This is a genomic window from Brevundimonas sp. 357 (assembly GCF_003938605.1).
Taxonomy (GTDB): domain Bacteria; phylum Pseudomonadota; class Alphaproteobacteria; order Caulobacterales; family Caulobacteraceae; genus Brevundimonas.
On record NZ_RHWX01000005.1, the window covers coordinates 56,264 to 110,191 of the forward strand.

General features: G+C 68.9%; 59 protein-coding genes (2 of these 59 only partly in view). 34 read left to right on the forward strand and 25 right to left on the reverse strand.

Annotated features, from left to right (window positions below; all coding sequences use genetic code 11):
• The 3 genes in view from EGK63_RS05865 to fsa are tightly spaced (at most 24 nt apart) and all read right to left on the reverse strand, a layout consistent with a single transcriptional unit that may run on beyond the window.
• Positions 1–344, reverse strand: partial view of a tyrosine recombinase XerC gene (locus EGK63_RS05865; RefSeq protein ID WP_125900486.1) — the 5' end (the start) only. 571 nt of this gene lie to the left of the window's left edge; 344 of the gene's 915 nt are visible here — the first part of the coding sequence; it begins with the start codon at positions 342–344; the stop codon falls past the left edge of the window.
• 11 nt (positions 345–355) lie between these two features.
• Positions 356–1,057: a DUF484 family protein gene (locus EGK63_RS05870; RefSeq protein ID WP_125900368.1), complete on the reverse strand. Its 702-nt coding sequence runs from the start codon at positions 1,055–1,057 to the stop codon at positions 356–358.
• A gap of 24 nt (positions 1,058–1,081) precedes the next feature.
• On the reverse strand, positions 1,082–1,735 hold the full coding sequence (fsa, locus tag EGK63_RS05875) for a fructose-6-phosphate aldolase (protein ID WP_003166309.1): 654 nt from the start codon (positions 1,733–1,735) through the stop codon (positions 1,082–1,084).
• Positions 1,736–1,938: 203 nt separating this feature from the next.
• Between fsa and EGK63_RS05880 the strand changes: the two genes are divergently transcribed.
• Positions 1,939–4,101, forward strand: a complete 2,163-nt coding sequence (locus tag EGK63_RS05880) for a primosomal protein N' (RefSeq protein ID WP_125900369.1) — start codon at positions 1,939–1,941, stop codon at positions 4,099–4,101.
• 162 nt (positions 4,102–4,263) lie between these two features.
• Here the strand turns inward: EGK63_RS05880 and EGK63_RS05885 are convergent, their stop codons facing one another.
• Both EGK63_RS05885 and EGK63_RS05890 read right to left on the reverse strand, forming a co-directional pair.
• The gene (locus tag EGK63_RS05885) at positions 4,264–5,073 is read right to left on the reverse strand and encodes a glutaminyl-peptide cyclotransferase (RefSeq protein ID WP_243637594.1); all 810 of its coding nucleotides are present in this window, start codon (positions 5,071–5,073) and stop codon (positions 4,264–4,266) included.
• 2 nt (positions 5,074–5,075) lie between these two features.
• Positions 5,076–5,903 carry a TerC family protein gene (locus EGK63_RS05890; protein ID WP_125900370.1) on the reverse strand — a complete coding sequence of 276 codons (828 nt, stop codon included), beginning with the start codon at positions 5,901–5,903 and terminating at the stop codon, positions 5,076–5,078.
• A gap of 332 nt (positions 5,904–6,235) precedes the next feature.
• Here EGK63_RS05890 and EGK63_RS05895 point away from each other — a divergent pair, with 332 nt between their 5' ends.
• The 5 genes from EGK63_RS05895 to EGK63_RS05915 all read left to right on the forward strand — a co-directional run bounded on the left by EGK63_RS05895 (position 6,236) and on the right by EGK63_RS05915 (position 11,131).
• Complete coding sequence (locus EGK63_RS05895; protein ID WP_125900371.1) at positions 6,236–6,790, forward strand: F0F1 ATP synthase subunit delta; 555 nt, start codon at positions 6,236–6,238, stop codon at positions 6,788–6,790.
• A 67-nt stretch (positions 6,791–6,857) separates the two neighbouring features.
• Complete coding sequence (atpA, locus tag EGK63_RS05900) at positions 6,858–8,390, forward strand: F0F1 ATP synthase subunit alpha (protein WP_125900372.1); 1,533 nt, start codon at positions 6,858–6,860, stop codon at positions 8,388–8,390.
• A 37-nt stretch (positions 8,391–8,427) separates the two neighbouring features.
• Positions 8,428–9,297: a F0F1 ATP synthase subunit gamma gene (locus EGK63_RS05905; protein WP_125900373.1), complete on the forward strand. Its 870-nt coding sequence runs from the start codon at positions 8,428–8,430 to the stop codon at positions 9,295–9,297.
• 37 nt (positions 9,298–9,334) lie between these two features.
• The gene (gene atpD / locus EGK63_RS05910) at positions 9,335–10,858 is read left to right on the forward strand and encodes a F0F1 ATP synthase subunit beta (RefSeq protein WP_125900374.1); all 1,524 of its coding nucleotides are present in this window, start codon (positions 9,335–9,337) and stop codon (positions 10,856–10,858) included.
• Positions 10,859–10,861: 3 nt separating this feature from the next.
• Positions 10,862–11,131, forward strand: a complete 270-nt coding sequence (locus EGK63_RS05915) for an ATP synthase F1 subunit epsilon (RefSeq protein WP_003167474.1) — start codon at positions 10,862–10,864, stop codon at positions 11,129–11,131.
• 288 nt (positions 11,132–11,419) lie between these two features.
• Here the strand turns inward: EGK63_RS05915 and EGK63_RS05920 are convergent, their stop codons facing one another.
• A complete protein-coding gene (locus tag EGK63_RS05920; RefSeq protein WP_125900375.1) occupies positions 11,420–11,896 on the reverse strand; it encodes an RNA pyrophosphohydrolase in 477 nt (158 codons plus the stop codon).
• A gap of 77 nt (positions 11,897–11,973) precedes the next feature.
• Between EGK63_RS05920 and EGK63_RS05925 the strand changes: the two genes are divergently transcribed.
• On the forward strand, positions 11,974–12,384 hold the full coding sequence (locus tag EGK63_RS05925) for a Tat pathway signal protein (protein WP_125900376.1): 411 nt from the start codon (positions 11,974–11,976) through the stop codon (positions 12,382–12,384).
• Between the two features lie 134 nt (positions 12,385–12,518).
• Here EGK63_RS05925 and EGK63_RS05930 read toward each other — a convergent pair whose 3' ends face one another.
• Positions 12,519–13,493, reverse strand: coding sequence for an ABC transporter ATP-binding protein (locus tag EGK63_RS05930; protein ID WP_125900377.1), 975 nt, complete (start codon positions 13,491–13,493; stop codon positions 12,519–12,521).
• Positions 13,494–13,680: 187 nt separating this feature from the next.
• Here EGK63_RS05930 and EGK63_RS05935 point away from each other — a divergent pair, with 187 nt between their 5' ends.
• The 5 genes from EGK63_RS05935 to EGK63_RS05955 all read left to right on the forward strand — a co-directional run bounded on the left by EGK63_RS05935 (position 13,681) and on the right by EGK63_RS05955 (position 16,167).
• Entirely contained in the window at positions 13,681–13,971 is a 291-nt protein-coding gene (locus EGK63_RS05935) for a hypothetical protein (RefSeq protein WP_125900378.1), read from the forward strand.
• Positions 13,972–14,028: 57 nt separating this feature from the next.
• Entirely contained in the window at positions 14,029–14,268 is a 240-nt protein-coding gene (locus tag EGK63_RS05940; protein ID WP_125900379.1) for a zinc-finger domain-containing protein, read from the forward strand.
• Positions 14,269–14,276: 8 nt separating this feature from the next.
• Positions 14,277–14,717 (forward strand): VOC family protein, encoded by a 441-nt coding sequence (locus EGK63_RS05945; RefSeq protein WP_125900380.1) that lies wholly within the window; start codon positions 14,277–14,279, stop codon positions 14,715–14,717.
• Entirely contained in the window at positions 14,714–15,331 is a 618-nt protein-coding gene (locus EGK63_RS05950) for a DUF6655 family protein (protein ID WP_125900381.1), read from the forward strand. Before EGK63_RS05945 ends, EGK63_RS05950 begins: the two co-directional genes overlap by 4 nt.
• A 173-nt stretch (positions 15,332–15,504) precedes the next feature.
• The gene (locus EGK63_RS05955) at positions 15,505–16,167 is read left to right on the forward strand and encodes a nicotinate-nucleotide adenylyltransferase (protein ID WP_040346317.1); all 663 of its coding nucleotides are present in this window, start codon (positions 15,505–15,507) and stop codon (positions 16,165–16,167) included.
• An 18-nt stretch (positions 16,168–16,185) separates the two neighbouring features.
• On the opposite strand, the gene EGK63_RS05960 is transcribed toward EGK63_RS05955, so the two are convergent.
• Both EGK63_RS05960 and EGK63_RS05965 read right to left on the reverse strand, forming a co-directional pair.
• Positions 16,186–16,710 (reverse strand): DUF4440 domain-containing protein, encoded by a 525-nt coding sequence (locus tag EGK63_RS05960; RefSeq protein WP_125900383.1) that lies wholly within the window; start codon positions 16,708–16,710, stop codon positions 16,186–16,188.
• The gene (locus EGK63_RS05965) at positions 16,707–17,900 is read right to left on the reverse strand and encodes an acyltransferase (protein WP_243637595.1); all 1,194 of its coding nucleotides are present in this window, start codon (positions 17,898–17,900) and stop codon (positions 16,707–16,709) included. Before EGK63_RS05965 ends, EGK63_RS05960 begins: the two co-directional genes overlap by 4 nt.
• A 228-nt stretch (positions 17,901–18,128) precedes the next feature.
• On the opposite strand from EGK63_RS05965, the gene rsfS reads away from it, so the two are divergent.
• The 8 genes from rsfS to EGK63_RS06005 all read left to right on the forward strand — a co-directional run bounded on the left by rsfS (position 18,129) and on the right by EGK63_RS06005 (position 25,171).
• Positions 18,129–18,563, forward strand: coding sequence for a ribosome silencing factor (rsfS, locus tag EGK63_RS05970; RefSeq protein WP_207896348.1), 435 nt, complete (start codon positions 18,129–18,131; stop codon positions 18,561–18,563).
• A 4-nt stretch (positions 18,564–18,567) separates the two neighbouring features.
• Positions 18,568–19,032, forward strand: coding sequence for a 23S rRNA (pseudouridine(1915)-N(3))-methyltransferase RlmH (gene rlmH / locus EGK63_RS05975; protein ID WP_125900384.1), 465 nt, complete (start codon positions 18,568–18,570; stop codon positions 19,030–19,032).
• The gene (locus tag EGK63_RS05980; protein WP_125900385.1) at positions 19,032–20,126 is read left to right on the forward strand and encodes a murein hydrolase activator EnvC; all 1,095 of its coding nucleotides are present in this window, start codon (positions 19,032–19,034) and stop codon (positions 20,124–20,126) included. Before rlmH ends, EGK63_RS05980 begins: the two co-directional genes overlap by 1 nt.
• Before the next feature lie 347 nt (positions 20,127–20,473).
• A complete protein-coding gene (locus EGK63_RS05985; protein ID WP_125900386.1) occupies positions 20,474–21,910 on the forward strand; it encodes a S41 family peptidase in 1,437 nt (478 codons plus the stop codon).
• Between the two features lie 225 nt (positions 21,911–22,135).
• Positions 22,136–23,377, forward strand: a complete 1,242-nt coding sequence (locus EGK63_RS05990) for a divergent polysaccharide deacetylase family protein (RefSeq protein WP_371412931.1) — start codon at positions 22,136–22,138, stop codon at positions 23,375–23,377.
• 170 nt (positions 23,378–23,547) lie between these two features.
• A complete protein-coding gene (locus EGK63_RS05995) occupies positions 23,548–24,525 on the forward strand; it encodes a hypothetical protein (protein ID WP_125900387.1) in 978 nt (325 codons plus the stop codon).
• A 50-nt stretch (positions 24,526–24,575) separates the two neighbouring features.
• A complete protein-coding gene (locus tag EGK63_RS06000) occupies positions 24,576–24,773 on the forward strand; it encodes a hypothetical protein (protein WP_125900388.1) in 198 nt (65 codons plus the stop codon).
• Between the two features lie 53 nt (positions 24,774–24,826).
• Positions 24,827–25,171: a hypothetical protein gene (locus tag EGK63_RS06005; protein WP_125900389.1), complete on the forward strand. Its 345-nt coding sequence runs from the start codon at positions 24,827–24,829 to the stop codon at positions 25,169–25,171.
• On the opposite strand, the gene EGK63_RS06010 is transcribed toward EGK63_RS06005, so the two are convergent.
• From EGK63_RS06010 to EGK63_RS06020, 3 genes are all read right to left on the reverse strand, one after another.
• Positions 25,168–25,674, reverse strand: coding sequence for a GNAT family N-acetyltransferase (locus EGK63_RS06010; RefSeq protein WP_125900390.1), 507 nt, complete (start codon positions 25,672–25,674; stop codon positions 25,168–25,170). The genes EGK63_RS06005 and EGK63_RS06010 overlap by 4 nt on opposite strands.
• Positions 25,671–26,687 (reverse strand): biotin synthase BioB, encoded by a 1,017-nt coding sequence (bioB, locus tag EGK63_RS06015; RefSeq protein WP_125900391.1) that lies wholly within the window; start codon positions 26,685–26,687, stop codon positions 25,671–25,673. Before bioB ends, EGK63_RS06010 begins: the two co-directional genes overlap by 4 nt.
• 132 nt (positions 26,688–26,819) lie before the next feature.
• The gene (locus EGK63_RS06020) at positions 26,820–28,313 is read right to left on the reverse strand and encodes a methyl-accepting chemotaxis protein (protein WP_125900392.1); all 1,494 of its coding nucleotides are present in this window, start codon (positions 28,311–28,313) and stop codon (positions 26,820–26,822) included.
• Positions 28,314–28,548: 235 nt separating this feature from the next.
• Between EGK63_RS06020 and ahcY the strand changes: the two genes are divergently transcribed.
• Entirely contained in the window at positions 28,549–29,940 is a 1,392-nt protein-coding gene (ahcY, locus tag EGK63_RS06025) for an adenosylhomocysteinase (RefSeq protein ID WP_003166281.1), read from the forward strand.
• Between the two features lie 64 nt (positions 29,941–30,004).
• Here the strand turns inward: ahcY and EGK63_RS06030 are convergent, their stop codons facing one another.
• Together EGK63_RS06030 and EGK63_RS06035 are read right to left on the reverse strand one after the other, a co-directional pair.
• A complete protein-coding gene (locus tag EGK63_RS06030; RefSeq protein ID WP_040347107.1) occupies positions 30,005–31,129 on the reverse strand; it encodes a hypothetical protein in 1,125 nt (374 codons plus the stop codon).
• 116 nt (positions 31,130–31,245) lie between these two features.
• Positions 31,246–33,402: a TonB-dependent receptor domain-containing protein gene (locus EGK63_RS06035; RefSeq protein WP_125900393.1), complete on the reverse strand. Its 2,157-nt coding sequence runs from the start codon at positions 33,400–33,402 to the stop codon at positions 31,246–31,248.
• 143 nt (positions 33,403–33,545) lie between these two features.
• On the opposite strand from EGK63_RS06035, the gene EGK63_RS06040 reads away from it, so the two are divergent.
• The gene (locus EGK63_RS06040) at positions 33,546–33,749 is read left to right on the forward strand and encodes a twin transmembrane helix small protein (RefSeq protein WP_125900394.1); all 204 of its coding nucleotides are present in this window, start codon (positions 33,546–33,548) and stop codon (positions 33,747–33,749) included.
• Positions 33,750–33,783: 34 nt separating this feature from the next.
• Complete coding sequence (locus EGK63_RS06045) at positions 33,784–34,356, forward strand: cob(I)yrinic acid a,c-diamide adenosyltransferase (protein ID WP_125900395.1); 573 nt, start codon at positions 33,784–33,786, stop codon at positions 34,354–34,356.
• A gap of 9 nt (positions 34,357–34,365) precedes the next feature.
• Here EGK63_RS06045 and EGK63_RS06050 read toward each other — a convergent pair whose 3' ends face one another.
• Positions 34,366–34,707: a hypothetical protein gene (locus EGK63_RS06050; RefSeq protein ID WP_125900396.1), complete on the reverse strand. Its 342-nt coding sequence runs from the start codon at positions 34,705–34,707 to the stop codon at positions 34,366–34,368.
• A 124-nt stretch (positions 34,708–34,831) separates the two neighbouring features.
• On the opposite strand from EGK63_RS06050, the gene EGK63_RS06055 reads away from it, so the two are divergent.
• The 5 genes from EGK63_RS06055 to EGK63_RS06075 all read left to right on the forward strand — a co-directional run bounded on the left by EGK63_RS06055 (position 34,832) and on the right by EGK63_RS06075 (position 40,036).
• Positions 34,832–35,596, forward strand: a complete 765-nt coding sequence (locus tag EGK63_RS06055) for an electron transfer flavoprotein subunit beta/FixA family protein (RefSeq protein ID WP_125900397.1) — start codon at positions 34,832–34,834, stop codon at positions 35,594–35,596.
• On the forward strand, positions 35,596–36,525 hold the full coding sequence (locus EGK63_RS06060) for an electron transfer flavoprotein subunit alpha/FixB family protein (RefSeq protein WP_125900398.1): 930 nt from the start codon (positions 35,596–35,598) through the stop codon (positions 36,523–36,525). The genes EGK63_RS06055 and EGK63_RS06060 overlap by 1 nt, the downstream gene beginning before the upstream one ends.
• Positions 36,526–36,794: 269 nt before the next feature.
• On the forward strand, positions 36,795–37,076 hold the full coding sequence (locus EGK63_RS06065; protein ID WP_125900399.1) for a DUF167 family protein: 282 nt from the start codon (positions 36,795–36,797) through the stop codon (positions 37,074–37,076).
• A gap of 116 nt (positions 37,077–37,192) precedes the next feature.
• Complete coding sequence (locus tag EGK63_RS06070) at positions 37,193–38,689, forward strand: amidohydrolase (protein ID WP_125900400.1); 1,497 nt, start codon at positions 37,193–37,195, stop codon at positions 38,687–38,689.
• A gap of 3 nt (positions 38,690–38,692) precedes the next feature.
• Positions 38,693–40,036 carry an amidohydrolase family protein gene (locus tag EGK63_RS06075; RefSeq protein WP_125900401.1) on the forward strand — a complete coding sequence of 448 codons (1,344 nt, stop codon included), beginning with the start codon at positions 38,693–38,695 and terminating at the stop codon, positions 40,034–40,036.
• 239 nt (positions 40,037–40,275) lie between these two features.
• Here EGK63_RS06075 and EGK63_RS06080 read toward each other — a convergent pair whose 3' ends face one another.
• Together EGK63_RS06080 and EGK63_RS06085 are read right to left on the reverse strand one after the other, a co-directional pair.
• On the reverse strand, positions 40,276–41,061 hold the full coding sequence (locus EGK63_RS06080; protein ID WP_125900402.1) for an SDR family oxidoreductase: 786 nt from the start codon (positions 41,059–41,061) through the stop codon (positions 40,276–40,278).
• The gene (locus EGK63_RS06085) at positions 41,058–41,354 is read right to left on the reverse strand and encodes a 4a-hydroxytetrahydrobiopterin dehydratase (RefSeq protein WP_040346303.1); all 297 of its coding nucleotides are present in this window, start codon (positions 41,352–41,354) and stop codon (positions 41,058–41,060) included. Before EGK63_RS06085 ends, EGK63_RS06080 begins: the two co-directional genes overlap by 4 nt.
• Before the next feature lie 124 nt (positions 41,355–41,478).
• Here EGK63_RS06085 and EGK63_RS06090 point away from each other — a divergent pair, with 124 nt between their 5' ends.
• Genes EGK63_RS06090 through EGK63_RS06100 form a run of 3 tightly spaced genes read left to right on the forward strand, consistent with a single transcriptional unit; the run spans position 41,479 to position 44,359 of the window.
• Complete coding sequence (locus tag EGK63_RS06090) at positions 41,479–42,264, forward strand: class I SAM-dependent methyltransferase (RefSeq protein WP_040346301.1); 786 nt, start codon at positions 41,479–41,481, stop codon at positions 42,262–42,264.
• On the forward strand, positions 42,252–43,835 hold the full coding sequence (gene ubiB, locus EGK63_RS06095; RefSeq protein ID WP_125900403.1) for a 2-polyprenylphenol 6-hydroxylase: 1,584 nt from the start codon (positions 42,252–42,254) through the stop codon (positions 43,833–43,835). Before EGK63_RS06090 ends, ubiB begins: the two co-directional genes overlap by 13 nt.
• Positions 43,836–43,855: 20 nt before the next feature.
• Positions 43,856–44,359: a hypothetical protein gene (locus EGK63_RS06100; RefSeq protein ID WP_125900404.1), complete on the forward strand. Its 504-nt coding sequence runs from the start codon at positions 43,856–43,858 to the stop codon at positions 44,357–44,359.
• Here EGK63_RS06100 and arfB read toward each other — a convergent pair whose 3' ends face one another.
• The 6 genes from arfB to EGK63_RS06130 form a co-directional block, all read right to left on the reverse strand.
• Positions 44,360–44,761 carry an alternative ribosome rescue aminoacyl-tRNA hydrolase ArfB gene (gene arfB / locus EGK63_RS06105; protein ID WP_125900405.1) on the reverse strand — a complete coding sequence of 134 codons (402 nt, stop codon included), beginning with the start codon at positions 44,759–44,761 and terminating at the stop codon, positions 44,360–44,362. It abuts the gene before it with no gap.
• On the reverse strand, positions 44,758–45,216 hold the full coding sequence (locus tag EGK63_RS06110) for a YaiI/YqxD family protein (protein ID WP_125900406.1): 459 nt from the start codon (positions 45,214–45,216) through the stop codon (positions 44,758–44,760). The genes arfB and EGK63_RS06110 overlap by 4 nt, the downstream gene beginning before the upstream one ends.
• Before the next feature lie 155 nt (positions 45,217–45,371).
• Positions 45,372–47,312 carry a threonine--tRNA ligase gene (gene thrS / locus EGK63_RS06115; protein WP_125900407.1) on the reverse strand — a complete coding sequence of 647 codons (1,941 nt, stop codon included), beginning with the start codon at positions 47,310–47,312 and terminating at the stop codon, positions 45,372–45,374.
• Positions 47,309–47,557 carry a membrane protein insertion efficiency factor YidD gene (yidD, locus tag EGK63_RS06120; RefSeq protein ID WP_003167548.1) on the reverse strand — a complete coding sequence of 83 codons (249 nt, stop codon included), beginning with the start codon at positions 47,555–47,557 and terminating at the stop codon, positions 47,309–47,311. The genes thrS and yidD overlap by 4 nt, the downstream gene beginning before the upstream one ends.
• Before the next feature lie 80 nt (positions 47,558–47,637).
• A complete protein-coding gene (locus tag EGK63_RS06125) occupies positions 47,638–48,108 on the reverse strand; it encodes an iron-sulfur cluster assembly scaffold protein (protein ID WP_125900408.1) in 471 nt (156 codons plus the stop codon).
• Between the two features lie 136 nt (positions 48,109–48,244).
• Positions 48,245–49,069 (reverse strand): tetratricopeptide repeat protein, encoded by an 825-nt coding sequence (locus EGK63_RS06130; protein WP_125900409.1) that lies wholly within the window; start codon positions 49,067–49,069, stop codon positions 48,245–48,247.
• An 89-nt stretch (positions 49,070–49,158) separates the two neighbouring features.
• Here EGK63_RS06130 and EGK63_RS06135 point away from each other — a divergent pair, with 89 nt between their 5' ends.
• The gene (locus tag EGK63_RS06135) at positions 49,159–50,541 is read left to right on the forward strand and encodes a M17 family metallopeptidase (protein ID WP_125900410.1); all 1,383 of its coding nucleotides are present in this window, start codon (positions 49,159–49,161) and stop codon (positions 50,539–50,541) included.
• 80 nt (positions 50,542–50,621) lie between these two features.
• A complete protein-coding gene (locus tag EGK63_RS06140; protein ID WP_125900411.1) occupies positions 50,622–51,437 on the forward strand; it encodes an NlpC/P60 family protein in 816 nt (271 codons plus the stop codon).
• A 78-nt stretch (positions 51,438–51,515) separates the two neighbouring features.
• Here EGK63_RS06140 and EGK63_RS06145 read toward each other — a convergent pair whose 3' ends face one another.
• Positions 51,516–52,223, reverse strand: coding sequence for a cytochrome c family protein (locus tag EGK63_RS06145; protein WP_125900412.1), 708 nt, complete (start codon positions 52,221–52,223; stop codon positions 51,516–51,518).
• A gap of 148 nt (positions 52,224–52,371) precedes the next feature.
• On the opposite strand from EGK63_RS06145, the gene EGK63_RS06150 reads away from it, so the two are divergent.
• Positions 52,372–53,094 (forward strand): 3-deoxy-manno-octulosonate cytidylyltransferase, encoded by a 723-nt coding sequence (locus EGK63_RS06150; RefSeq protein ID WP_125900413.1) that lies wholly within the window; start codon positions 52,372–52,374, stop codon positions 53,092–53,094.
• Positions 53,095–53,126: 32 nt separating this feature from the next.
• Here the strand turns inward: EGK63_RS06150 and nudC are convergent, their stop codons facing one another.
• A protein-coding gene (nudC, locus tag EGK63_RS06155) for an NAD(+) diphosphatase (protein WP_125900414.1) crosses the window boundary here: on the reverse strand, positions 53,127–53,928 show its 3' portion. The gene runs 116 nt beyond the window's last position; the window shows 802 of its 918 coding nt (coding positions 117–918); its start codon lies beyond the right edge, outside the window; its stop codon occupies positions 53,127–53,129.

Below are 53,928 nucleotides of genomic sequence, written 5' to 3' on the forward strand. Positions count from 1 at the left end.
GAGGCCTTGACCTTAGGGCCGCGCACCAGGGCCAGCTGCGGCGTCGCCACGCCCAGGCGCCGGTCGAGGAAGGCATGAAAGCCCCGGATGGCGGCTAAGGTCTGACTGAGCGAGCGGGCGTTCAGCGGGCGATCCCCGCTGCGGCGCTCGGCCAGATGGGCGCGCGCCTCGGCCGCCGTGACGGACCCCAGGTCGACCGCGCTCTGCGGCCCGCCGCGATGGCGCTCCAGAAAGGTCAGGTACAGCCGCCCGATGTGGCCGTAGGCCTCCAGCGTGCGCGGCGACAGGCGGCGCTCGTGGGCCAGATGCTCCAGCCAGGCGGCCAGAGCGTCCTGCGAAGTCATGGAGGGGGCGGTCAGGCGTCCAGCGGCCATCGCTCGGCCATGCGTTCGACGACGCGGGCGACGAAGGCCACCAGTTCACAGCCCATGGCGGGGGTGAAGCCGTCGTCCTCGCCCGAGCCGAAGGCGCACAGGGCGGCGCGGGGCGCGGCGGCGCCCGGCAGGCGCAGGTTCATCCGCACCAGGGCGACCGAGGCCACCTCGCCCTCGGCCGGGCCGAACAGGCTGAGGCCGGTGAAGTTGGGGCCGAGCCAGTGCAGGCCGTCCTCGCCCAGCAGGGCGTCGACACGGCCCGGCTCCAGCGCCTTCCAGCCGAAGGGGACGGCGCCCGGCTTTTCGATCGCCACGGCGGCGCCCGCCAGGCCGAAACGCCCCTGCGTCACGGCGTCCAGGCAGCGCGCCAGTTCGGCGTGGCTCTGGGCCTCCATCAGGTCCAGGGCGGCGACGTGCGTCTGGGTCTGGGCGGCGAAGTTGGCGCGGGCGATCTCTTCGATCAGCTTGCGCGCGCCCGCCTCGCGCTGGGCGACGGCCTCCAGCCGCGCCAGGGCGGCGCGGCCGAAGTCGACGACGTTGCGCCCGGTGGCGGCCAAGCCCAGCTCTTCCAGCAGGGCGCGATCATCCAGCAGGTGTTCGGCGTGATCGCCCAGCCAGGCGCGCACCTGCGGCCAATGCAAGCCCGCCGCTGGGTCGGAAGAGAGGTCCAGGGAAGTGCTCAAGCGGACCTCTCGTCGGGTCAGAAACTATAGAATCGACTGACCGGTCTTGCCCCAGTCGGCCAGGAAGGCATCCAACCCCTTGTCGGTTAACGGGTGCTTTACCAGGGCCTTGAAAACGTCGGCCGGAATGGTCGAGGCGTCGGCGCCGGCCAGCGCAGCGGCGGTCACATGGTCCGCATTGCGCACCGAGGCGGCCAGGATTTCCGTGCTGAAGTCGTGGATGTCGTACAGGGTGCGGATGTCCTCCAGCAGGCCCACGCCGTCGGCGCCGACATCGTCCAGACGACCGACGAAGGGCGAGATGAAGGTCGCGCCCGCCTTGGCCGCCAGCATGGCCTGGGCCGCCGAGAAGCACAGGGTGACGTTGGTCTTGATCCCCTTGTCGGCGAAGGCGCGGGTGGCGCGCAGGCCGTCCCACGTCAGCGGCAGCTTGACCACGACGTTGGGGGCGATGGAGGCCAGCTTGTCGCCCTCCTTGACCATGGTCTCGAAGTCGGTGGCCACGGCCTCGGCCGAGATCGGCCCCTCGACCAGGGCGCAGATTTCGGCGATGACCTCGGCGATGTTGCGACCCGACTTGGCTATCAGGCTAGGATTGGTGGTGACGCCGTCCACCATCCCGGTGGGCAGCAAGTCCTTGATGACGGCGACGTCGGCGGTGTCGAGAAAGAGTTTCATGGGACCAGTTTTAGCGTCGAGTTGTGACGGAAGCGACCGTCTTTCGCGGCCAGGGAAGTTTCAGACTCCGTGATCGAAAAAACAGAGTCCAATTCGTCTGAATCGTCTGAAATCGCTTCGCCGGGCGTGGCGGAAGGCGGCGATCATGGCAGGGCGCGACGTCGGTATCGGACGTCGGCGTTGCGGGCGTGCGAGGGCGCGTTGTGAAAGTCGCCGCCGTCCTCATCCCCCTGCCGGTGCCGGAAGCCTTCGACTATGAAGTCCCCGAGGCGCTGACGGTCGCGCGCGGCGATCAGGTCGCCGTGCCGCTGGGCCCGCGTCTGATCCGGGGCGTGGTGGCCGAGGTGTTCGAGACAACCGGCTCCAATCAGCGATTGAAGGCGGTCGAGCAGGTGCTGGACGATCCGCGTCTGCCGGAGCGGACGCTGGACTTCGTCGAATGGGCGGCGCGCTGGACCCTCAGCCCACCCGGCGAGATGGCGGCGACGGCGCTGAAGGGCCTGCGCGCGCCGCGGCCCCGGCCCGAGCGGCGGTTGCGGCGCGTCGAGGGGCGCAGTCCCGCTCGCCCCACCGCGGCGCGCACGGCGGTGCTGGAGGCGTTGGGCGCGCGGGCCATGCCCGGCCCCGATCTGGCGCGGGCGGCGGGCGTCTCGTCCGGCGTGGTCAAGGGGCTGGTCGACGAAGGGGTGCTGGAGGCGTTCGAGGTCGAGGCCGTCGCCGCCTTCGACCCGCCCGACCCCGACCATGCGCCCGCGACCCTGAACCCGGATCAGGCGGCGTCTGCGACGGCCATCGCCGACGCCGTGACGGGGGGAGGCTTTGCGCCCTTCCTGCTGGACGGGGTGACGGGCTCGGGCAAGACGGAGGCCTATCTGGAGGCGGCGGCGCGGGCGCTGCGGGCCGATCCGACGGCGCAGGTGCTGATTCTGCTGCCCGAGATCGCCCTGACCCAGGCGGTGATCGAGCGCATCACCGCCCGCTTCGGCGTCGCCCCGGCCGAATGGCATTCCGGCGTCGCCCCGCCGCGCCGTCGACAGGCGTGGGAGGCGGTGGTCGCCGGGCGCTGCAACATCGTGGTCGGCGCGCGCTCGGCCCTGTTCCTGCCCTACGCCAACCTGCGCCTGATCGTGGTGGACGAGGAGCACGACGGCTCGTTCAAGCAGGAGGAGGGGCTGGTTTATCACGGCCGCGACCTGGCCGTGGCGCGGGCGCGGATCGAGGGGGCGGCGGTGGTGCTGGCCTCGGCCACTCCGTCGCTGGAGACGCTGTGGAACGCTCATCAAGGCCGCTATCGCTGGCTGAAGCTGGCGGCGCGGCACGGGGCGGCGGTGCTGCCGGAGATCGGGCTGATCGACCTGCGCGAATGTCCGCCCGACCCGCAGACCTGGCTGTCTCAGCCGCTGCGTGAAGCCATCGGCGAGACCCTGGCGCGGGGCGAGCAGAGCCTGCTGTTCCTGAACCGGCGCGGCTATGCGCCGGTGGTGCTGTGCCGGTCGTGCGGGCATCGGTTGACGGCGCCGGATACGGATTCCTGGCTGGTCGAGCATCGCTACACCGGGCGGCTGGTCTGCCACCTGACTGGCTTCTCCATGCCGAAGCCCAAGGCCTGCCCGTCGTGCGGGGTCGAGGATTCTCTGGTCCCGGTCGGGCCGGGGGTCGAGCGGGTCGAGGAGGAGGTGCGCCAGCTCTTCCCGCAGGCGCGCACGGCGGTCTTCAGCTCTGATACCGTGCCGGACGGCAAGTCGGCCCGCGCCCTGATACAGAGCATGGCCGACGGCGAGATCGACATCCTGGTCGCCACCCAGGCTGCGGCGAAAGGCCACAACTTCCCGCGCCTGACGCTGGTCGGGGTGGTGGACGCGGACCTGGGCTTGCGCGGCGGCGACCTGCGCGCGGCCGAGCGGACCTATCAGTTGCTGGCCCAGGCCACGGGCCGGGCGGGGCGGGCGGATCGGCCGGGCCGCGCCCTGCTGCAGACCTGGACGCCTGAGCATCCGGTGCTGCAGGCCCTGGCGGCGGGCGACCGCGACGCCTTCGTCGAGGCGGAGATGGCCGAGCGCGAGGCCGCCTCCCTGCCGCCGCACGGCCGTCTGGCGGCGCTGATCCTGTCCAGCGAGAACGCCATGGCGGTCGAGAAGGTCGCCCGCGACCTGGCTGAAGCCATCCCCAACGCCGAACGGCTGGAAGTCTATGGCCCCGCCGACGCGCCGCTGGCCCTGGTGCGCGGGCGGCGGAGGAAGCGGCTGCTGGTGCGCGCCGACCGCGACGTGAACCTGCAGGCCTTCCTGCGCGCCTGGCTGGCGCGGGTGAAGGTTCCGGCCTCGGTGCGGCTGACGGTGGACGTGGATCCTTATAGTTTCCTGTAAGGCGCGCTGGCGCCTACCCGCTCTCCGTCATCCTCGGGCTTGACCCGAGGATCGGTCCATCCGCCTGCGCGACTTTGGAGAGGGCGAGCGCGCCCGCCGCTCGATCCTCGGGTCAAGCCCGAGGATGACGATGGAGCGAGGGGTAAGGGACGAGGGCCGCGCCTATCGCGGCCCGGTCAGCCGGATCTCGAACAGGCTGGGCCAGTTCTTGCCGGTGACGAACAGGCGGCGGTTCTGCGCGTCCCAGGCTATGCCGTTCAGCACGTCGTCGACCGGATCCTTCACCTGATCCTTGGGCAGCAGGCCGCTGAGGTCGATGACGCCGACCACGCGGCCGGACTCTGGGTCGATACGGAGGATGTAGTCGGTCTGCCAGACGTTGGCCCAGACCTCGCCGTCGATCCATTCCAGTTCGTTCAACTGGCGTACCGGGCGGCCGTTCAGGGTGACGCCGACGCGACCGGTCTCGGCCTGGGTGTCAGGATCGAGGAAGCGCAAGGCCGCCGATCCGTCCGACAGGATCAGGCGCGTCCCGTCGTGCGTCAGTCCCCAGCCCTCGCCCGCATAGGCGAAGCGGGAGACGGGCTTCAGGTCGTCCGCGCTCCAGATGAAGCCGACGCCGTTGATCCAGGACAGGGAGAAGACGCGGCCGTCCTTCTCGGTCAGGCCTTCGCCGAAATATTCAGGATCGAGATCGCGCTTCTGCAGCACGACGCCGTCCTCCAGCCGCACGCGGCGCACGCTGGAGGGGTTGCGGCCGGTGCTCTCGATCAGCACGCCGTCGCGAATGACCAGCCCCTGGGTGAAGGCGGTCGGGTCGTGGGGGAAGGTCCGCACCACCTCATAGCCGTAGACCGGAACGCGGGCCGGTGCGGGCTGAGGGGAAGAAGAAGGGGCCGGCCCCGGCGCTTGCGCCGCCGCTGACGCGGGAAGCGCCAGCAGAAGCGTCGCCAGGACCGGCCCGATACGCACGCTTAGACGCCGGGCTCGGCGGTTTCGGCCTTGTTGAGGGCGGCCTGGGCGGCTTCCTCGGCCTGGTTCTTTCTGATCTGGGCGTTGCGCGACCACATGTTCAGGCCCTCGACCAGGGCCGAGAAGGCCATGGCGGCGTAGATGTAGCCCTTGGGCACGTGGACGCCGAAGCCGTCGGCGATCAACACGGCGCCGATCATCAGCAGGAAGCCCAGGGCCAGCATGACCACGGTGGGGTTCTTGTCGATGAAGTTGGCCAGCGGATCGGCGGCCAGCAGCATGACGGTCACGGCGATGATGACCGCGATCATCATGATCGGGATGTGATCGGTCATGCCCACGGCGGTCAGGATGGAGTCCACCGAGAACACCAGGTCCAGCAGGATGATCTGGAAGATGGCCGAACCGACGTTGTTGATGACGACGTCCTTCTTGTCCTTCTCCAGCATGTCGTTCGACGGGGTGACGTCGACGGCGTGGTGGATCTCCTTGGTGGCCTTCCAGACCAGGAAGAGGCCACCGGCGATCAGGATCAGATCGCGCCAGGAGAAGGCGGTGTCGAAGGTCTCGCCGTGGAAGCCCAGGTCGAAGACCGGCTGGGTCAGGCCGACGATCCAGCCGATGGTGGCCAGAAGGCCCAGGCGCATGATCAGCGCCAGGCCGATGCCGATACGGCGCGTGCGCTGGCGGTGCTCGGGCGGGAGCTTGTTCGAGAGGATCGAGATGAAGATCAGGTTGTCGATCCCCAGCACCACCTCCATGACCACGAGGGTCACAAGGGCCGCCCAGGCGGCGGGATCGGTCAACAGCGGGGTTATGCTTTCGAGCATCGGGGTTCCTGAAGGGTGTTGGAAGTTTTTCGGTAACGGGAGCGTGAGCGCGCATCAAGCGTCGGATGGCGTCGTCGTCGTCGCAGGCCCTCCTGTCGAACCCAGCTTGACCGGTCCTATTCGACCAAAGAGAGCGCGGGTGCGGCGTTATCGTTCCGCGCCCCTCGGTTGCGAGGCGAGGCCTTGCATGGTATCAGCCGCGCGGCTTTAGCGAAGGGCGTATCGAAAGATGCGTCCCCAGCGTGCTTTCTACAAGCATTTCAGGCCCTTGGCTGGCGCAGGCGACTGCGGCCGGTCTTGATCCAAACGCTTCAGACGCGGACCAAATATAAGTGGCGGACGATTTCAGGACGACGGAAGTCGGCGGACGGTATGCACAAGCGCTGTTCGACCTCGCGGACGAGACGGGGGCGCTCGACGCCGTGCGCGCCGATCTGGCTGCGCTAAAGGCGGGCTGGCTGGACAGCGCGGACCTGCGCCGCCTCGCCACTTCGCCCGTCGTGGCGTCGGCGGATCAGGCCAAGGGTTTGGCCGCCATCGCCGAAAAGGCCAAGTTCAATGCGACGACGCGCAACTTCCTGGGCCTGCTGGGCCAGAACGGTCGCGCGTCGGACCTGCCGGGCGTGATCGCCGGCTTCGAGGCGCTCTACGCCAAGAAGACGGGCGTCGTGGCCGCCGAGGTGGTCTCGGCCGTGGCGTTGAGCGCCGCCCAGACCAAGAAGATCCAGGCCGAGCTGCGCGCCGCCCTGGGTCGCGACCCCGAACTGACCGCCCGCGTCGATCCGACGATCCTGGGCGGCCTGAAGGTCAAGGTGGGCTCGAAGCTGTTCGACGCCTCGCTGAAGACCAAGCTCGACCAGATGACCTTTGCGCTGAAGCGCGCCTAAGCCCCGAATTCCAGATCAAGCCGGGCCAGCGGGCCCGCACCGAAGACGAAAGCCGAAAGAGCCAATCATGGATATCCGCGCCGCCGAAATCTCGGCCATCCTCAAGTCGCAGATCGCCAACTTCGGCGTGGAAGCCGACGTCTCGGACGTCGGCCAGGTGCTGTCGGTCGGCGACGGCATCGCGCGCATTCACGGTCTGGACAACGTCCAGGCCGGTGAAATGGTCGAGTTCACCAAGGCCGGCGTGAAGGGCATGGCCCTGAACCTGGAGCGCGACAACGTCGGCGCCGTGATCTTCGGCGCGGACGCCGCCATCGCCGAGGGCGACGACGTGCGCCGCCTGGGCGAGATCGTGGACGTGCCGGTCGGCAAGGGCCTGCTGGGCCGCGTCGTCAACCCGCTGGGCGAGCCGATCGACGGCAAGGGCCCGATCCAGTTCACCGAGCGTCGCCGCGTCGACGTGAAGGCCCCCGGCATCATCCCGCGCAAGTCGGTTCACGAGCCGATGCAGACGGGCATGAAGGCGATCGACACCCTGATCCCGGTCGGCCGCGGCCAGCGCGAGCTGATCATCGGCGACCGTCAGGTCGGCAAGACCGCCGTCGCCATCGACACCATCCTGAACCAGAAGGCCGTCAACAAGTCGGACGACGAGTCGGCCAAGCTGTACTGCATCTACGTCGCCATCGGTCAGAAGCGCTCGACCGTGGCCCAGATCGTCAAGACCCTCGAAGAGTCGGGCGCGCTGGAATACACCATCGTCGTGGCCGCCACGGCGTCGGAGCCGGCCCCGCTGCAGTTCCTGGCTCCGTTCGCCGGCACCGCCATGGGCGAGTATTTCCGCGACAACGGCATGCACGGCCTGATCATCTATGACGACCTGTCCAAGCAGGCCGTGGCCTATCGCCAGATGTCGCTGCTGCTGCGCCGTCCGCCGGGCCGTGAAGCCTATCCGGGCGACGTCTTCTACCTGCATAGCCGCCTGCTGGAGCGTTCGGCCAAGCTGAACGAGGACTACGGCTCGGGCTCGCTGACCGCCCTGCCGATCATCGAAACCCAGGCCAACGACGTGTCGGCCTACATCCCGACCAACGTGATCTCGATCACCGACGGCCAGATCTTCCTGGAATCGGACCTGTTCTATCAGGGCATCCGTCCGGCCGTGAACGTCGGCATCTCGGTGTCGCGCGTGGGCTCCTCGGCCCAGATCAAGGCGATGAAGCAGGTCGCTGGTTCGATTAAGGGCGAGCTGGCCCAGTATCGTGAAATGGCCGCCTTCGCGAAGTTCGGCTCGGACCTGGACATCTCGACCCAGAAGCTGCTGGCGCGCGGCGCCCGCCTGACCGAGCTGCTGAAGCAGCCGCAGTACTCGCCGCTGGCCGTCGAAGAGCAGGTCGTCTCGATCTACGCCGGTACGCGCGGCTACCTGGACGGCATCGCCGTTTCGGACGTCGGCCGTTTCGAGAGCGAACTGCTGGCCCGCGTTCACGCCAACCACGCCTCGCTGCTGGACGGCATCCGCACCAAGAAGGCCCTGACGCCCGAGCTGGAAGCCGAGCTGAAGGACATCCTGGCGGCCTTCGCCAAGACCTTCGCCTAACCGTTCGGCCCTGTAGTCAAAGGAAGAGCAGAGCCGGATGGCTAGCCTCAAGGAAATGCGCGATCGGATCGGAAGCGTCAAAGCGACGCAGAAGATCACGAAAGCCATGCAGATGGTCGCGGCGGCCAAGCTGAAGCGCGCCCAGGAGCAGGCGGAGAACGCCCGCCCCTATGCGTCGCGGATGGCCTCGGTCATCGCCAACCTGGCGGCCGGCGTCGGCGACGACGGCCCGCGCCTGATGACCGGAACCGGCGCCGACCAGAAGCATCTGGTCGTCGTCGCCACGGCCGACAAAGGCCTGGCGGGCGGGTTCTCGACCAACGTCATCCGCGCCGCGCGGGACCACATCAACAGCCTGATCGCCAACGGCAAGACGGTCGAGATCGTGGCCGTCGGCCGCAAGTCGCGCGACCAGCTGACCCGCCTGTTCGGCGACAAGGTCGTCAAGACCTTCGAACTGAGCGAGCACAAGACGGTGGGCCTGCACTCGGCCCAGCCGATCGCCGAGCTGCTGGCCGAGAAGTTCGAAGCGGGCGAGGCCGACAAGGTCACCCTCTTCTACAGCCAGTTCAAGTCGGTGATCTCTCAGGTTCCGTCGCTGCGTCAGCTGGCTCCGGCCGAAGTCGACGCGGACGCCTCGGCCGAGGCCGGCGCGCTCTATGAGTATGAGCCGTCGGAAGAGGACATCCTCGAGACCCTGCTGCCGCGCAACCTGACGACGCAGATCCTGGCCGCCCTGCTGGAAAACCAGGCCGGCTTCTTCGGCGCCCAGATGGCTGCGATGGACAACGCCACGCGCAACGCGGGCGATCTCATCAGCGCCCTGACGCTGCAGTACAACCGTTCCCGCCAGGCTCAGATCACCACCGAGCTGATCGAGATCATCGCCGGCGCTGAAGCGCTCTGATCCCGACACAGCTGACATTCGACACGGACAAGCACCGATGACCGACACCACCGCCCCGAAGAAACCCGCCGCCAAGAAGCCGGCCGCTCCCAAGAAGGCCGCCGCTCCGAAGGCCGTCGCCGCCGTCACGGCCCAGGGCAAGATCGCCCAGGTCATCGGCGCCGTCGTCGACGTTGAGTTCGACGGCCACCTGCCGGGCATCCTGAACGCTCTGGAAACCCAGAACGTCGACCAGAAGACGGGCGAGCCCTTCACCCTGGTTCTGGAAGTCGCCCAGCACCTGGGTGAGAACATGGTCCGCACCATCGCCATGGACACGACCGAAGGTCTGACGCGCGGCCAGGCCGTCGTCGACACCGGCAAGTCGATCATGGCGCCGGTCGGTCCGGGCACGCTGGGCCGCATCATGAACGTCGTCGGCCAGCCGATCGACGAAGCCGGGCCGATCAAGACCACCGAGTTCCGCCCGATCCACCGCGAGGCGCCTTCGTTCGAAGAGCAGTCGACCTCGTCGGAAATCCTGGTCACGGGCATTAAGGTCATCGACCTGATCTGCCCCTACACCAAGGGCGGCAAGACCGGCCTGTTCGGCGGCGCCGGCGTCGGCAAGACCGTGACCATGCAGGAACTGATCAACAACATCGCCAAGGCTTACGGCGGTTATTCGGTTCTGGCCGGCGTGGGCGAACGCACCCGCGAAGGCAACGACCTGTATCACGAGATGATCGAGTCGAACGTGAACGTCGCCGGCGGCGGCGAAGGCTCCAAATGCGCCCTGGTCTACGGCCAGATGAACGAGCCCCCCGGCGCCCGCGCCCGCGTCGCCCTGACCGGTCTGGCCCAGGCCGAATACTTCCGCGATGAAGAGGGCAAGGACGTCCTGCTGTTCATCGACAACATCTTCCGCTTCACGCAAGCCGGTTCGGAAATGTCGGCTCTGCTGGGCCGCATCCCCTCGGCCGTGGGCTATCAGCCGACGCTGGCCACCGAGATGGGCAACCTGCAGGAGCGCATCACCTCGACCAAGAAGGGCTCGATCACCTCGATCCAGGCCATCTACGTCCCGGCCGACGACCTGACCGACCCGGCGCCCGCCGCCTCGTTCGCCCACCTGGACGCGACCACGGTTCTGAACCGCGACATCGCCGCCCAGGCCATCTTCCCGGCCGTGGACCCGCTGGACTCCACCTCGCGGATCATGGACCCGCTGGTGATCGGCGAGGAGCACTACCAGGTCGCCCGTCGCGTTCAGGAAATCCTGCAGCAGTACAAGGCGCTGAAGGACATCATCGCCATCCTGGGCATGGACGAGCTGTCGGAAGACGACAAGCTGGTCGTGTCGCGCGCCCGCAAGATCCAGCGCTTCCTGTCGCAGCCCTTCTTCGTGGCTGAGCAGTTCACCGGCTCGCCGGGCAAGTTCGTCGAGCTGGCCGACACCATCCGCTCGTTCAAGGCGATCTGCGACGGCGAATACGACCACCTGCCGGAAGCCGCCTTCTACATGGTCGGCGCTATCGAAGAGGCCGTCGAGAAGGCCGCCAAGATGGCTGCGGAAGCCTAAGCCATGGCCGGTAAGCTGAACTTCTCCCTCGTCGCCCCGGAACGCGAAGTCTTCGCCGGTTCGGTCGATCAGGTCGATGCGCCGGGCGTCGAGGGCGACTTCGGCGTCCTGCCGGGCCACGCGCCCTTCATGACCACCCTGCGCGAAGGCGTGGTGACGGTCTATGACGGCGCCCAGCGCCGCCGCTTCGAGGTCAAGGGCGGCTTCGCCGACGTCAACGGCGAAGGCCTGACCATCCTGGCCGAAGAGGCTTCGGAGCTGACCGCGAACTAAGCTTTCGCGACGCTGAAACGATCAAAGGCCCCTCGCTTGCGGCGAGGGGCCTTTTTCGTGCGCGATGTCCGACGCCAACTCCGACGCCAACTCCGCCGTCATCGCTCCTCACGCCGTCATCCATTATCTCCGCCGTCATCCTCGGGCTTGACCCGAGGATCCAGTGCGGCGCGCGCTCCACCTAGCCAAGGTTCCGCAGACGGACGGCTGGATCCTCGGGTCAAGCCCGAGGATGACGGCAGTGGGGTCCGAAGAGTGACGCTTGGTCTTTAGAGAAGCGTCAGAGCCTCAAACCGCCCATTCCCCGAACACCCGCGCCACCTGCTCATAGACCGGGCGTTTGAACGGCACGATCAGGCTGGGCGCCTCTTCGAGCCGCCCCCAGCGCCAGGCGTCGAATTCCGGTTCGCCGTGGGCGTTCAGGTCGATCTCGTCCTCATGGCCGGTCAGGCGGAAGGCGAACCACTGCTGGCGCTGGCCTTTCAGCCCCTTCCAGCTCTTGGGGCTCGGCAGGCCTTCGGGGAAGTCATAGGGAATCCACTCGCTCGTGCGGCCCAGCAGGGCGATCGAGCGCACGCCCGTCTCCTCGTGCAGTTCGCGGCGGGCGGCGGCTTCCAGGTCTTCGCCGTCGTCGACGCCGCCCTGCGGGAACTGCCAGTTCCACGGCTCGGGCGTGTCGGCGCGGCGGCCGAACCAGACCTGGCCGGCCGGGTTGAACAGGACGACCCCGACGTTGGGGCGATAGAGGGACAGGTCGATGCTCATGCCCTTCGCATACGCCGCCGTCTCGTCGCGGGCTAGGCGTCAACGTCCGGGAAAGGCGGCGCGACTAGGGTGGCGTCATGGACAGACGTCATCTGATCGGCCTGACTTTGCATGGCGTGGCGCTCGGCGGCCTCGCGGCGGCCGGCGCCGCGCACGCTTCGCCTGAGAAGAGCGGCGGCGGCAAGGGGGGCTATCTGTCCCTGCCCACCGCCACCGCTACCGTTCTGAGGCGCGACGGGCGACGCGGGGTGATGACGGTCGAGACGGGCCTCGACATCGCCGACGGCGCCCTGATGGAACGGGCGCAGCTGTCCCAGCCGCGCCTCAGCGCCGCCTACAACGAGATCGTTCGCATCGCCGCCGAGCGGCTGCTGCCGGACGCCCCGCCCAATGTCGAATGGCTGGTCGTCGCCTTGCAGCACGCCACCGACGCCATCCTGGGCAAGCCGGGGGCCAAGCTGCTGCTGGGCACGGTGATGGTGGTTTGAGGCGAGGCGCCGCTTACATACGCGCACATCCTCCAACACATGCCGTCATCCTCGGGTCAAGCCCGAGGATGACGGCGGGGAGAGGGAGCGAGGTGCGAAGCGTAGAAGGGAGGGGCGTCGCGACGCCCGCGCCCTCAGTCCTGCGTCGGGTCGGGGCGGCTCGTGTCGCCGTAGGTCATGGCGAGGAAGACGTCCTCCAGGTCCGGGTCTTCGGTGGCGATGTCCTTGATGGTCACGCCCGCCGCGCGCACGGCGGCCAGCACCTGTTCGACGCTCGACTCGCCTGTCCGATAGGTGACGACGAAGGCGCCGTTGGCGCGCGGGGCGACCGCAAAGCCGTTCAGGGCGGGCAGGGTCTCGGGCGCCGTCTCGGGCGTCACCACGACGTTGCGGGTGTCCAGCCGCTTCAACAACTGTTCGGTCGGCTCGCAGGCCACGACCTCGCCGCGGTTGATGATGGCGATGGTGTCGCACAGCTCCTGCGCCTCCTCGAGGTAGTGGGTGGTCAGGATCACCGTCACCCCTTCCTCGTTGATCTTGCGGACGTACTCCCACAGCTGGCGGCGCAGTTCGACGTCCACGCCCGCCGTCGGCTCGTCGAGGATCAGCACGGGCGGATTGTGCACCAGGGCCTTGGCAACCATCAGGCGTCGCTTCATGCCGCCAGACAGGGCGCGGACATAGGCGTTGGCCTTGTCCGACAGGCCCAGCGCCGCCAGCAGTTCGTCCGAGCGTCGCTCGTTGGCGGGCACGCCGTAGAAGCCCGCCTGCACCTCCAGCGCCTCGCGCGGAGTGAAGAAGACGTCGGCGACGATTTCCTGCGGCACCACGCCCAGGGCCGAGCGGGCGTCGCGCGCCTCATGGTCGATGTCGCGGTCCCAGATGCGGACCGTGCCTTCCGACTTGTTCACCACGCCCGCGATGATGTTGATCAGGGTCGACTTGCCCGCGCCGTTGGGCCCCAGCAGGCCGAACATCGAGCCGCGCGGCACCGTCAGATCGACCCCGCGCAGGGCCGTCTTCGGCGGCGACTTGCGCGAGCCCTTGTAGGTCTTCTTCAGCCCCCTGACCTCGATGGCGTTGACGGGCAGACGGGGCGCTTGGGTCATGAGGCGGACTTCAACTCGGGCAGGGCGGGGCGGACGGCATAGGTAGGGCGCGCAAGGCCGTTCGCCAAGCCGCTGGCGCATATGGGGGACAAGGTTGCGAGACGATATGTAAATGGTGCTTGATGTGCGCAAATGTTATGTCTAGGTTGCTTGTCATAAAGACAACTTTCATAGACGAGGACACACCATGACCACCGCCGTCGCCGCCCGCAAACCCCTGACCCGCACCCGCATCATCGGCTTCGCCGCCATGGGCGTCTGCGCCGTCGGCTACGCCGGTTTCGCCCTGGCCCTGCTGGCGGGCAAGCTGGACTATCTGCCGATGGCCCAGGCGGCGATCATCGCCGCGGTCGCCGCCGTGATCGGCGAGATCGGCCTGTGGGTCGGGGCGGGCTGCCTGGGCCTGACCCTGTTCAAGAAGCGCAAGGCCCTGTTCGATAAGGTGATGGGCCGCAAGGCCGCTCCCTCTGACGTTTGACCTGACGGTCCGGTCCGCCTAGGAACGGCGCAAAGCCTTTCCAGACCGGACCGGATCATGCCTCCCCGCCATCTCGACGCCGTCATTCCTCCGCCCGAAGAAGTCGTGGTCTCGACCAAGCGCGTCGCCTGCGACGGCGGCGGCGGGGCCCTTGGCCACCCGCTGGTCTATATGGACATGGGCGAGGACGACTTCATCGAATGCGGCTATTGCGACCGCCGCTTCGTGCTGTCGGACCATCCGCACCCCGAGAGCGAATACCTCGATCCTGCGGCCCGTCCGCCTGAGGCGCACTGAGGCCGGCCGTGCGTTATCTGCACACCATGGTCCGGGTGAAGGATCTGGACGCTTCGATGCGCTTCTACCGCGACCTGCTGGGTCTGGAGGAGACGCGCCGCGCGGATTACGAGGCCGGGCGCTTCACCCTGGTCTATCTGGCCGCGCCCGCCGACAAGGCCCGCGCCGAGGCCGAGAAGTCGCCCGAGGTCGAGCTGACCTATAATTGGGACGATCAGGACTACGACGGCGGCCGCAACTTCGGCCATCTGGCGTTTCAGGTCGACGACATCTACGCCGCCTGCCAGCGGCTGATGGACGGCGGCGTCGTCGTCAACCGTCCGCCCCGCGACGGCCACATGGCCTTCGTCCGCTCGCCGGACGGGATTTCGATCGAGCTGCTGCAGGCGGGCGAGCGCCTGGCTCCGGCCGAGCCGTGGGCCTCCATGCCGAACGTGGGCGCCTGGTGAGCGTTTCGGCGCGGCTGATCCTGGGTCTGGCGGTCCTGAGCCTGGGCGCCTGCGCCTCGGTGACGGAGACCAATCCGGCGCGGACGGCCACGGACATGCTGCTGGTCAACCGCGCCGCCGATCGCGCGGTCGAGGGTCTGACCCTGCCGATCCCCCAGGGCGCGCGCGTCTTCGTCGACGAGACCTATTTCCAGGCCGAGAACGCCCGCTATGCGCTGAGCGCCATCCGCGCCGCCCTGTCGGAGGCGGGCTACGCCATCGTGCGCGAGCGCGGCGAGGCCGACGCCATCTTCGAGGTGCGCGCCGGGGCCTTGTCGCTGGACCAGCTGCGCCGGGTGGTGGGCATTCCCGACATGCGGGTGCCGATCAACGAGAGCCTGAACGTCGTCTCCCTGCCGGAGCTGTCGCTCTACTCCAACCGCGACCGCATGGGCGTGGCCGAGTTTTCGGGCTTCCTCTACGACGCGCGCACGGGGATGCCGCTGGGCGCCGTCACGCCGATGATCGGCCAGTACAAGATCCGCAGCCACAAGGCCTTCATGATGATCACCTGGGGCCAGCAGTTGGCCCAGCCGGGCGAGCGTGATCCGGGCTCGAGCTGGAAGGAATTCTAGCGCGAATATTTGGACCATTGTTCTGGGTTCAGTCGATTCCGACTGAACCGAAAATGGTCAGGCCTCTCGCTCCGTTCGCGGAGCGAGACAGCCGCTTCGGACCGTGTTAGGGCGCAGGTGAGCATAAGGCGTTGGCCGCGCTCATCTGTTCGCCGCCGCCGCAAGAGACGCCCTTGTCCTTCTTCCACGCCGGTCCCGCGCCGAAAGGCTCCGGTCTTCGCCGAGGCGCCCTGCGCGACGGGCTGGATCTGGCGCCGGGGATGAAGGTCGGCCTGTTCGGCGGCTCGTTCAATCCGGCTCACGACGGCCACGCCCATGTGGCGGCCACCGCTATGCAGCGGCTGGACCTGGACCGGGTGGTCTGGCTGGTCTCGCCGCAGAATCCGCTGAAATCCGAGCACGAGACCGCGCCCCTGGCCGAACGCATGGCCTCGGCGCGCGCCGTGGCCGCGAGCGTCGGCCCGGCCATGATCGTCTCAGATTTCGAGACGCGGGCGGGCACGCGCTGGACCGTCGATACCCTGCGCGCCGTCGTCGCCCGCCATCCCGGCGTGCATTTCGTCTGGCTGATGGGATCGGACAATCTGGCGGGATTCCATCGCTGGAGGGGCTGGACCGACATCATGCGGTTGATGCCGGTGGCGGTTATCGCCCGGCCGGGCAGCCTGCTGGACAGTCGCACGGCCCCGGCGGCGGCGCGGTTCGCCCGCTATCGCATTCCCGCCGCCCAGGCCGGACTGCTGCCCAATCTGGAAGCGCCGGCCTGGACCTATCTGACGGCGCCGCTGAATCACCGCTCCTCCACAGCCATCCGCGCGACGCGCGCGGCGGGGTGAAGGCGCGGGCCTGTTCCCTCAGTGCGCCGTGCGCGGCGCTCGCGACGACGAGTGGTAGCTGAGGATGCGCCATTCGCCGTTGCGCCGCTCCAGCACGCTGGTGGCGACGCCTTGCCGCTCGACCGGGGCGCGGGCGGCGTCCTTGAAGGCGATACGGAAGCGATAGGTCTCGGTGGCATAGGCCGTGTCGCCCGCGACGACGACGCGCACGACCGGGTCGATCATCTCGAAGGCCGAGAAGACCAGCAGCTCCGGCCCCAGGTGGTGCTCCAGATAGCGGGCGAAGTCGCCCTCGACGCCGCCCTGTTCGAACACCTGGGAGTCCGGCCAGAAGAAGCGGGCGGCGGCCGGAGCGTCCAGGGCGCTGAGGCTGGCGCGATAGCCTTGCAGCACGGCCAGCACCTCGGCCTGCGGCGCCGAGCGCGCGGCGCTGGCCGACTGTGCGGCCTGAGGGGCGGGCTCGTGGGCGGATGCGACGGGGGCATGGGCGATCATGAAGCCGGCCAGGATGGCGGGCAGGGCGGCGACGGGCAGGCGGTTCATCCGGTTTCTCCTTGGGTGAGCGGGGCGCCGGCGCGCGCGCCGGGACGGTTGAGCCGGCGACGCAGGAGCCTGCGGCCGGGCTGTTCGACGGCGATGTGAATCACGGCGGCGGCGGCGAGGGTGAGGGCGAGCAACGCGGCCAGTTCGAGGGGACTCATGCGGTAGTCGCCGTCCAGGCCCAGCAGCGCCTGCATCGCATTGCGCCAGACCATTACCAGCGGAATGTGGACCAGGTAGAGGGCGTAGGAGGCCTCGCCCGCGAACAGCCAGACGGGGTTCGACAGGAAGGTGCGCGCCCCGGACTTGGCCAGCAGGGCCAGACTGAGGATCAGCGGCCCGGCCAGGGCCACGATCAGCCGGTCGTCCAGCGAGGCCTGCATGGCGGCCAGCATGGCCAGGCTGGCGAGGATCACGGCGGCGATCGCGGTCCTGGAGCTGAGGCGCAGGCGCTGGCCCAGGAAGTAGAGACCGATGCCGAACAGGAATTCAGGCAGAATTCTCAGAACGCCCAGATTGTCTTCGGCGCGCGGCAGGATGACGCCGAAGGCCATGCGGTAGCCGGCGTCCAGCACAGCGAACAGCGCGATCGCCAGGGCGATCAGGACGACGGGCCGATCCCTCAGGCGCAAGGCGATCCAGGCGTAGACGGGGAAGATCAGATAGGCGAACCACTCGGCGGACAGGGACCAGGCGGGGCCGTTCCACAGCACCATGGTGGAGCGCGGGAACCAGGCCTGGGTCAGCAGCATGGACTGGATGAAGTCGGGCGCGTTGAAACGGCCAGGCTCCAGGCCGACGCCGACCAGTCCCGCGCCCAGCACCATGACCAGCATCCCCAGCATGATGGCGGCGTGGGCCGGATAGACGCGGGCGAACCGCGCGACGATGAAGCGCCTGTAGTCCGGCGGTCCTTCGCCCTGCAGATAGACGTGGGCGAGGATGAAGCCCGACAGGATGAAGAAGACGTCGACCCCCAGACGCGCCCGGTTCAGCAGGCCGGCGGCCTCGGGCGGCAGGGTCCACATCAGCTGATAGTGGAAAAGCACCACCCCCAGCGCCAGCAGGAAGCGGACGCTGGTCAGCGGCTCCATCACCGGGGGGAAGGGGTGGGGCGGCGCACGGTCTGACGCCCCGGCCGCCTTGCTTTCGCGCGCTGGCGCAGCCCTGGCGACGGTTTCATTCCTGGTCACGGCAGCGCCCCTCCACGAGCCTGGCTCATGATCCGTCTACGCAGTTTTACGGCGCGCCCCTCGCCGGAGGCCGCCGGAAGGGAGGCGCGGGGGGGCTCGTCCCTGGCGTGGGTGACGTTTTGCACGAGGCGTGCTATCATCGGCTTTTAGTAATCGCCTCGGAGCCCTCCGCTGACCCCCTCGACCGCGCACGATGCGCAAGACGCCGTTTCGAATGCGGCGCACGAAATGGACCTGATGGATTCCGTCCATTCCGAAGACGGTCAGGCCGAGGACGGCCCCAGTAGCGACGAGCGCCAGCCTCTGCCGGTCGGCGCGACCGAGCTGGAGAAGGCCGTCCTCGCCAAACTCGACGACGACAAGGCGCAGGACATCGTCCTGATCGACCTGCGCGGCAAGAGCCCGATGACCGACGCCATGATCGTGGCTTCGGGTCGCTCGCACCGCCACGTCGGCGCCATCGCCGACCACCTGCTGCGCCTGTTCAAGGAACTGGGCCTGGGCAAGGTGAAGGTCGAGGGGCTGCCGCACTGCGACTGGGTGCTGCTGGATGCGGGCGACGTCGTCGTCCACCTGTTCCGCCCGGAAGTGCGCACCTTCTACAACATCGAGAAGATCTGGGCGGTCGACAGCGCCCACCGCGGCGGCCCCGCCCGGGACTGACCTCATGAAGCTGGCGATCGCGGCCATCGGCAAGCCGGGCCGCGGTCCCGAGGCCGCCCTGGCCGACGACTACGCCCGGCGGGCCACCCTGTCGGGGCGGCCGCTGGGTCTGGGCCCCCTCGAACTCATCGACCTTGAACCGAAGAAGCCCGGCAAGGCGCCGGAGGCCGAGCTGCTGCTGGCCGCCGCCGAGGGCGCGCACCTGATCGCCTGCGACGAGCGGGGACGCACCTATTCCTCGCGCGCCTTCGCCGACCATGTGGCGGCTCTGCGCGATCAGGGCGAGCGGCGGCTGGTCTTCGTCATCGGCGGCGCCGACGGTCTGGACGAAAGCGTGCGCCGCGCCGCGCGCTCGACCCTGGCCTTCGGGCCGCAGACCTGGCCCCACGCCCTGGCCCGCGCCATGCTGGCCGAGCAGCTGTATCGGGCCGTGACCATCCTGGCCGGTTCGCCCTATCATCGCGACTGATGCGATCCGGGGCCGTCCTTCTTCTGACCTCTTCTTGCCTGCTGCTGGCCCTTGCTGGACCTGCGGCCGGTCAGCGCACGGCCCAGCCGAACGCCGAACTGACCCGGCTTCAGGCCGAGTATCGCGACGAGACGGCCCGCGCCCGCCGCCTGAGGGCCGAGGCCGCCGCCGCCGCCGAGGAGATCGTCGATCTGGACCGCCAGTTGCGCGAGCTGCGCCGCGCCGAGGCGGAGGACGACGTGCAGTTGGACGCCCAGCGCGCTCGGCTGAAGGAGCTGGGCGATCGTGAAGCGGCCCTGCTGGCCGCCCTGTCGCGCGAGCGCGCGGCGCAGGGGCGGCTGCTGTCCGCCCTGCAGATGATGAGCCGCGAGCCGCCGCCGCCGCTGCTGATCCCGGCCGACAAGGCGGTGGATACGGTGCGGGCCTCCATCCTGATCCGCGCCATCACGCCCGAGCTTCAGGACCGGGCTGAAACCCTGGTCGAACGTCAGGCCGAGATCGGCCGCATCCGCCGCCTGGCCGCCCTGTCCAGCGAGCGGCTGTTCACCGTCGAAAGCGCCCAGAACGACCGTCGCGCCGAGATCGAGGGGCTGACGGCGCGCAAGACCGCCCTGCGTTCGGTCCTGCGGGCCGAGGCGGCGCGGGCCGAGCGCGCGACCAAGGCGTTGGAGGCGCGTATCCGCGAACTGGGCGGCCAGACGCCTCGGGTCGCCGAGGCGCCGGAAGAAGCTCCGGCCGCCCGTCTGCCTGCGGGCCGCAGCCGCCTGACGCCGCCCATTGCGGGAACGCCCTCGCAACGCTTCGGCGGCCGCTCGGCGGGGTGGAGCTGGCGCTCCAGCCATGAGGCGGTCGGCGCGCCGGCGGCGGGCCGCGTCGCCTACGCCGGGCCGCTGAAGGAATGGGGGGAGGTGGTGATCCTCGACCTCGGCCCCGGCTGGCGGGCCGTGATCGCGGGCCTGGACAGGCTGGAGGTCGAGACCGGCCAGCGTGTCGGGGACGGCCAGACCTTGGGCCGCACCGGCGAGGACGGCGAAGCCTATTTCGAACTGCGCCGCCAGGAACGGCCCATCGATCCCGCGCCCTGGCTGCAGTAGCGGGGGCTCTGTCTCCCGCCGTCATCCGCCTTCTCGCCGTTATCCGCCTTCCTGCCGTCATCCTCGGGCTTGACCCGAGGATCGGGCCTTCCGTCTGCGTGGCCCAGGATAGGTCGGGGGCGTTCTGCACTCGATCCTCGGGTCAAGCCCGAGGATGACGGCCAGCGGGAGAGGCGCAGGCGGCAGGCGACGTCATCCGGCAAGCTCTCTCCCGCCAACCGCGCGAAATTCCTTTCAAATCGGCGCGGACGCTGTTTGTATCGGCGCAACTGTCGTGCGCGCCGTCGTGGCGCTCGCGCCGCCCTGGACGACCGGAGCCGAAAGCGGATCCGATGGAAAGAGATCGAATGCGTAAACTGCTTCTCGTCGGGGCGGCCGCCCTGGTTCTGGGCGGATCGGCTGCCGCTGTGGCCGGCCAGACGCCGCGTAACGAGACCTTCCGCATGCTGGAGCTGTTCGGCGATGTTCTGGGCATCGTCGAGCAGGCCTATGTCGTTCCTGTCGACAACAAGAAGCTGATCGAGGCCGCCCTGCAGGGGATGATGACGGCGCTTGATCCCCACTCCAACTACCTGCCCGCTAGGGCCTTCGGCGACCTGCGCGAGCGGACCTCCGGCGAATATTCGGGCGTCGGCCTGACCATCACCTCCGAGGGCGGGCTGGTGAAGGTCATCTCGCCGATGGACGACAGCCCGGCGGGCCGCGCCGGCGTTCAGGCCGGCGACGTCATCAGCGCTATTGACGGACAGAATGCGGCCGGGCTGACCGTGTCCGAGGTGTCGGACAAGTTGCGCGGCGCCACGGGCACCAGCGTCACCGTCACCTTCCTGCGCGACGGCGAGGAGCCGCGCGAGGTCGTGCTGACGCGCGAGGTCATCAAGGTCGAATCCGTCACCGGCCGCCTGGAAGGCGACTTCGGCTACCTGCGCGTCTCGACCTTCAACGAGAACACCGGGCGCGAGCTGACCGAGACGATCGAACGGCTGAAGCGCGAGAAACCGGGTCTGAAGGGCTATGTGCTGGATCTGCGCAACAACGGCGGCGGCCTGCTGACGGCGGCCATCGACGTGTCCGACGCCTTCCTGGAGCGCGGCGAGATCGTCAGCCAGCGCGGCCGCAAGCCCGAGGACATCGAACGCTACGCCGCCAAGCCGGGCGACCTGACCGGCGGCCTGCCGGTGGTGGTGCTGATCAACTACGGCTCGGCCTCGGCGTCCGAGATCGTGGCGGGCGCCCTGAAGGACCAGGAGCGGGCCACCGTCGTCGGCCTGACCAGCTTCGGCAAGGGCTCGGTGCAGACGGTGATCCCGCTGCGCGGCGGCCAGGACGGCGCCCTGTCGATCACCACGGCGCGCTACTACACGCCGTCGGGCCGCTCGATCCAGAAGATCGGCATCGAGCCGGACCTGGAGGTCGCGCGCTCCGAGGCCGAGGCGCGCATCGTCTCGCGCTCCAGCTTCATCTATTCCGAGGCGGCCTATTCGACGGCGCTGGACTCCTCCATCGGGGCCGAGCGCAAGGGCCCGCACACCCCGCGTGAGGCGCCGGGCGCCGACTACGCCAAGGACAAGGACTATCAGTTGCAGCGGGCGCTGGACGTGCTGCGGGCCGGCGGCGACCTGACCAAACTGGCCGCTGCGCCCGAGGGGATCGTCATCACCGAGCCAGGCGAGGAGAAGGTCGAGACGGCCGAGGCCGCGACGCCCAAGGTTACGGTCACGCCGACGGAGCGCCCGACGCTGCCGCCTGATATCACGCCAGAGAACAAGCCGAAGCCTGACTAAGGGGCGTCTCCCCTTTCCTAGTCATCCCCGGGCTTGTCCCGGGGAGCCATATCCGCGCCGGTCGGGTTCAGGGGCGCGGCGTTTCGACCCCATCGGTCGTGTTTATGGATTCCCGGGACACGCCCGGGAATGACGACGGTTTGAGTAGCCGCAAACGTGGTGAACGCGCCGTTAGGCTTTCTTAACCGACGCAGGGCTTAACTGAGGCTGAGGGGCGCCGCGTCTGTGCGGCGCCTGCAAGCCCGAGCCGACGCCCTGACCATGTTCGCCAAGCGCCAGTCCGCCCTCGCCGCCGCCGCAGGCGCGCCGCCGGAGCCCCGGTCGCGCGTCGCCATGGAGCCGGTCCTGAACGCCCTGAAGAAGCCGCCCGTCGCGGCGGGCGCGGCCGGGGTCTTCGTCATCGGCGCCGCCGCCCTGTTCGTCGCGGTGCTGGGCGACCCGCGCGCGGGCGCGCCGACGGCCAGCGCCGTGCTGGAGCGGCCCGCCGCCGCCGACACGGCCCCGACCGGGGCCGAGGCCTTCGGCTTCAGCGGCCTGGACATCTATCAAGACCTTGGCCCCATCGACCCGGCCCTGATGGGCGAAGAGGGCGCAGGCATGGCGGGCGAGGCCCTCATCACCCTGCCGGACGGCGCCAGCGTGGCCTCGGGCCAGGGCTTCAGCGCCCCGGTGCGCGCGCCCTCCAACCCCCTGCCCAAGGCGCCGATCGCGGGCCTGTTCCAGCCCGGCCCCAACGGCCCCCTGCCGCGCATCGCCGCCGACGGCCGCGTCCCGGCTCAGGCCTACGCCCGGCCCTTCCGCTCGAACGGCAAGCCGATGGTGGCCCTGGTGGTCGGCGGGCTGGGCCTGAACAGCGCCACGACGCGCGCGGCGATCGAGCGCCTGCCCGCCGAGGTGACGCTCTCCTTCGTGCCCTACGCCGAGGGTCTTCAGACCTGGATCGACATGGCCCGCGCCCACGGCCATGAGGTGATGATCGAACTGCCTATGGAGCCGACCGGCTATCCTGACAACGACCCCGGCCCCTACACCCTGCTGTCGTCCGGCGGCGCCGACGACGTAGCGGTCAAGCTGGATTGGCTGCTGGCGCGCGCCACCGGCTATTTCGGCGTGACCAACTATCTGGGCGACCGGTTCGCGACCTCGGACGAAGGCGTGACGGCCCTGATGACCAACCTGCGCCAGCGCGGCCTGGCCTTCCTCGACGACGGCTCCATGCGCCGCCGCCCCGGCGCCTTCGCCCGCGCCAGCGCCGACCGTGTCGTCGACGAGGAACAGACCCCCGCCGCCATCCTGCGTCAGTTCAACGCCTTGGAGGCCGCCGCCAAGACCAACGGCGCGGCGCTGGGGACCGGCTTCTCCTACCCCGTCACCGTCGAGGCCGCCGCCCGCTGGACGGCGGGTCTGGAGGCTCGCGGCCTCCAGTTGGCGCCCGCTTCGGCGATGACCCGACGGCCAGGACGGTAAGTCGGGAAGACGCCCGCCTGATGGCGGTCAGCGCCATCGGTGCTTCGAACTCGCCAGCCCTTCATCCGGCGCCGTCCTGCGCCCGTCAAAGAAGCCCGTGCTGCTTGCCTTTCTCTTCATGTTGGCGGCCTATGTGGACGGGTAGCGTGGTTACGTGAGGTGGCCGCGACATGGAGACCCTTATGCGGAACATGGGAATTGTCGCGGCTGTCGTTCTGAGCCTGTTTGGGACTGCGCATGCACAGGACGCGCCGAGCCCGGACGCCACCGTCTTGCCGGATCTGATGGTGCGAGGCCGACCGGTGCAGGAAGCGGCCCGCGATTTCGTCGGGCGGGTCGGCGCGCCTGCGCGCGGGCGAGGCCTGGCGCTGTGGCGTCGCGAGATTTGCCCTGGTGTCGTCAATCTTGAGCGTGAGGCCGCCCAGGCCGTCATAGATCGGATCACCCAGACCGCCGCAAGCTTGGACCTGCGGACTGGCGAGCCGGGCTGCCATCCCAATGTGGTCGTGATCTTCACGAATGACGGCCGCGGGCTGGCGAGAACGATGAACGCCGACAACCCCCGGCTTTTTCGTCAGAACGTGACGGGCATGCATCGCGACACGACGGCGTTCCAGGATTTTCTGGACGCAGAGCGTCCCGTCCGCTGGTGGTCGCTGAGCCTTCCCGTCGATAGCGAGACCGGTCGGGCGGTCGTAAGGATGCCAGGGGATGCGGTCGGCGGGATAGTCGATAGCCAGCTGGCGGCGATCTTGGGGTGCAATCCCAACGACTGCGTCGCAGCCGCCTCTCCTATTGTGCGTCGAAAGGGGCCGGGCCGTTTGAGCACCCAAGTCGTTGACGCGCTGTTTAAGACCATGGTGATCGTCGACACGGACATGACCGGCGACGTCAACACGACCCAGTTGGGCGACTACATTGCTCTGATCAGTCTGGCTCAGCTTGATCCACGAGCGGAAACGCAAGGGTTCGACACGATCCTGAATCTCTTTTCGGGAGATGCGCAGCAGGGTCTTACCGAGTGGGATCGCGCCTATCTCGTCGCCCTTTACGGGCCACGCCCGGACTGGGCGTCGGTCCGGGCGCAGGCGGGAGCGGTGGCGGATGTCATGGCCCGTGATCTGCGTGCTCCGCGAGGCGGATCCTAGGGAACGGGTCTGTCGTCCCTCAGAGGCGCGAACGTGCTACTGTCGTCGGCATGACCATTGACGACGATCACGCCCCCGCCGCCGAACCTGCGGACTCCCTTCCTGGCGAGACGCCCGTTCAGCGGGCGCTGCGGCTCAAGAAGGCGGCGATCGACGCCCGGCCCAAGCCGCCGCGCGGCGGCCGTTTCCAGCGCGAACAGGCGGCTCGCATCAAGAGCGGGGCGTCGCGCCCCTGGATGAGCAAGTAGTCCGACGGGGCCTTTGGCTTGATCAGCTCGGATAGACGTGATCGTCTGTCGATATGACGGTGTTCGCTCTGTTCCTGGCTCTGACTTCCGTGGCCGTGTCGGCGGCCATGTCCTGGCGCGCCGCGAGAGGCCTGCCGCGCGAGACGCGGCTGCCGATGCAGTGGGGCTTTGACGGGCGGCCCATATGGCGTGCGCCACGTGACGTCGCCCTGAGCTTCACGCCTGTTCTGGCGGCCTTGACTCTGCTTCCCACGGCGATGGCGAGTCTGTTGGGGCCGCTGGAGAGCGCGGACGCGCGGCGTTACTTCGGCGCCCTGATCGTCATGGGGCTGGCCTGGATCGGCGCTCACGCTCTGCACCTCAGGCTGGTGCGAGGCTGGCTCGCCCGGCAGGGCTAAAGCGTCAGCCGCATGGCGGCGCGGTCGGTCAGGCCGCGGGCGGCCTCTGCGGCCAGGGTCTCGCGCAGATAGGCGGGCGTTTCTGCAAACGTCAGCGCCGCATAGCCCTGGCGCGCATAGAAGGGCGCATTCCAGGGAACGGTGCTGAAGGCGGTCAGTGTCAGGGCCTGTTTGGCGCGGGCTTCGGCTGCGTGGCGCGCGGCCGCCATCAGCGCCCGTCCGGCGCCGCGCCCTTGATGTTCAGCAGAGACTGACAACTCAAGGATATGCAGGTCCGCGTCCGCCTCGGCGGCGATCAGGAAGCCGACGGGCTGATCCTCTGCATCGACGGCGACCCAGGACAGGCCCTGCGCTACGGCGCGCGCATGAGCCTCAGGTCCGGCGACGTGGTCGTCGGCGATCCAGGCCAGATCGGGCAGGGTGCGGAACAGCGTCGCCGCCGACCGCTCCACAGCCTCCAGACGGTCGATGTCCGTTCCGCGCGTCGGGCGGACCCGGATCAATGGGCGTCGCAACCCTTGGCGGGCATGGGCTTGAGGTCCAGCAGGGCGAACAGCCTGGCGTCGACGTCCTCTTCCGGGTTCGGCGTGGTCAGCAGCTTGCCGCCGACGAAGATGGAGTTGGCGCCGGCCAGGAAGCACAGGGCCTGCATCTCCGGCGTCATGCCCTCGCGCCCGGCGGACAGGCGGACCATCGACTTGGGGCAGACCAGGCGGGCGACGGCGACGGTGCGGACGAACTCGATCGGGTCGATTTCGCCTTCCTTCAGCACCCGCTCGCCCAGCGGCGTGCCGCCGACGGGGACCAGGGCGTTGACCGGAAGGCTGTCGGGGTGGACGGGCAGGGTGGCCAGGGCGTGCAGCAGGCCCGCGCGGTCGCGGCGCTTCTCGCCCATGCCGACGATGCCGCCGCAGCAGGTGTTCATGCCCGCGTCGCGGACGTGCTGCAGCGTCTCCAGCCGGTCCTGATAGGAGCGGGTCGTCACCACCTCGGCGTAGTACTCAGGCCCGGTGTCGAGGTTGTGGTTGTAGTAGTCGAGGCCCGCGTCCTTCAGCTGCTTCGCCTGATCGGCGTTCAGCATCCCCAGGGTGGCGCAGGTCTCCAGACCCAGCGCCTTCACGCCCGAGATCATGGCCGCCAGCTTGGGCGTGTCGCGGTCCTTCAACTCGCGCCAGGCGGCGCCCATGCAGAAGCGGCTGGCTCCGCCCGCCTTGGCCGCCATGGCCTCGGCGATGACGGCGGTGGGCTCCATCAGCTTCTCGGCCTTGAGCCCGGTCTTGAAGCTGGCCGACTGCGAGCAGTAGCCGCAGTTCTCGGCGCAGCCGCCGGTCTTGATCGACAGCAGCTGCGACTTCTGCACCTCATTCGGGTCGAAGGTGCGCCGGTGCACCGTCGCCGCCTCGAACACCAGCTCCATGAAGGGGCGGGCGAACAGGGCCTCGACCTCCTCCAGCGTCCAGTCGTGACGGGGGATCGAGAAATCGCGGGCGGGTCGGATCGATGCGTCGTCAGCCATGGGACGACGGCTTAGACGACTTGCTCCCGATCCGCCAAGCCTGTGTTGATCGCACGGCGTTGCGCCACTGTGTGATCTCGGCGACGCGGGCGACGTCATACTGCTCTGAGAAGCCTTTGAACGCGCGTCGGATCAGGCGACCAGGCGCGGTCCCGTCGCGGCGGCGCCGGCGGCGACCGAGCGATCCAGGCGGAAGCGGGCGACCTGCTGGTTCAGGCTGACGGCCTCATTGGCCAGCTGGCGAGCGGCGGCGGTGGCCTCCTCGGTCATGGCGGCGTTCTGCTGGGTGATGTCGTCCATCTCGCCCATGGCGCGGCGGACGCGGGCCAGGCCGTCGGATTGTTCCTGGGCGGAGCCGGCGATGCCGCCCGCCAGGCCGTCGACGGCCGAGACCTTGGCGCCGATGCGCTCCAGCGCCGCGCCGGTGCGCTCGACCAGGTCGACGCCGCGCGCCACCTGGGCCGAGGAGGTGGAGATCAGCGTGCGGATCTCGCCCGAGGCCTCGGACGAGCGCTGGGCCAGGGCGCGCACTTCCTGGGCCACCACGGCGAAGCCGCGCCCGGCGTCGCCCGCGCGGGCGGCCTCGACCCCGGCGTTCAGCGCCAGCAGGTTGGTTTGGAAGGCGATCTCGTCGATCAGGCTGGTGAAGCGGCCGATCTCGGTCGAGGATTCGGCGATGGCGTGGATGGCGGATACGGCGTCGCCCACCACCCGGGTCGTGTGTTCGACATCGGCGCGGGCGGCGGCCAGGGCCTCGGCGGTCTGGCGCGCGCCGTCCGCGGTCGAGGCGACCTGGCGGGCGATGGCGTCCGCTTCGGCGACCGTACGCTCCAGGTTGGCGGCCTGGCGCTCGGTGCGGCTGGCCAGATCTTCGGAAGCGACGGCCAACTGGCTGGAGCCGGCGCTCAGGCTCTCGACGCTGTCGGCCACGGCCCGCACGGCGGTGCGCAGGGCACGGGTCGCGGCGTGGAAGTCGTTCTGAAGCGAGCGGTATTCTTCGGGGAAGACGTCCGGGATGGTCACCGACAGGTCGTTGTCGGCCAGGCTGTGCAGGGCGGCGCCCAGGGCGCGCACGACTTCGGCCTGACGCGCCTCGGCGGCGGCGTGCTCGGCCTGCACGCGGTCGCGCTCTTCCTGCAGGGCGTCCAGGTAGATGGAGATGGCCAGGTCCATGTCCAGCATGACCCGCTGGTTCAGCTCGGCCACGGCCTCGGCGGTGATGCGGTCGTGTTCGCGGCGATTGGCGAACAGCTTCCTGGGCCGCTCGATGATGGCGCGGGTCAGATGGGCCAGGATGACGCTGTAGCCGCCGATGTACCAGCGCGGCTCCAGGCCGATGCGGGCGTGGACGCGGCCGATGGTGCGCACCGAGGCGGCGTAGTCTTCGTCGGCGCGGCCGTCGATGATGGCGTCCCAGTGTCGCTGCTGGGCGTTGCTGGCCGCGGTGATATGGCCTTCGTCACGGAAGAAGCGGCGGGTCTCGGGCTCGGCGCGCACCTTGTCGTAGAAGGCGGCCAGGGCCAGGGGCGCGTTGCGGCGCAGAAGGGGGGAGATGGCGCTGTAACCGGCGGACGGCCGACCCAGCCCCATGAAGTTCATGCGACGGTCGATCTCGTGGGAAGCCATGACGCAACTCGTTTCAACGGCAGGGCGGGGGAGAGCCCTTAATGCCCCTTGTCACCAAGAGGGTATTGGCCGGGTTAAGCCCGGATTGCGTAGATTCCCTTAACCGCTTCGGAGGGCCCGCGATTCAGGTGAGCGGCCGCTCATATAAAGACATCCTTATGTCTTGATTGCTCCCGCCGCCGCGCCGCGCTATAGCGACGGCGATCCCCCGACAGTGGCCGAAAGACATTTCTGCATGACCGACTACATCGTCCGCGACATCTCCCTGGCCGACTTCGGCAACAAGGAAATCGCCATCGCCGAAACCGAGATGCCGGGCCTGATGGCGCTGCGCGCGGAATACGGCGCGTCCCAGCCGCTGAAGGGCGCCCGCATCGCCGGCAGCCTGCACATGACCATCCAGACGGCCGTGCTGATCCAGACGCTGGAAGCCCTGGGCGCCGAAGTGCGCTGGGCCTCGTGTAACATCTTCTCGACCCAGGACCACGCCGCCGCCGCCATCGCCGCGTCGGGCACGCCGGTCTTCGCCTTCAAGGGCGAGACCCTGGTCGAGTACTGGGACTACGCCCACAAGATCTTCGAATGGGCCGACGGCGGCTATCCGAACCTGATCCTGGACGACGGCGGCGACGCCACCCTGCTGTGCGTGCTGGGGCCGAAGGCCGAGAAGGACGCCAGCGTCCTCGACAACCCGCAGAACGAGGAAGAGGAAGCCCTCTTCTCGGTCATGAAGCGCTATCTGAAGGAGAAGCCGGGCTTCTATTCGGCCATCCGCGACGCCATCGGCGGCGTGTCGGAAGAGACGACCACGGGCGTCCACCGCCTGTATCAGATGGCCGAGCGCGGCGAGCTGCCCTTCCCCGCCATCAACGTCAACGACAGCGTCACCAAGTCCAAGTTCGACAACCTGTACGGCTGCCGTGAGAGCCTGGTCGACGCCATCCGTCGCGGCACCGACGTCATGCTGTCGGGCAAGGTGGCGGTGGTCTGCGGCTACGGCGACGTGGGCAAGGGCTCGGCGGCTTCGCTGCGCAACGGCGGCGCCCGCGTGATCGTCACCGAGATCGACCCGATCTGCGCCCTGCAGGCGGCGATGGAAGGCTATGAGGTCCAGACCCTGGAAGACGTCGCCGACAAGGCCGACATCTTCGTCACCACCACGGGCAACAAGGACGTCATCCGCGTCGAGCACATGCGCGCCATGCGCAACAACGCCATCGTCTGCAACATCGGCCACTTCGACTCTGAGATTCAGGTCGCGGGCCTGAAGAACTTCAAGTGGGACAAGATCAAGGATCAGGTCCACCACGTCGAGTTCCCGGATGGCAAGAAGATCATCCTGCTGTCGGAAGGCCGTCTGGTGAACCTGGGCAACGCCACGGGCCACCCGTCCTTCGTGATGTCGGCGTCCTTCACCAACCAGACGCTGGCCCAGATCGAGCTGTGGACCAACGCCAAGGCCTACGACAACAAGGTCTACACCCTGCCCAAGCACCTGGACGAGAAGGTCGCCTTCCTGCACCTGGCCAAGCTGGGCGCCAAGCTGACGACGCTGAGCCAGGATCAGGCAGACTACATCTCGGTGCCGGTCGAGGGTCCGTTCAAGCCGGAACACTACCGCTACTGAGACCTGTCTCGGGTCTGAAAGACAGAACCCCGCGCCGGCGACGGCGCGGGGTTTTCTTTTGAACTTACGCTGCGACGTCGCGTGGATCGAACTCGTCAGGCCCTCGGCCCATCAGGCCGGTTTCGAAGTCCATGAAGATGTCGATCAGCTCATCCACCCCGACCGGCGGCGCCTTGGGGTTGAAGCGGAAGCGCCAGAAGCTGACGATGTGCTGCACTGCGCCCAGCTGGTCGCCCAGGCGAGTGAACAGGGCGGGCGCCTCCAGCAGGAAGTCGCGGAACGCCACCGGATTGCCCTCGCGCGTCAGTCCCGCATAGGCGTCGTCGTAGTAGCGCAGGGTGCGGCTGACCTCTTCGCAGGTCTTCATGATGCGGCCGCGCAGCACGCCGCGTCCGCGCGCGATATAGTCCTTGGCCGCCTGGTCGCTGGGGCCGGCGGGCTGGATCGTGCCCACTTCGTCGGCCACATGGACGATGTCGGCCATCAGACTGGCGAGCGCCCATTTGTAGTAGAGGAAGCCCTTCCAGCAGAAGACGCCCTCCTGATACTGCTCGGGCTCCAGCTTCAGCGTCAGGCGCAGCGCCTCCAGCCGGTCGCCGGGGGCGTTGGACAGGATCTTCGACGCCATGCGGGCGGTCGAACCGGCGGCCACCACCCCGTCGCCGACGCTGAGCGTGACCAGAGGCTCGATCTCCTTCTGGACGAACTCCAGCATACGCTCCAGGTCGGCCTCGCTGAGGGCGAAATAGCAGGGGGCGGCGTCCACATTGCCGCGCCGCAGCTGTTCGCGCAGCAGAAAGGGGTCCAGCGACGGCAGCTGATCCATCAGCCGCAGGGTCTTCAGGTCCGGGTGGTCGGGGTCGACGCCGAAGGCCTCGTGCATGGCGCGCTCGAAGCCGATCTGGTTGACGAAGATGAAGCGGCCGCCGGTCTTCAGGTCGGTGCTGTCGATCGGCACTACGATCTTGGTCGCCACCTGACGGCGGCCCGGAAAGGCGTCGGTCTCATTGCGCCGCAGCCTGTGCTTGATGATCAGGGCGCGGTTCAGGGCCGGGTTGCGGAACATGGGGCGCTCGGCCCAGTCGTCGCTGTCGCCGTGCTCGTCATAGACCTTGAGCAGGTTCAGCACGCGCGCGGTCGAGGCGGTGCGGCGCAGGTGTTCGAGGTTGCGGATGGCGCGATCAGTCATGACGGCCATCCTGCCAGTCAAAAATGACCAACGGCTTAGTTTGGCGCAGGTCAAAAAAACGGGCCGCTTCCTTCAAGGAGGCGGCCCGGTCAGTCGGGGAGGAAACTGAAGAGGGGTTAGAAGGTCGTCGTCACCGACATCCAAAGACGACGCGGCTCCTGATTGTTGGCGTATTCCGGCGAATAGGCGACCGGCGCGCCATAGGGAGCCAGACGGACGAAGTCCTTGTCGAACAGGTTGTAGATGGCCGCATTGAGGGTCACGCGGTCATTGACTTCGTACGAGCCGCCGAAGTGGAACAGCTCATAGGCCTTGAAGTCGCCCAGGGCGTCGCGGGCGGCGCCCTCGCCGCGCCAGCGCTCCGAGCGGTATTCGCCGCGCAACCAGGTGGACAGGCGGTCGGTCGCCTGCCAGCGCAGCTGGGCGTTGATCATGTGCTCGGGCGTATCGGTCAGGGGGCGGCCGGCCTGCGCGCCGGTCTTCTGCTCGCTGTCGGTGTAGGTATAGTTGCCGTGCAGGCTCCAGGCCTCGGCGAAGCGCCAGCGGGCGACGACTTCCAGGCCCTGGGTCGTGGCCTCGTCGATGTTCACGCTCTGACCGAACTCCTTGATCGCCGACCAGAAGCCGACGTCGGCGCAACCCGTCTTGGAGTAGTCGCCGGCGTCGTATTGGGCCTGGGTCAGGCCGAAGGTGCAGTTGGCGATCGGCTGGCCCGAGGCGATCTTGTCCTCGAAGTCGTTGCGGAAGACGGTGGCGTTGGCGCGGAAGGTCGAGCCGTTGTCGAAATAGACGCCGAACTCATAGGCCACGCTGGTTTCCGGCTGCAGGCCGGGGCTGCCGATCAGCGGCAGGGCGCCCTGGCGCCCGAAGCCGTTGATGCCGGGAGTCAGTTGCTCTAGGCGCGGGGTCTTGTAGCCGCCGCTGACGCCGCCCTTCAGGGTCCATTGCTCATTGGCGTTCCACACCAGATAGGCGCGCGGGCTGACGTGGTCGCCGAAGCTGGAGTGGTCGTCGTAGCGGAGGCCGACGGTCAGGGCCAGATCGTCGCGCAGCCGCCATTCGTCCTCGGCGAACAGGGCCCATTGCTCGAAGGTGAAGGCGCCGGCCGCCACGCCGTCGGTCATTTCGGCGTCCATGTACTGGCCGCCGACGGTGAAGGTGTGGTTGCGCCACTGGCTGTTCAGCTTGGTGTCGAACAGGGTGGTCTTGGTCTCCAGGGTGCGGTCGCCCCCGGCGCCGGGAACGCCGCGGGGGATGATGCGGCCGACCGTCTCGGTCTTGTTGTGCGAGAGGGTGGATTCCAGCGTGCCGAAATCCAGGCGCCAATTGTGCGCCAGCAGGTACTGCTCGCGGTTGAACTCCAGGAAGTCCTTGTAGCCGCCGGCGACGGTGTTGGTGCCCATCTGGCCCTTGGCGTTGTCGTACCACTGGCCGGCCGCGTCGACGTCCAGCCACAGGTCGTGGTCCGCGTTCGGCGTCAGGCTGAGGCGGGCGCCCAGGGTCCAGATCTCATAGGCGGTGGCGCTGCGCCCGAAGCCGGTGACGTCGACCTCGTTTCCGTTCACGTCGCGGTATTTCAGGTCCGACTGTTCGCGCTCGGACCAGGAGCCGCGCAGGGCCAGGCCCAGGCGGTCGCCGATCAGCGGACCCGAGGCGTAGCCGTTGATCCCCCAGAAGTCGCCGAACTCGTCGTCGCCCTGCAGGGTGTAGTTGGCCGAGGCCGAGCCCGTCCAGGCGTCGCCGACCTTGCGGGTGATGATGTTGACGACCCCGCCCATCGCGTCCGAGCCGTAGAGGGTGGCGACCGGGCCGCGCACCACCTCAATGCGGTCGATGGCCGAGACCGGCGGCAGGAAGCTGTTGGCCGTTTCGCCGAAGCCGTTCGGGGTCACGCTGCCGGCCGTGTTCTGGCGGCGGCCGTCGATCAGGATCAGGGTGTAGTCCGAGCCCATGCCGCGAATGTTGATGGTCTGGCCGCCGGTTTTGCCGACGCCGGAACCCGTGTCGACGCCCTCGATGTTGTTCAGGATCTCGGCGATCGAGGCGGCGCGGATCTCTTGGATCTCCTTGCGCGGCAGGACGCTGATCGAGGCGGGCGCCTGGGTGATCTTCTGCTCGAAGCCCGAGGCGGTGACGACCACGTCGGCGACCTTGTGCGTCTGCTCCATCATGTCCGTGGTCTCGTCAGCCAGGGCGGGCGCGCCGGCGCCCACAGTCATCAGAGCGGTGGCGGCCAGCAGGGACGAGCGGCGTGACGAGCGGAAGCAGGACATTCGGAGAGGGAGCCTTCAAAAATGAGAACGCCTCTCAACAGCGTTCGCATTCTCAGTGCAATGGGGGTGTGTGAATAGGTCGCAATTGCGCCCCGGTTTCGACACGTCTGGCGCGGAATGGCGGGCGGGCCTAAGAAGCGGGCATGGACCTCATCGACATTCTGATCCTGATCGCCGTGGCCGGCGTCGTCGTCACCCTGGGCTTCGGCCTCTACAACCTGAACAAGGGCGGGGAAGGCGCGAGCGCCCGCTCGAACAAGCTGATGCGGCTGCGCATCATCCTTCAGGCGGTGGCGGTGCTGCTGCTGATGATCGGCATGTGGCTGAAGCGTACGCACGCGGGCTGAGGCGCGCGCCAACACGAACAGGGGAGGGCGCGTCATGGTGACGCTGAACAAGATCTACACCCGCACCGGCGACGCCGGGCAAACTCGCCTGGCCTCGGGCGCGCCGGTGTCCAAGACGGATCAGCGGGTCGAGGCCTATGGCGCGGTGGATGAGCTGAACGCCGTCATCGGCGTGGCCCGTCTGAACAGCGGCCAGAACGACCGCATCGACGCCATGCTGGGCCGCATCCAGAATGAGCTGTTCGACCTCGGCGCCGATCTGGCCACGCCGATGGAGCCGGCGCCCAAATGGGAGGCCCTGCGCATCATCGCCACGCAGGTCGAGCGGCTGGAATCCGAGATCGACTGGATGAACGACTGCCTCAAGCCGCTGGACAGCTTCATCCTGTCGGGCGGTTCGCCGTTGTCGGCGCATCTGCACCTGGCGCGCACCGTGTGCCGTCGGGCCGAGCGCGAGGCCGTGCGCCTGGTCGAATCGGGCGAGGTCGTGAACCCGGAGGCGGTGCGTTACCTCAACCGTCTGTCGGACCTGCTGTTCGTCGCCGCCCGTCGCGCCAACGCCAATGGCGCCGGCGACGTCCTGTGGCGTCCCGGCGCGACGCGCTGAGGCGTCGCGTTACTGAGCCTGCAGCGCTTTCACCCGCTCGCGTTCCGCCTCGGTGGCGGCGGCGCGGGCGCGTTTCTCGGCATTGACCTGATCCTCCAGGCTAAGCAGTTCCTGATTGGCCTTGTTCGACGCTTCGGCGCGCGTCGTCCCGGCCGGGCGGCCGGTGATGTCGGGGATGTAGATGGGCTGGGCGCAGATACGCGACTCCATATCGTACCAGTGGCCCTTGGCCGAACAGCGCTCGCCCGGATCAACCCAGACGCGCTGCAGGACGAACAGGCCGACCAGCATCAGGGCGAACACGCCGAAGAACAGGATGCTGAGACGACGAAAGGTCAGGAAGCGTTTCATGCAGGCTACATAGCCGAAAATTGACCGCTGAACACGAACGCAGTTCACGTAGCGTTACGTTGACAGGCCGGTTTCATCGGTCCAATCCCTCGACCGACATTTCGATGACCAAGTGGATAGGCTCATGAAGGTACTCGTCCCGGTGAAACGGGTGATCGACAGCAACGTCAAGGCCCGCGTGAAGGCGGACCAGACCGGCGTCGACCTGGCCAACGTCAAGATGAGCATGAACCCCTTCGACGAGATCGCCGTCGAAGAGGCCGTGCGTCTGAAGGAAGGCAAGGAACACCATGCCGCGGGCACGGCGACGGAAATCGTCGTCGTCTCCATCGGCGTGACCCAGGCTCAGGAAACCATCCGCACCGCCCTGGCCATGGGCGCGGATCGCGGCGTCCTGGTGCAGTCGGACACGGACCTGGAGCCGCTGGCCGTCGCCAAGGTGCTGAAGGCCGTGGTGGAAGAAGAGAAGCCCGACCTGGTGCTGCTGGGCAAGCAGTCGATCGACGGCGACAACAACGCCGTGGGCCAGATGCTGGCGGCCCTGCTGGACTGGCCGCAGGCCACCTTCGCCGGCAAGCTGGTCATCGACGGCGGCAAGGCTGTCGTCACGCGTGAAGTCGACGGCGGCCTGCAGACCGTTTCGGCCGAACTGCCCGCCGTGGTGTCGGTCGACCTGCGTCTGAACACGCCGCGCTATGCATCGCTGCCCAACATCATGAAGGCCAAGAAGAAGGAGATCGCCATCAAGGCGGTCGCCGACTACGGCGTCGACACGGCGGACCGCCTCAAGGTGCTGAAGGTGACGGAGCCGCCGAAGCGTTCGGCGGGCGTCAAGGTCGCCGATGCGGCCGAACTGGTTTCCAAGCTCAAAGACGCAGGGGTTCTGTAATGGCCGTTCTCGTCATCGCCGACCACGACGGCTCGGTCGTTCGCGACACCACCCACAAGACCGTGACGGCCGCCCTGGCCCTGTCGTCGGACGTGGACGTTCTGGTGCTGGGCAAGGGCGCTCAGGCCGTGGCTGACGCCGCCGCCAAGATCGCGGGCGTGCGCAAGGTGCTGCTGGCCGAGGGCGACGCCGTCGCCCACGGTCTGGCCGAGGCCGTAGAGGCTACCGTCCTGCCGCTGGCCGGGAACTACGACGCCATCCTGACCCCGGCCAACACCGACGGTAAGAACTTCGCCCCGCGCATCGCCGCCAAGCTGGACACGGCGCCGATCTCGGACATCGTCGAAGTCGTCTCGGCCGACACCTTCGTGCGTCCGATCTATGCGGGCAATGCGCTGGAGACCGTCCAGTCGGCCGACGCCAAGAAGGTCATCACCGTGCGCCCGACGGCTTTCGCCGCCGCCGCTGAAGGCGGATCGGCCTCGGTCGAGAGCGTCGCCGCCGGCGAAGCGCCCAAGACCGCCTTCGTGTCGGAAGAAATGGTCAAGTCGGATCGCCCCGAACTGGGCGCCGCCAAGATCGTCGTCTCGGGCGGCCGCGCCCTGGGCTCGGCTGAAGAGTTCCACGCCGTCATGGACCCCCTGGCCGACAAGCTGGGCGCCGCCGTCGGCGCCTCGCGCGCGGCGGTCGATGCGGGCTACGCCCCTAACGACTATCAGGTCGGTCAGACCGGCAAGGTCGTGGCGCCGGCTCTCTACATCGCCATCGGCATCTCGGGCGCCATCCAGCACCTGGCCGGGATGAAGGACTCCAAGGTGATCGTCGCGATCAACAAGGACGCCGACGCCCCGATCTTCCAGATCGCCGACTACGGCCTGGTCGCCGACTACAAGACCGCCGTGCCGGAACTGATGGCGGCCCTGGGCTGATCGGTTTCACACGCTGAGTTAGAAGCGCGCCGGGCGAGGGATCGTCCGGCGCGTTTTCTTTTGCGCCCTCTCTATCCGCTCGTCCCGGCGGACGCCGGGATCCAGTGCTTTGGCTTTAGATGCAGCGCTCGGCATAGGCGCAAATTCCACGGTGGAGCGCGTGGCTCTTACTGGATCCCGGCGTCCGCCGGGATAAGCGGGAGAGGGATGGAACGCCCCTTTTCTCTGCGTGGCTTGCGCCGTTTGACCGGGATGACGGATAGGGGGCCATGACCGCCCGCCTCGCCATCAAGCTGACCCCGCGCGCCGCGGCCGACCGCATCGACGGCTGGGACGTCGACCCGGACGGCCGCCCGGTGCTGAAGGTCCGCGTCCGCGCCCAGCCGGTGGAGGGCGAGGCCAACGCCGCCCTGACGGCCTTCCTCGCCAAGGCCCTGGGCGTGCCCAAGCGCGATGTGGCGCTGGCGCGCGGCGGACAGTCGCGGCTGAAGATGATCGAGGTCGACGGCCTGACCGACGCGGAGGTCCGCGCCCGCCTGCCTGCGGATTGAGCGCGCGCCTGACTTTGCCGAGAGCGGCGGCTTTTAGAGCTTTACCCTGACGGAAACTGGCGATTGTATACGCGCCATTGTCTGCTCGCAGTTCGCGGGCGCGAGGGGGCTCGCCCATGTTGTTCAGTCGCCTGCGGGGTCCAAGCCTCGCCGTTCTCACCTGCGCGCTCGGCGCGCTCAGCCTGTCGGCCTGCGCCACGACCGGCGACGCCGCGCCCAAGACCGAGACGGCCTCCGCCGCGTCGTCCTCCAAGGACCGGACGATGGCGCCGGGTCTGGACGGCTGGGCCAATACGGACCCCTATCCCTCGACCTATCGCGGTCTGCCGCGCCAGAACATGGCCATCGTCGGCGCCACGGTGCTGACCGGCGCGGGCCAGAAGATCGAGGGCGGCGTCGTCGTCGTCACGGACGGCCGCATCGCCGCCGTCGGCGGCGCGGACACGCCGGTCCCGGCGGGCCACCAGGTGGTGGACGCGCGCGGCCGCTTCGTCACGCCGGGCATCATCGACATCCACAGCCACCTGGGCGTCTATCCCTCGCCGGGCGTCATGGGCATGAGCGACGGCAACGAAGCCACCAACCCCAACACCGCCCAGGTCTGGTCCGAGCACTCGATCTGGCCTCAGGATCCCGGCTTCAACACCGCCCGCGCGGGCGGGGTGACGACGATGCAGATCCTGCCCGGCTCTGCCAATCTGTTCGGCGGCCGCGGCGTGACCCTGCGCAATGTGCCGTCGGTCACTATGCAGGGAATGAAGTTCCCCAACGCCCCCTACGGCCTGAAGATGGCCTGCGGCGAGAACCCGTCGCGGGTCTATGGCTCGCGCAACACCTCGCCGGCCACCGGCATGGGCAATGTCGCGGGCTATCGCGCCGGCTTCATCGCCGCGCGCGACTACAAGGCCAAGTGGGACAAGTGGCGCGAAACGGGCGAGGGGACGCCCCCGACCCGCAACCTGCAGCTTGAGACCCTGGCCGGCGTTCTGGACGGCTCGATCCTGATCCAGAATCACTGCTATCGCGCCGACGAGATGGCGGTGATGCTCGATGTGGCCAAGGAGTTCGGCTACAAGATCACCACCTTCCACCACGCGGTCGAGGCCTACAAGATCGCGCCGCTGCTGGCGCGTGAAGGCGTCTGCGCCGCCATGTGGACCGGCTGGTGGGGCTTCAAGATGGAGGCCCTGGACGGCATCGAGGAGAACGCCGCCCTGACCGACGCGCCCGAGGGCTCGTGCGCCGTCATCCACTCGGACGACGCCGAACTGATCCAGCGCCTGAACCAGGAAGCCGCCGCCGCCCTGTCGGCCGGTCGCCGCGCCGGGATGAACATTTCCGAAGAGCACGCCATCAGCTGGATCACGCTGAACGCGGCCCGTTCCATCGGCATCGACAAGGAGACCGGCTCGCTGGAGAGCGGCAAGCGCGCCGACGTGGTGATCTGGAGCGCCGATCCCTTCTCGATCTACGCCCGCGCCGATCAGGTCTTCATCGACGGCGGCCTGGCCTTCGATCGCCAGAACCCCGCCTTCCAGCCCGTGTCCGATTTCGAACTGGGCCAGCCCGGCTTCGGCCAGGCCGCCGCCGGCGTCGCCCAGGGAGCTCGCTGAACCATGCGTATCAAAACTCTCCTCGCGGGCGCTGTCGCGGCGCTCGCCCTCGCTGGGCCCGCTCTGGCCCAGGACGTCGCCATCACCGGCGGCCGGGTGCTGACCGGAACCTCGGTGATCGAGAACGGCACCGTCGTCATCCGCAACGGCAAGGTCGTCTCGGTCGGAACCGGCGCGGCCCCGGCCGGTCTGCGGGTCATCGACGCGCGCGGCAAGATCGTCACCCCCGGCTTCGTCGCGGTCGATTCAGGCCTCGGCGGTTCGGAGGTCGGCTCGGTACGCGGCTCCAACGACCTGTCGAACAACGCCAACACCCTGACGGCGGCCTTCGACCTGTCGTACGGCCTGGACCCCTGGTCCTTCACCCTGCCGACGGCCCGTCTGGGCGGCGTCACCCGCGCGGTGGTCACGCCCCAGCACGCGGGCTCGGGCGGCGGTCACAGCCATGACGACAGCGATTTCGCCGGGGCCGGTCACGGCGGCTATCAGTCGCCGGGCCTGTTCGCGGGCCAGGCGGCGGTCATCAAGCTGGGCGGCGCCGACATCCTGGTGAAGCCGCGCGTGGCCATGGTCGCCCCGTTCGGCGAGGCCGGGAAGGGCGTGGCGGGCGGCGCGCGCGGCGCCGAGTTCGTCCTGTTCAAGGAGACCATGGCCGAGACGCGCCTCTATGCGCGCAACAAGGCGGCCTATGATCGGGCGGCGCTGCGCGACCTGTCCCTGTCGCGCGCCGACCTGGAGGCCTTGATCCCGGTGGCCAATGGTTCGATGCCGCTGATCGTCACCGTCAATCGCGCCTCGGATATCCAGCAGGTGCTGCGGCTGGCGCGCGAGGAGGGGATCAAGATCATCCTCGACGGCGCCGCCGAAGGCTGGCTGGTGGCCGATGAGATCGCGGCAGCCAATGTGCCGGTCCTGCTGCACCCTCTGACCAACCTGCCGGGTAATTTCGAAAGCCGGGCGGCGCGGATGCAGAACGCGGCGGCGCTGAACGCAGCCGGCGTGGTCATCGCCATCAAGGGCAATGAGGGCTCGACCCATCGTGCTCGCGACATCCGCTACAATGCCGGCAACGCCGTGGCGCACGGTCTGCCGTTCGCGGCGGCCATCCAGGCGATCACCGTCAACCCGGCGCGCATCTTCGGCTTCGACGGCCAGTTCGGCGAACTGAAGGCCGGGGCGGCGGGCGACGTCGTGGTCTGGTCGGGCGATCCGCTGGAGCCGCTGAGCCAGCCCTCGGCCGTGCTGATCGACGGGGTGGATCAGCCGCTGCAGGCGCGCAACCTGCTGCTGCGCGACCGCTACCGCACCGGCGGCGAAGGGGCCATGCCGCCCGCCTACGGCGACTGAGGCTTCACGGCCTGAAGACGGAAGGGCGCTGCGGGAGACCGCGGCGCCCTTTTTCGTATTCCGGATGTCCGCCAGCTAATCGGTGCTAACTGGCTTCGACAGCTGATTCCCGCTCATCCCGGCGGACGCCGGGACCCAGTTCTTTGGCCTCGGGCTGGACATTGGAGACCGCTGTGCGCGGAGTTCTCACTGGGTCCCGGCGTCCGCCGGGATGAGCGGGGTATATAAGCTCGCGCGCCCTACTGCGCCGTCAGCCCGCCGTCGATCTTGAACTCGGCGCCGGTCACGAACTTGGACTCGTCCGAGGCCAGGTAAAGCACGCAATAGGCCACGTCGTCCGGCTCGCCGATGCGCTTCAACGGAATGCCCCGCGCCAGCTTTTCGTGCGCGCTGACCTCGTCCCCGCCCGCCATGGCGACGAAGGGATCGAGGATCGGCGTCTTGATGAAGACCGGGTGCACCGAGTTGGCGCGCATGTTCCAGCCCGCCTTGGCCGCCTCCAGCGCCACCGTCTTGGTGTAGAGCCAGACCGCCGCCTTGGTGGCGTTGTAGGCGCCCATGCCCGGCGCGGCCGCCAGTCCCGCGATCGAGGAGATGTTGACGATCGACCCCGCGCCCGAGGCCCGCAGCGGCGCCATGGCGTGCTTGCAGCCCAGCATGACGGATTCCAGGTTGATCGCCTGGACCTTGCGCCAGTTTTCCAGCGTGTCCTGCTCGGCCCATAAAAGCTGGCCGCCGATTCCGGCGTTGTTCACCAGGATGTTGAGCCCGCCCATGTCCTCGACCGCCGCGCCGACGACGCGGACCCAGTCGTCCTCGCGCGTGACGTCGTGCTCATAGGCGAAGGCCATGCCGGGGTGGTCGGCGTTGATCGCCTCGGCCAGGGCGCGGACGCCGTTCAGGTCCAGATCGCTGAGCGCCACCCTGGCCCCTTCGCGGACCAGCATTCGGGCCATGGCCTGGCCCAGCCCCCCTGCGGCGCCGGTGATCAGCGCCGTCTTGCCCGCGACGCGCCCGCCCGTCACTCGACCAGACCCTTGACCGCCGCGTCGATGAAGCGGGCCATCGCCACGTCGCGCTCGGTCACGCCATCGGCGTCATGAGTGGTCAGAAGCACCTCGACCCGGTTGTAGACGTTCGACCACTCGGGATGATGGTCGACCTTGTCGGCCAGCAGGGCGACGCGGGTCATGAAGCCGAAGGCGGCGTTGAAATCGGCGAAGCGCAGGGTGCGCGCGATGGCCGGGCGCGGATCGTCGGCGCGGCGCCAGTCGGGCAGGCCCGCCAGAACTTCGGTCACGTCGAGGGCGGCGGTCATGGGCGTCTCCTTATGCTTTCGTCAGGCGTATCGCGGCCCCCGAGGCGCGACAAGCCGCCAGCCTGCGTCAGATGCGACGCTTCCCCGGATGACGGCGGCGACGGGAGGCGTTACACCCCCATCCATGACCCAGGCCGATCCCTCCTCCGACGCTTCCGGCAAGACCTCCTCCTTCGGCTTCCGCGACGTGGACGCCAAGGAAAAGGTGCAGATGGTGCGCGGCGTGTTCAACTCCGTCGCCTCCAACTACGACCTGATGAACGACCTGATGAGCGCGGGCGTCCACCGCATCTGGAAGGACGCCACGGCGGCCAAGCTGAACGTCCGGCCGGGCGAGGTGGTGCTGGACATGGCCGGGGGCACCGGCGACATGGCGCGCCGCTATTCCAGGATGGCCCGCGCGGCCCAGGAACGGCGCGGCGGCGAGGACGCCACGGTCATCGTCATGGACTACAACGCCGAGATGATCCTGAACGGCGTGGCCAAGGGCGGCGAGCCCGAGATGGCCTGGGGCGTCGGCGACGCCATGCACCTGCCGCTGCCGGACGCCTGCCTGGACGCCTATTCGATCAGCTTCGGCATCCGCAATGTGGCCGATATTCCGCAGGCCCTGCGCGAGGCGCGCCGCGCGCTGAAGCCGGGCGGCCGCTTCATCTGCCTGGAATTCTCGCGGCCGACGACCGGCGCGCTGAGGAAGGCCTATGACGCCTGGTCCTTCCACGCCATTCCGCGCATCGGCCAACTGGTCGCCAAGGACCGCGATTCCTACCAGTATCTGGTCGAGAGCATCCGTCGCTTCCCCGATCAGCAGACCTTCAAGCGGATGATCGAGGAGGCGGGCTTCAGCCGCGTCAGCGTCACCAATCTGTCGGGCGGGATCGCCGCCATCCACCACGGGTGGGCGATCTGAGCCGGCTGACCTTCAACGCCCCGCCGCCGACGCCCAAGGCCCAGCCGGTGCGCCATCCGGTGGGCGCGGCCCTGCGCATGGTCCGCTGGGGCTGGGTTCTGGCGCGCCACGACGCCCTGATCCCGCGCGAGGCCAACCCCCTGCTGCCCGCCTGGGGCCGCCCGTTCGCCCGCCTGATCCAGCTGTTCGCCAGCCGCAGGCACCGCGCCGGACGACCGGGGCAGCGCGTCGGCCAGGCGTTCGAGCATCTGGGGCCGGTCGCCATCAAGCTGGGTCAGGTTCTGGCCACGCGCGCCGACATCTTCGGTCTGCAGTTCGCCCAGGATCTGGGGCGTCTGAAGGACAAGCTGCCCCCCTTCCCGCTGGAAGAGGCCAAGCGCGAGATCGAACGCTCGCTGGGCCGTCCGGTAGAAAGCCTGTTCATCGATCTGACCGAACCGATGGGCGCGGCGTCTCTGGCGCAGGCGCACCCGGCCCGGCTGGCCGACGGGCGCAAGGTGGCGGTCAAGGTGCTGCGTCCCGGCGTCGAACGCCGCGTGGCCCAGGGGCTGGACGCCATGCGCCTGGGGGCCAAGCTGGTGGACCGCTTCGTCGAGCCCGCCCGTCGGCTGGAGCCGCGCGCTTTCGTCGAGATCATCGCCCAGTCCTTGCAGTTGGAACTGGACATGCGGCTGGAGGCGGCCGCCGCCTCCGAACTGGCCGAGGTCATGGCCAAGGACGGCTATATGTCCGCGCCCGCCGTCGTCTGGGACGGGGTGGGCAAGCGGGTGCTGACGCTGGAATGGGCGCCGGGCCTGCCGATGACGGACCCGGCCCTGGTCGAGCTGCCGGGCCTCGACAAGGACGCCCTGGCCGACAAGGTGGTGCGCGCCTTCCTGGTCCAGGCGCTGGATCACGGCGTCTTCCACGCCGATCTGCACGAGGGCAATCTGTTCGCCGACGCGCCCGCGCAGCTGACGGCCATCGACTTCGGCATCGTCGGGCGACTGGGCCCGGCCGAGCGGCGCTATCTGGCCGAGATCCTGTGGGGCTTCATCAGCCGCGACTACGACCGCATCAGCCGCGTCCATTTCGAGGCCGGATACGTGCCGCCGCACCATTCGGTCGACACCTTCGCCCAGGCCCTGCGCGCGGTCGGCGAGCCGGTGATCGGCCGCCAGGCCAGCCAGGTGTCGATGGGCCGCCTGCTGGGCCAGCTGTTCGAGATCACCGCCCTGTTCGACATGCATATGCGTCCCGAACTGGTGCTGCTGCAGAAGACCATGGTCTCGGTCGAGGGGGTGGCGCGCCGCCTGAACCCCGATCACGACCTGTGGGAGGCCGCCAAGCCGGTGGTCGAGCGCTGGATCAAGCGCGAACTGGGACCGCAGGCTCAGATCAAGGAAACGGTCGAGGAGGCGATGGCCGCCCTCAAGGCCCTGTCGCGTCTGGTGCAGAACCCGCCGCCGTCTCAGACGTTGGTGATCGAGAAGGCCGGAACGCGGCCCTGGGTGGTCGCCGCCGTCACCGTCGCCGTCTGCGCGTCGGCGGCCGCCTTGGTGCTGACGCTTTGGCCGATGATCGTCGCCTGACGTTTCTTCGGAGTTTGCGCATGAAGACCCTTTCGCTGACCGCCGCCCTGATGGGGGCAAGTCTGCTGGCCGTTCCGGCCCTGGCACAGGCTCAACAGGCGCCCGCCCGTCCGGCGACCGGATCGGGCGCGGCTGCGGCCACCCTGCCGGGCGCTTTCGAGGGCGACGCCGCCCCGGCTCGTCCGCAGACCGCGCCCGCCGCGCCTGCAGCCACGACTGCGACCGCTCCGGACATCGCTCGTTCGGAAGAGGCCCTGCGCGCCGTCATCGCCGCCATGCAGTCCGGTCAGATCGACTACGCGGTCTTCACGCCCGACCTGGCCCAGCAAATCCGCGCCCAGTCCGGCCAGGTGGCTCCGTTGATCCAGCAGTTCGGCCCGTTGAAGTCGATCTCGCACCTGGACCAGCAGAACGGCGCCGACGTCTTCCGCGTCGTGTTCGACAAGCAGGCCACGGACTGGATCATTGGCTTCAATGACGAAGACCTCATCGCCGCCCTGCTGTTCCGCCCCGCCGAGGACTGATCAGTCCAGCGACGGCTTGCCGCGTCCGCTCTTGATCGAGGATCGGCTGGACTTGGCCTGCAGCCGACGCTCCTTCGACGCCCGCGTCGGGCGGGTCGGCACGCGATAGACCGGCTTGATCGAGGCCTCGGCGACCATGGCCTCCAGCCGTTCGATGGCGTCCGCCTTGTTGCGCTCCTGGGTGCGGAAGCGCACGGCGCTGATGACGATCACCCCGTCTAGCGTCAGGCGGCTGCCCGCCAGCTTCATCAGCCGCGCCTTCACCGGCTCGGTCAGGCTGGGCGAGTTCTTGACGTCGAACCGCATCTGCACGGCGGTCGAGACCTTGTTGACGTTCTGCCCGCCCGGTCCGCCGGCGCGGAAGAAGCGGAACTCCAGCTCGTCCTCGGGGATGCGGCTCATGACGCCTCTCTGCGCGCCCGCACCACGGCCGCGTCCAACGCCTGCAGGAAGCGCGAGCGGTCGGCGGCCGAGAAGGGCGGCGGCCCGCTGGTCGGCACGCCCATGGAGCGCAGGTGTTCGCCGATCATCCGCCCGGCCAGGGCCGAGCCGATGGAGTCGGCCGTGAACGGCTGGCCGTTCGACTTCAGCGCCTGGGCGCCCGATTTCAGCACCCGGTCGGCCAGCGGGATGTCGGCGGTGATGACGATGTCGCCGCGCTGGGCGCGCTCGGCGATCCAGTCGTCGGCTGCGTCCGGCCCGGCGTCGACGACCACCTGTTCGATCAGCGGTTCGCGCGGGGTGTTGATCCAGGTGTTGGACACCACGAAGACTTTCAGCCCGCAGCGGCGCGCCACGCGATACACCTCCTCCTTCACGGGGCAGGCGTCGGCGTCGATGTAGAGGGTGGTGGCCATGACAGGCTTATGGCGCCTTTTCCTCCCCATTTCATGGGGAGGGGGACCACGAAGTGGTGGTGGAGGGGCCAGCACGACCGGCAGCCCCTCCGTCACGTCGCCTTGCGGCGCCGCGCCACCTCCCCACAAACTGGAGAGGAGAAGCGCGTTCAGTCTTACGCCACACCGTCGCGGAGGCGCTTCAGGTCCGGCGCCAGGGCCTCGTCCGTCAGCATGGCGATGGCCTCATCCACCGTGACGATGGTCTGGGCCTGCGAGCCGAAGCGGCGGATGGCGACCTTGCCTTCCTCGGCCTCCTTGCGGCCGACCACGGCGATGGCGGGCACCTTGGCGACCGAGTGTTCGCGGATCTTGTAGTTGATCTTCTCGTTGCGCAGGTCGATTTCGGTGCGCAGGCCCGCCGCCCGGAACTTGGCCAGAACCTCCTGCGCATAGCCGTCGGCGTCGGACGTGATGGTCGCCACCACGGCCTGCGTCGGCGCCAGCCACAGCGGGAAGGCCCCGGCGTAGTTCTCGATCATGATGCCGATGAAGCGCTCGAACGAGCCCAGGATCGCGCGGTGCAGCATGACCGGGCGGTGCTTCTGGCCGTCCTCGGCGATGTAGGTCGCATCCAGACGCTCGGGCAGGACATAGTCCAGCTGGATCGTGCCGCAGGTCCATTCGCGGCCGATGGCGTCCTTGACGATGAAATCCAGCTTGGGCGCGTAGAAGGCGCCGTCGCCCTCGGTGACGACCGGCTCGGTTCCGGCGGCGCGGGCGGCTTCCAGCATCTGGGCCTCGGCCTTGTCCCAGAATTCCTCGGTGCCGGCGCGCAGCTCGGGGCGGGTGCCCAGGCTGATGTATTTGGTCTCCATGCCCAGGTCGGCGTGGACCGAATAGGCCAGCTTGATGAACTCGGCCGTCTCCTCGACGATCTGGTCCTCGCGGCAGAAGATGTGGGCGTCGTCCTGCGTAAAGCCGCGCACGCGCATCAGGCCGTGCAGCGAGCCCGACGGCTCATAGCGGTGACAGGCGCCGAACTCGGCCATGCGCAGCGGCAGTTCGCGATAGGACCGCTGGCCCTGATCGAAGATCTGCACGTGGCCGGGGCAGTTCATCGGCTTGAGGCTGAGCGTCTCGCCCTCGACCGTTTCGCAGACGAACATGTTGGCGCGGTACTTGTCCCAGTGGCCCGAGGCTTCCCAGAATTTGCGGTCCAGCACCTGCGGCGTCTTGACCTCGACATAGCCCGCGGCGTCCAGACGGCGGCGCATATAGGCCTCCAGCACGCGCCACAGCACCCAGCCCTTGGGGTGCCAGAAGACCATGCCCCGGCCCTCTTCCTGCATGTGGAAGAGCTCCATGGCGCGGCCCAGCTTGCGGTGGTCGCGCTTCTCGGCCTCCTCGATACGCAGCAGATAGGCGTCCAGATCCTCCTTGGTCGCCCAGGCCGTGCCGTAGATCCGTTGCAGCTGGGCGCGGTTGGAATCGCCGCGCCAATAGGCGCCCGCCAGCTTGGTCAGCTTGAAGGCCTTGCCCACGAACTTGGTCGTCGGGAAGTGCGGTCCCCGGCACAGGTCGGCCCATTCGCCCTGCTTGTAGACGGTGATCGTTTCCGTCTCGGGCAGGTCGCGGATCAGTTCGGCCTTATATTCCTCGCCGATCTTTTCGAAGTGGGCGATGGCCTCGTCGCGGTTCCAGACCTGACGCTCCAGCGGCGCGCCCCGGTCGATGATCTCGGCCATCTTCTTCTCGATCTTCGGGAAATCGTCGGTCGAGAAGGGCTCGTCGCGAGCGAAGTCGTAATAGAAGCCGTCCTCGATGGCCGGGCCGATCGTGACCTGGGTGCCGGGGAACAACTCCTGCACCGCCTGGGCTAGCACGTGGGCGGCGTCGTGGCGGATGGTCTCCAGCGCCTCGGGATCGTCGCGCATCAGCAGGCGGAAGTCGCCGTTCCCGTCGATGACGCGGTCCAGGTCGCGCTGCTCGCCGTTCCAGACGACCAGGGCCGCCTTCTTGGCCAGCGAGGGCGAGATGGCGGCGGCCACGTCGCGGCCCGTCGAGCCGGCCGGATACTGACGCACGGCGCCGTCGGGGAATTTCAGTTCGATCATGACGGACGTTCTTTTTCGGTCTTGGCGGGCGGGACGGGATCATAGCCCGAACCGCCGAAGGGATGGCATTTACAGAGGCGCCGCACGGTGAGCCATCCCCCCCGAACCGGACCGTGTTGGATCAAGGCGTCGCGCCCATAATCCGAACAGGTCGGCATGAACCGGCACTGTTGGCCGATCAGGGGGGACAGCGTCAGCTTATAGCCCCGATGGGCCGCGCGGACGCTGCGTTCGTAGAGAGACATCGGTCCCTTCGCCGGGGGCTCTGTTTCGGGTTCGTCGCGCTTATCCCTCTTCACAGCAGGGGGATCAACCGACGCGCCGTTCAGGCCGCGCCGGCGAGGCGAGTTCGCGTATCGGTGTGGTGTTTGGCCAACGCCTGCCGCACCGCTTCCAGCGTCGCCTCCAGCGCCACCAGGGTCGAGGCGTGGCGGGCGGGATAGTCGGCGACCTGCTTCAGGACGCGCAAGGCCTCGAAGCGGCCCTCGGGACCGTCGCCGCCGGATTTCAGCATGGCCGACATGGCGTCGCGCGCGGCCTCGATCTCCTGAACCGAGGCGCCGAGGACGTTCTCCCCGACCACGCCCGCCGCCGCCTGGCCCAGGGCGCAGGCCTTGACCGTCTGGGCGAAATCGCTGACGCGGCCGTCGGCGTCCAGCGCCACGTCAACGATGGCCTTGGAGCCGCACAGCTTGGCCACCCGCTCGGCCGAGCCTTCGGGCGCAGGCAGGCGCCCGCTGTGCGGCAGGTTGGCCGCCAGCGACAGAATGCGCGCGCTGTAGAGGTCGTCGATCACGGGGTGAAGATAGGCGTTTGCGGGCGGAAGGTGAAGAGACGCAAGGCTTCTCCCTCAGTCGCGTGGGCCTTGCTCTACCCCGCCGTCATCCTCGGGCTTGACCCGAGGATGACGGCGGTATTTGAGCGGGGTGAACCTACCCGTCCTGCAACGACGACCACGTCCGCGCGGTCGGCGACGCCTCAGTGAGGGCGGGGGCGACGGCGGGAGAGGGCGCCTGACCCGGCTGCATCCGCGCGGCCAGCCAGCGCAGGTTCTGGTCCGCCGCCTCGGGCGGCAGGTCGCGGCGCAGGATGGCCTCGGCCTCGGCGGTCTTGCCCTGCAGGCCCAGCGCAAGGGCCAGGTTCTGGCGCACCTGCAGACTGGCGCCCGGCTGGGCGGCGGCGCGGCGCAGCAGAATTTCGGCGGACGGGGCGTCGCCCTCGCCGATGCGGGCGATGGCGGCGTTGGTCAGGACGTCGGCGTTGTCGGGCGACAGACGCAGGGCCTCGTTCCAGGTGGCGCGGGCGTCGTCGGGGCGGCGCACCTGCTGATAGGCCACGCCCAGCAGCGACAGGGGCCGCCAGTCGCGCGGCGCGGCCGCCTTGGCCTGTTCCAGCGCGGCGATGCCGTAGAAGGCCTGGCCGCGCGCGATGTGGGCGCGGCCGACCTCCAGCATGGCCTCGACGTTGGCGGGCTGGACGACCAGCACGCCCTGCGCCGTCTCGGCCGCCTGATCGAACTGGCCCAGTTCGCGCAGGGCCTGGGCCAGCTTGACCCCGGCGACCGGGTCCATCGGATTGAGCTGCTGCTCCTGGGTCCAGAAGACCGAGCGGCTGAGGGCGTCGGCCCGGTCATAGCCCGCGCGCGTCGCGGCGTCGGCAGGGGCGCGCGCTGCGGGCGCGGTCTGGCTCAGGGCCGGGGCGGCGAGGGTCAGAAGCGTCAGGCTGACGGTTGCGGCGAGGGCGGCGTTGCGCGACATGGAAGGGGTCCGTGGCGGTTCAGCCTGTAGGGTCGCGCCGACGGGTCAAGGTTTGGTTAATCGGCGTTAAGCGTCGGAAAGGTCGCCCCATGTCCCATCAGTCCGATCTGCTGATCGCCGCCGCCGAGGCCGCGCGCCCGGTCCGCATCGTCAAGGCGGGGGCGGCGCTGGAGGGACGCATCGCCGCCTGGGCCGAGGCCAACGGCTTCACCGGCAAGGCGGGCCAGCTGCTGGTGGTCCCCGGCGCCGACGGCGCGCCGGAGCTGGCCCTGTTCGGGGCGGGCGAAGCCTTTGATCCCATGACGACGCGCGGCCTGCCGACGCGCCTGCCTGCGGGCGACTGGCGGCTGGAGGGCGTCGAGGGCGAGGCGGCGCATTCGGCGGCCCTGGCCTTCGCGCTGGGGGGCTATCTGTTCGACCGCTACAAGGCCCGGCCCGAGCGTGGCCGGGCGCGTCTGGTCGCGCCGGACGGCCTCGACCTGACGGCGACGCTGAACATCGCCGCCGCCTGCGCCCTGACGCGCGAGATGGTGGACACCCCCGCCGCTGACATGGGGCCGCTGCAGCTTGAGACCATTGCGCGCGAGATCGCCGAGGGCGCGGGCGCGAGCCTGACCGTCACCACCGGCGACGCCCTGCTGGAAGACAACTATCCGGCCGTCCACGCCGTCGGCCGCGCCGCCGCCCCGCACCGCGCGCCGCGCGTGCTGGAGATCGGCTGGAATCTGGACAAGGCGGACCGTCCGCTGGTGGCCCTGGTCGGCAAGGGGGTGGTGTTCGACACCGGCGGTCTGGACCTCAAGGGCGCCGCCGGGATGCGCAACATGAAGAAGGACATGGGCGGCGCCGCCCACGCCCTGGCGCTGGGCCGGCTGATCATGCAGGCGGATCTGCCGGTGCGGCTGGTGGTTCTGGTCGCGGCGGTCGAGAACGCGGTGTCGGCCGACGCCTTCCGGCCGGGCGACATCCTGAACAGCCGCAAGGGCCTGACCATAGAGATCGGCAACACCGACGCCGAGGGGCGGCTGATCCTGGCCGACGTCCTGACGCGGGCGGGCGAGCATCAGCCGGACCTGACGCTGGATTTCGCCACCTTGACCGGCGCGGCGCGCATCGCGCTGGGGCCGGAGCTGCCGCCGCTCTACACCGACGACGACGCCCTGGCAGAGGGCGTGCTGGGCGCGGGCCGGGCGGTTGGCGACCCTGTGTGGCGGATGCCGTTGTGGGCGGGCTATCGCGCCTCGCTGGACAGCGAGATCGCCGATGTGCGCAACGATTCGGCCGCCTGGGCCCAGGCCGGGTCGGTGACGGCGGCCCTGTTCCTGCAGAAGTTCGCCCCGACGAGCGGCAGCTGGGCGCACATGGACGTCTTCGCCTGGAATCCGCGCGCCCGGCCCGGCTGGCCCGAAGGCGGCGAGGCCCAGGCCATCCGCGCCTGCTTCCGCTACCTCAGCGACAAATTCGCCAAATAGCCAAGGCTGTTAACGCCCCCTTCGGGATCGGCGCCTAGGGTGGGCGGCTCGAATTGTCCGAGCCGTCTAGAGACCGCCGCTTGACCGATGTCCTGGCCCTGCTGCCGCCTGGCGCGCCCCTGATCCTGCGGGACGGGGATCGCGTGGTGCTGGCCGAACAGGCGCTGGAAGGCCTGATGCGGGCCGAGGCCTATCGCCGGACCGATCCCGCTCACTGTCGTCTGCCGGTCGCCGACATCGTCGCCGACGATGGTCAGCGCATCGACCAGCTGCTGTTCGGCGAGGCCTTCGACGTGCTGGAGCGCCGGCAGGCCAAGAAGGGCGAGATGCGCGCCTGGGGCCGGGCGCGTCGCGACGGCGTGGTCGGCTGGGTCTCGCTGGAGGCCCTGGCGCCCGGCGCGCCCCTGGCGACGCGCCGCGTCGCCTCCGTTTCCGCCGCCCTGCCGCTGAACGCCCTGGTCGGCGACGATGCTCAAGGCCTTGCTGAGTCTGACCTTCAGTCCGTCGGCGCGTTCGAGCGTGACCTGGTCGCCGTGGCCGAGCGCCTGCTGGGCCGTCCGCACGCTCTGGGCGCCCGGTCTTCGCTGGAGACCGACTGCTCTGGCTTGGTGCAGCAGGCCTTGCTGGCCTGCGGCCTGCCGGGGCCCCGCCGAGCGGAAGAGCAGGCCCGTCTGGGGCGCGCCGTGACGCGCGCGGACGCCCAGCGCGGCGACCTGGCGATCTGGTTGTCGTCGGCCGAGGGCGACTGGACCGGCCATTCGGCCCTGATGATCGACGCCGAGCGCATCATCCATTCGACGCGCGCGCGCGGCGGCGTGGTGGTCGAGGCCCTGGCCGAGGTCGAGGCCCGCCTGACCGCCGACGGCTTCGCCTCCGCGATCTTCCGTCGGGTCTGAAACCCTAAAGCCTGATCCTGAAACGAAGAAAGGCGACCCGAAGGCCGCCTTTCCGTCGTCTGTCGTGTCCGCTCGCCCTTAGGCTTTCGGAGCCGGAGGCGTCGCCTGGGTCGCGGGGGCGTCGGCGGCGGGCGCCTCGGCCGGAGCGGCGCCGGCTTCCGTCGCGGCGGCGCCTTCAGCAGCCGGAGCTTCGCCTTCAGCAGCGGCCGGAGCGGCGGCGCCCGGCTGACGGGCGGGGTCCGGCGCCGGGATGGCGAAACCGGCCGAGCCTTGCGAGCGCAGCCAGGCGATCAGGTTGATGCGGGTCTTCTCGTCGCGGATGCCGGCGAAGGACATCTTGGTGCCCGGCACATAGCGGCCCGGCGCGTTGATGAAGTGATCCAGCTCGTCATAGTTCCAGGTCGGGGCCTCGGCCTTGTGCTTGGCCATGGCGTCCGAATAGGCGAAGCCCGCGCGGTGCATGGCGGGGCCGCCGACCACGCCGAACAGGTTCGGACCGATGCCGTCGGCGCCGCCCGAGTTGACGGTGTGGCAGGCCTGGCAGCGCGCGAAGGCGGCTTCGCCGGCGGCCAGGTCGGCGGTCGGCAGGACCGTGCCCCAGTCGATCGGCAGGGCGGCTTCGGCCGCGCCCGCAGCCGCTTCATCCGGCGCGTCGACGAAGTAGCCCATCTTCTCGGGCTGCTTGGTGTGGTAGACCATGCCCGAAACCTGCTGGACCACCAGGATCGCAAAGGCGGTGCCCAGGCACGCGCCCATAATCTTGTTCCACTTCAGATCGCCGCTCATTCCGCGTCGTCGCATCCCGTCTCTAGGTGAGCCCCCCGACCGCGAAGCGGCGTTCAGGCGTATTCTTGCGTGGGCGTCTCTTACACGCTAGCGCGACCTTCGCAACCGGCCCGGACGCTTCCGGGCGCTTTCAAGGCGCTGGGCGACCATGAATCCGCTGATAATGATACCCGCTCGCATGGCGGCCACCCGTCTGCCCGGCAAACCCCTGGCGGACATCGGCGGCAAGCCGATGATCGTGCGGGCGTGGCAGCAGGCCATGGCCTCGGGTTTCCGCGTCGCCGTGGCGGCGGGCGATCCGGAGATCGTCGCGGCGGTGCAGGCGGCGGGCGGGGAGGCGGTGCTGACCGATCCCCACCTGCCCAGCGGCTCGGACCGCATCCTGGCGGCGGCCCAGGCGGTCGATCCCGACGGCGCCCATGAGGTGGTCATCAACATCCAGGGCGACATGCCGTTCGCCTCGCCGGACCTGGCGAAAGCCTGCGCCGAGTTGCTGGCGCGCGAATCAGCCTGCGACGTCGCCACCCTGGTCGCGACCGAGGCGGACGTCTCGGACCGGGCCAATCCCGATGTGGTCAAGGCGGTGCTGGCCCTGGCGGACGGCGGGACGAGCGGCCGGGCCCTCTACTTCACCCGCTCGACCCTGTACGGCGACGGTCCCGTCTGGCGCCATGTCGGCATCTACGGCTATCGCCGTGAAGCCCTGGCCCGCTTCTGCGCCGCCCCGCCGTCGCCGTTGGAGAAGCGCGAAAAGCTGGAGCAGCTGCGCGCCCTGGAGATGGGCCTGCAGATCTGGGCCTCGGTGATCGATGAAGCGCCGCTGTCGGTGGACAATTCAGCCGACCTTGAGGCGGCGCGCGCGCTGGCGTGACGCTCTTCCTTCTCCCACAAGGGGAGAAGGCTTTATTCCGCCGCCCAGCTTTCCAGCAGCCGCCGCGCGATGGCGTAGGGCGGCGGAGGTTGGATGGTCGGGTGCGTCTCGTCCAGCACGGCGCGCGCTTCGCTGCGTGTCAACCAGGCGACGGCCTCCAACTCGGTCTGGTCGGGGGCGGCTTCGTCGGTCGTGACCTCGGCGATCAGGCCGATCATCAGCTGGGCCGGGAAGGGCCAGGGCTGGCTGGAGTGGTAGCGCACGTCCGACACCGTCAGACCCGCTTCCTCCATCACCTCGCGGGCGCAGGCTTCCTCGATTGCCTCGCCCGGCTCCATGAAGCCCGCCAGCGCCGACATGCGACCGGCGGGCCAGGCGGCCTGACGGCCCAGCAGGCAGCGCGGCTCGGCTCCGCCCTTATAGACCGGCAGCATGATGACGACCGGATCGACGCGCGGAAAATGCTCGGTCCCGCAAGCCGGACAGACGCGCTTCCACCCGCCGGACGCCTGGTCCGACGCCTTGCCGCAGGCGGCGCAGAAGCCGTGACGGCGGCGCCAGTCGAACAGGCTCTTGGCCGTGGCGGCGATGCCGGCGTCGGCTTCGGGCAGGACGACCGCCGCCTCGCGCATCTCGACAAAACGGCCCAGGCCTCCGGCGGGACCGCTGGTCGGGTCGATGGAGCCCTCGAACTCGGCGGCGAAGACCGGCGCGCCCTTCCACAGCCCCAGAAACACATCACGATCGCGCGCCAGATCGCGCGCATGGCCCAGCGACAGCCAGACCAGCCGCTCGGCGCCCTCATGGGTCTCGATCAGCGGCCGCCCCTCCCAC

Excerpts from the sequence above, each read along its gene's own strand:
- fsa (WP_003166309.1), bottom strand. The coding sequence starts at position 1,735 with ATGAAACTCTTTCTCGACACCGCCGACGTCGCCGTCATCAAGGACTTG.
- EGK63_RS05890 (WP_125900370.1), bottom strand. The coding sequence starts at position 5,903 with ATGCTCGAAAGCATAACCCCGCTGTTGACCGATCCCGCCGCCTGGGCG.
- atpA (WP_125900372.1), top strand. The coding sequence starts at position 6,858 with ATGGATATCCGCGCCGCCGAAATCTCGGCCATCCTCAAGTCGCAGATC.
- EGK63_RS05905 (WP_125900373.1), top strand. The coding sequence starts at position 8,428 with ATGGCTAGCCTCAAGGAAATGCGCGATCGGATCGGAAGCGTCAAAGCG.
- atpD (WP_125900374.1), top strand. The coding sequence starts at position 9,335 with ATGACCGACACCACCGCCCCGAAGAAACCCGCCGCCAAGAAGCCGGCC.
- EGK63_RS05915 (WP_003167474.1), top strand. The coding sequence starts at position 10,862 with ATGGCCGGTAAGCTGAACTTCTCCCTCGTCGCCCCGGAACGCGAAGTC.
- EGK63_RS05920 (WP_125900375.1), bottom strand. The coding sequence starts at position 11,896 with ATGAGCATCGACCTGTCCCTCTATCGCCCCAACGTCGGGGTCGTCCTG.
- EGK63_RS05925 (WP_125900376.1), top strand. The coding sequence starts at position 11,974 with ATGGACAGACGTCATCTGATCGGCCTGACTTTGCATGGCGTGGCGCTC.
- EGK63_RS05930 (WP_125900377.1), bottom strand. The coding sequence starts at position 13,493 with ATGACCCAAGCGCCCCGTCTGCCCGTCAACGCCATCGAGGTCAGGGGG.
- EGK63_RS05935 (WP_125900378.1), top strand. The coding sequence starts at position 13,681 with ATGACCACCGCCGTCGCCGCCCGCAAACCCCTGACCCGCACCCGCATC.
- EGK63_RS05940 (WP_125900379.1), top strand. The coding sequence starts at position 14,029 with ATGCCTCCCCGCCATCTCGACGCCGTCATTCCTCCGCCCGAAGAAGTC.
- EGK63_RS05960 (WP_125900383.1), bottom strand. The coding sequence starts at position 16,710 with ATGAACCGCCTGCCCGTCGCCGCCCTGCCCGCCATCCTGGCCGGCTTC.
- rsfS (WP_207896348.1), top strand. The coding sequence starts at position 18,129 with ATGGACCTGATGGATTCCGTCCATTCCGAAGACGGTCAGGCCGAGGAC.
- rlmH (WP_125900384.1), top strand. The coding sequence starts at position 18,568 with ATGAAGCTGGCGATCGCGGCCATCGGCAAGCCGGGCCGCGGTCCCGAG.
- EGK63_RS05980 (WP_125900385.1), top strand. The coding sequence starts at position 19,032 with ATGCGATCCGGGGCCGTCCTTCTTCTGACCTCTTCTTGCCTGCTGCTG.
- EGK63_RS05985 (WP_125900386.1), top strand. The coding sequence starts at position 20,474 with ATGCGTAAACTGCTTCTCGTCGGGGCGGCCGCCCTGGTTCTGGGCGGA.
- EGK63_RS05995 (WP_125900387.1), top strand. The coding sequence starts at position 23,548 with ATGGAGACCCTTATGCGGAACATGGGAATTGTCGCGGCTGTCGTTCTG.
- EGK63_RS06000 (WP_125900388.1), top strand. The coding sequence starts at position 24,576 with ATGACCATTGACGACGATCACGCCCCCGCCGCCGAACCTGCGGACTCC.
- EGK63_RS06005 (WP_125900389.1), top strand. The coding sequence starts at position 24,827 with ATGACGGTGTTCGCTCTGTTCCTGGCTCTGACTTCCGTGGCCGTGTCG.
- bioB (WP_125900391.1), bottom strand. The coding sequence starts at position 26,687 with ATGGCTGACGACGCATCGATCCGACCCGCCCGCGATTTCTCGATCCCC.
- EGK63_RS06020 (WP_125900392.1), bottom strand. The coding sequence starts at position 28,313 with ATGGCTTCCCACGAGATCGACCGTCGCATGAACTTCATGGGGCTGGGT.
- ahcY (WP_003166281.1), top strand. The coding sequence starts at position 28,549 with ATGACCGACTACATCGTCCGCGACATCTCCCTGGCCGACTTCGGCAAC.
- EGK63_RS06030 (WP_040347107.1), bottom strand. The coding sequence starts at position 31,129 with ATGACTGATCGCGCCATCCGCAACCTCGAACACCTGCGCCGCACCGCC.
- EGK63_RS06035 (WP_125900393.1), bottom strand. The coding sequence starts at position 33,402 with ATGTCCTGCTTCCGCTCGTCACGCCGCTCGTCCCTGCTGGCCGCCACC.
- EGK63_RS06040 (WP_125900394.1), top strand. The coding sequence starts at position 33,546 with ATGGACCTCATCGACATTCTGATCCTGATCGCCGTGGCCGGCGTCGTC.
- EGK63_RS06045 (WP_125900395.1), top strand. The coding sequence starts at position 33,784 with ATGGTGACGCTGAACAAGATCTACACCCGCACCGGCGACGCCGGGCAA.
- EGK63_RS06050 (WP_125900396.1), bottom strand. The coding sequence starts at position 34,707 with ATGAAACGCTTCCTGACCTTTCGTCGTCTCAGCATCCTGTTCTTCGGC.
- EGK63_RS06055 (WP_125900397.1), top strand. The coding sequence starts at position 34,832 with ATGAAGGTACTCGTCCCGGTGAAACGGGTGATCGACAGCAACGTCAAG.
- EGK63_RS06060 (WP_125900398.1), top strand. The coding sequence starts at position 35,596 with ATGGCCGTTCTCGTCATCGCCGACCACGACGGCTCGGTCGTTCGCGAC.
- EGK63_RS06065 (WP_125900399.1), top strand. The coding sequence starts at position 36,795 with ATGACCGCCCGCCTCGCCATCAAGCTGACCCCGCGCGCCGCGGCCGAC.
- EGK63_RS06070 (WP_125900400.1), top strand. The coding sequence starts at position 37,193 with ATGTTGTTCAGTCGCCTGCGGGGTCCAAGCCTCGCCGTTCTCACCTGC.
- EGK63_RS06075 (WP_125900401.1), top strand. The coding sequence starts at position 38,693 with ATGCGTATCAAAACTCTCCTCGCGGGCGCTGTCGCGGCGCTCGCCCTC.
- EGK63_RS06085 (WP_040346303.1), bottom strand. The coding sequence starts at position 41,354 with ATGACCGCCGCCCTCGACGTGACCGAAGTTCTGGCGGGCCTGCCCGAC.
- EGK63_RS06090 (WP_040346301.1), top strand. The coding sequence starts at position 41,479 with ATGACCCAGGCCGATCCCTCCTCCGACGCTTCCGGCAAGACCTCCTCC.
- EGK63_RS06100 (WP_125900404.1), top strand. The coding sequence starts at position 43,856 with ATGAAGACCCTTTCGCTGACCGCCGCCCTGATGGGGGCAAGTCTGCTG.
- arfB (WP_125900405.1), bottom strand. The coding sequence starts at position 44,761 with ATGAGCCGCATCCCCGAGGACGAGCTGGAGTTCCGCTTCTTCCGCGCC.
- EGK63_RS06110 (WP_125900406.1), bottom strand. The coding sequence starts at position 45,216 with ATGGCCACCACCCTCTACATCGACGCCGACGCCTGCCCCGTGAAGGAG.
- thrS (WP_125900407.1), bottom strand. The coding sequence starts at position 47,312 with ATGATCGAACTGAAATTCCCCGACGGCGCCGTGCGTCAGTATCCGGCC.
- yidD (WP_003167548.1), bottom strand. The coding sequence starts at position 47,557 with ATGTCTCTCTACGAACGCAGCGTCCGCGCGGCCCATCGGGGCTATAAG.
- EGK63_RS06130 (WP_125900409.1), bottom strand. The coding sequence starts at position 49,069 with ATGTCGCGCAACGCCGCCCTCGCCGCAACCGTCAGCCTGACGCTTCTG.
- EGK63_RS06135 (WP_125900410.1), top strand. The coding sequence starts at position 49,159 with ATGTCCCATCAGTCCGATCTGCTGATCGCCGCCGCCGAGGCCGCGCGC.
- EGK63_RS06145 (WP_125900412.1), bottom strand. The coding sequence starts at position 52,223 with ATGAGCGGCGATCTGAAGTGGAACAAGATTATGGGCGCGTGCCTGGGC.
- EGK63_RS06150 (WP_125900413.1), top strand. The coding sequence starts at position 52,372 with ATGAATCCGCTGATAATGATACCCGCTCGCATGGCGGCCACCCGTCTG.